The 57,671-nt window shown below is 67.8% G+C and carries 8 protein-coding genes and 1 pseudogene (1 of these 9 running past the window's edge); 4 read left to right on the plus strand and 5 right to left on the minus strand.

From position 1 onward, the window contains the following. Positions 1 to 76: 76 nt before the first annotated feature. The 3 genes from ABFX45_RS39765 to ABFX45_RS39775 are packed head-to-tail and all read right to left on the minus strand — an operon-like array spanning position 77 to position 727. A complete protein-coding gene (locus ABFX45_RS39765) occupies positions 77 to 310 on the minus strand; it encodes a hypothetical protein (protein WP_346135959.1) in 234 nt (77 codons plus the stop codon). A 3-nt stretch (positions 311 to 313) separates the two neighbouring features. After that, positions 314 to 505: a hypothetical protein gene (locus ABFX45_RS39770; RefSeq protein WP_346135961.1), complete on the minus strand. Its 192-nt coding sequence runs from the start codon at positions 503 to 505 to the stop codon at positions 314 to 316. A 3-nt stretch (positions 506 to 508) separates the two neighbouring features. After that, on the minus strand, positions 509 to 727 hold the full coding sequence (locus ABFX45_RS39775) for a hypothetical protein (RefSeq protein ID WP_346135963.1): 219 nt from the start codon (positions 725 to 727) through the stop codon (positions 509 to 511). Between the two features lie 76 nt (positions 728 to 803). Between ABFX45_RS39775 and ABFX45_RS39780 the strand changes: the two genes are divergently transcribed. Continuing rightward, positions 804 to 46,562 (plus strand): hypothetical protein, encoded by a 45,759-nt coding sequence (locus tag ABFX45_RS39780; protein ID WP_346135965.1) that lies wholly within the window; start codon positions 804 to 806, stop codon positions 46,560 to 46,562. 102 nt (positions 46,563 to 46,664) lie between these two features. Beyond that, positions 46,665 to 47,324, plus strand: a complete 660-nt coding sequence (locus tag ABFX45_RS39785) for a type VII secretion system-associated protein (RefSeq protein WP_346135967.1) — start codon at positions 46,665 to 46,667, stop codon at positions 47,322 to 47,324. Positions 47,325 to 47,707: 383 nt separating this feature from the next. Here the strand turns inward: ABFX45_RS39785 and ABFX45_RS39790 are convergent. Beyond that, positions 47,708 to 48,708 (minus strand): annotated as a pseudogene (locus ABFX45_RS39790) (IS481 family transposase). 884 nt (positions 48,709 to 49,592) lie between these two features. Here ABFX45_RS39790 and ABFX45_RS39795 point away from each other — a divergent pair. Continuing rightward, the gene (locus ABFX45_RS39795; RefSeq protein WP_346135969.1) at positions 49,593 to 53,348 is read left to right on the plus strand and encodes a BTAD domain-containing putative transcriptional regulator; all 3,756 of its coding nucleotides are present in this window, start codon (positions 49,593 to 49,595) and stop codon (positions 53,346 to 53,348) included. 342 nt (positions 53,349 to 53,690) lie between these two features. Here the strand turns inward: ABFX45_RS39795 and ABFX45_RS39800 are convergent, their stop codons facing one another. Continuing rightward, entirely contained in the window at positions 53,691 to 54,275 is a 585-nt protein-coding gene (locus ABFX45_RS39800) for a helix-turn-helix transcriptional regulator (protein ID WP_233439867.1), read from the minus strand. A gap of 460 nt (positions 54,276 to 54,735) precedes the next feature. On the opposite strand from ABFX45_RS39800, the gene ABFX45_RS39805 reads away from it, so the two are divergent. After that, positions 54,736 to 57,671 carry the 5' portion of a BTAD domain-containing putative transcriptional regulator gene (locus tag ABFX45_RS39805; protein ID WP_346135972.1) on the plus strand. It continues 721 nt past the right edge of the window, so only the first 2,936 of its 3,657 coding nucleotides appear in the window; it begins with the start codon at positions 54,736 to 54,738; its stop codon lies off the right edge, out of view.

Raw genomic sequence — 57,671 nt, forward strand, 5'->3', positions numbered from 1 at the left:
AGCTCGGCGGCCCGGGTGAGATCAAAGTCGACAAGGTCGATGTCGACATCCCCGAGCCGGTCGATGCTCCTCCGGCCTATGACGGCAAACCGCCGTCGTACGAGGAAGCGGCTGGTACGGGTAGCGGTGGCAGCGGGAACAACGCCGGTGGTGGCAGGATCGTCACCACGCCTGGCGGATCTGGTGCCGGTGCCGGCAGCAACGCGGCCGGCCCCCGTGGGAACGCCTCCGGTGCGCTGGGCAGCGCAGACGGCAGTGGGTCGAGCGGCAGTGGGTCGAGCGGGCAGCCGGGTGCGGGCAGCACGAACACGGGTCAGGTCGGTACGTCCGCCCCCAACCAGACGCCGTCGGGCAGTGCGCTGTCGAGCAGTGCGCCGAGCACGTCTACACCCACGCCGGGCGCTGCCTCGCCGAGCAGTGCCGCGCAGGGCCCGGCGCCTGTGTCGGGTCCGCCGTCGAACGGCACCACGTCCAGCGGGCAGCCGGGTGCGGGCAGCACGAACACGGGTCAGGTCGGTACGTCCGCCCCCAACCAGACGCCGTCGAGCAGTGCGCTGTCGAGCAGTGCGCCGAGCACGTCTACACCCACGCCGGGCGCTGCCTCGCCGAGCAGTGCCGCGCAGGGCCCGGCGCCTGTGTCGGGTCCGCCGTCGAACGGCACCACGTCCAGCGGGCAGCCGGGTGCGGGCAGCACGAACACGGGCCAGGTCAGTACGTCCGCCCCCACTCAGCCCGCAGCGTCGTCTCAAAACGCGCAGACGCCAACCTCCGGTACGAGCACTCCGAGGAGCGGCACCGGGGCGATGCCGACGTCGCCGACCCTGGTCAGCGCATCCTCCGCAACGGCGCCCGCCCCGTCGGCCACCCCTGGGGCAGCGCAGCCGTCCCAGACCCCGGCGACCGCGCTGCCGAAGAGCGTGGTCACGTCCGGCCCGACCACGACGCCCGGTCCGGTCACGGCCACGCAGCAGAGTCCGGCGCCGGCCACCGCTCAGCCGGGTACCACGGCACCGAATGCCAACACGACGACCGCCGCTGCCGGCCAGAACACGAAGGCGGACTCCACCGAGTCGGCCGCGCCGTCGATGTCGCCGGAAGCCACCTCGAACACGCAGACGGACGTCTCGCCCGCACCGGTTGCCCCGATGGAGGAGGCGACGCTCGACCCCAGAGCCGAGCTGGATTCCCATGTGGACACCGCGCGCGACTCGCGATCGGACGAGGCTGGACAGTCCGATGTGGACGACGTCGACTGGAAGCAGGGCGCGACCGAGAAGTGGTCCGACTCCCACGAGACTTTGCTCCGCGCGCTGAATTCGGAACTTCAACGCCTTCAATGGCCCGGTGGGGAGATCCAACCGGCCGACCTGTCCCGCGTGCTCGTCTACCTGTCCGCGCGGCAAGTGACCTTGCCGAAGGGCTCGAAGGGGGCTGCGCAGCTGCTGGCCGGGCAGTTCGCCTCGGGCGAGATCACCAGGATCAGGGGCGGGGCTATCGGGTCGTTCCTGGCGTCGCGGCGCGAAGGGGACAACTCGGCGTCCGTCACTCCGCCGCTGGAGCAGTTGGTGCTGGGTGAGCTGCGCCTGAACGTGGCTCCGGTGGGCGACTTCTACCGTGTGGAAAACCTGAACCTGTACATCGGCGTCGACGCGCTGGAACCCGGTTCGATCGAGGAGACGGCGAACCGGGTGCGGCAGTACTTCGACGGCGGTCTGACGCTGCACCGCGGTGTACCCGTCTGGCACCCGAGCTGGAAGGAGATCCAGAACGGCGCCATTCCGCCGCTCGACGGCAACCCCGAGGCGGACTTCGATGAACGCGACACGAGCTTCATCTCGTTCACGACGGAACTCGACACGGCGAAGTGGGACGCCGTGCAGCATCGAGGGACGAACGACAGCGAGGACCTCCGCTTCGTCGCGGGCTACGACCCTGCCGATCCGAGCTTCCCGGTCGGCGCGGTCGTCACGACAACGTTGGGCCACACCAATGACACCCCGCTCGTCCTGATCGACAGCCGCACTGCACAGGTAGGCGGTCCAATCGTCGATTTCGACGAAGCCGTGTTCACCATGGGTACGCGCGTTGCGGACGCGATCGAGGGCGACGATGACGACGCCTTGCTGGGCGGAACGATGCCCGCGGCACCCAACGAGCGCGAGATCGCGAACTACGTTGCTGTGCACGGAAGCCTGCGGCCGGATCCGCGACAGGAACCGAGCAAGGGCAAGGGACACGCGGGCGTTCCGGGTCGGCCGGTCACCGGTATCGAAACCGATGCGCCGGTGTCGTGGGACTCGGCTCCGGAGGCCGTCGAGTCCGAGCGGAGGGCACAGGTCGGCGTCGAGGCGGTGGCCGGGTCCGCAGGCACTGTCGACCAGGACACCGCCCTCATCTCAGCACCCGAAGCGGCATCCGTTCCGTCGATCACCGAGTTCTTGTCCGATGTGGACAACGTCGTGGTGGCGGTCGGCAACGCGAAGTCGTTCGGCCATCAGGCGGCAGCGACGACGTTGGTGAAGTCGTTGCGTGACGGTGGCTTCCGGGATCAGATCACGTTCGTGGCGGACGAGGAGTCCGCGCGGAAGCTGCAGCTGCTGATCACTGAGGACCTGCAGCCGGTGGTGGTCCGGAGTCCCTCCGATCACACGGTGGGCACCGGTCGGACTTTGGTGTTGTCGGCCGGTGACGACACGATCGGCAAGTCGAACGGGCGCGCCGCGTTGGAGTTCCTGGACCGCTTCGAAGCCGATGACGCGATCGTGTTGAAACCGTACGCCTGGGAGACCAGTTCGAGGGTCCACCTTCGGCGTGATCCGGCTGCTGATGGCGGGGCTCGGATCGTTGATCTCGACGAGCACATGAATGATGAGGTCCGGTTCATCTACGGCATCCCGGAGTTCGACGATCCGGTGTTGCTGGGCGACTTCATCGATCGGCAGATGCCGGGCAACCCGAAGGCGCCGGGACTGAAGGTGGTCGCCAACGCGGTGCTGGGCGACCAGCAGGTCGAGCTGATGCCGGTCTACGGTTTGTTGGCGCTGGAAGGATTCCTGCGGCCCGGTGTTTCGGCCCATCTGGCGGCGGCCGTGCATTCACTGGGCGGCAGGCCGGCGATCATGCTGGAGATCACGGATTCGTCGGTGTCCTACGTCCCGCCGTTCGAGGCGGACTGGCTGATGCGCGCGGACATCACGTCGCCCGATCTGGAGCAGCGGATTGCGGAGTTGAACGACGGTGACGTCCTGGTCGTGAGGACGGGCTCATTGCCGCAGAGCGTCTTCCAGCAGATGTACCGGCTGGGCAGTCTGCCCGCCATCACGGAGGGGGCGAACTCCACCAACCTGACGCATTTGTTGCGCCGACCGAACTTGTCCGTGTTGGACAATCACACGCCGTACCCGCCGGACAGCGACGAGAGTTCGCGGGACCGCTTGCACGTCGTCACGGAGACTCTGCGCCGTGGCACTCCGTGGACTGCGGCCGCGACGGGTGATCCCGACGCGCAGAACGCGACGGACATCACAGACGAGGGTGTGGATCTCAAGCGGGCGCTGGGTATCGAGGGCGCGTTGGAGACGTTCAACGAGTTGCTCGCATACGTCCAGCACGAGGACACCGACCCCGGGGACCCGACGAGCGAGGTGGTACAGCTCGCGGATCTGCTGGGCAAGGCGATGCCGGGCCAGGGGGCGGCGGTGGCCGCGGTGCTGGACGGCAATCCGCGCGCACGCGACATCGCACGGGTGGTGGACAACTCGGCGTTGAGGTTGGAATACCTCACCACCAAGGCGCATCTGTCGGATGTGTACCTGACGGCCGATGAGCTCAACGGACTCATCGTTCTGGTGGAGTCCCAGAAGCCGGATGTCGCGGCCGCGCTACACAACCTGGGCGTTGCGAACACACCGCGTCCGGAGAACGTGCGGATCGTCGCGGAGGCGCTGCGCGACATCGCCGATGAGCAGTCTGATCTGCACCGCTATTTCACGCGAGTCCACGACTCGGTTCGCCTGCCGGAGAACGACCAGGTCCTGCAGGCGTTGATCTATTGGAAAGGGGTCGGGTCCACACCGTCGACGCGGGACGTAGCGCCGGAAAGGACGACCGAACAGTCCTCGACCACCGGACTGCAGGACGACTTCACTGCGGACGAGCAGCCCCACACCGACCTGGTCGACGAGGTCCGCGTGCCTCGCCGGGATTCCATCGCGCCAGTCGTTGCTGCCGCGCCTGCCGCAACCGACACCGTGGAGGAGTCGGAGGACGAGGAGTTCGCCAATCTCGACCTTGGTCTCTTGGGCGACTTCAGCCTTGCGCCCGCGGAAACGGATTCGACTCCGGCACTACCTGCGGAGTCGGAGGAACCGACGTCCGGTTCGGTGTCGGTAGGGCACAGACCAGGGCATCGGTACTTCTCTGATGTCGTCGCGGACCACCAGAAGTGGTTGTTCGTCATCAATCCCGACGACCACAGGAGGGCGCTCCGGGAGTTCCCCACCGATCCGGGATCGTTGTACGACCACCAGCAGTCGCCAGGGTTCCAGGATTCGATGCTCGCGACGTTCGACAGCGCCCTCGACGGCGATGTCGTGCAGGTCGCGACGCTCGATTGGAACAAGTACGCCGAGCTGCACGGGCTGGCCACTTCCCGGACGACCGGCGACTACGAGCTGACCGGGGTGGACGGCAGTTCGGTGTCCTTCGGGATGGGCGCGGACACGCCGGCTGCGGACATGTTCGACGAGCGGGTCCTCGGCCGGCGGATGATCGCGACTCCCGAGAGCGGACAGGAAGCCATCGACGCGGGTGAGCCGGAGCCGCTGACCCTGTTCCAGGAGACCGGCGGCATCCCGAAGGTGCACACCATGTACGAGGCGGACGACGTGCCCGCCGTGGTGAACGCCATGTTCGACGACTTCCGCACGGCCGTGGACAACGCCCGGAACGATTCGGATCACCTTCGCGCGATCGGTCGACTCGTGCGCAACCTGCACGTTCTCCACCCCTTCATGGACGGGAACGGGCGCCTCAACATCTTCGTGCTGATGCAGCGCTTGCTGCTCGAGGGCGGATTCCGGCCGGTCGTCCACCCGAGCCTGAACAGCCTGTTCAACGGTGGGTACGGCCTCGACGAGATCGTCGATGTGCTGCAGTCGGCCCAGGAGATCGACCTCGACGAGTACCTCGACAGCCTGGCAACGCAGGACGACGCTGCTCCAGACTCCGAGCCGGACTTCGGGATTCCGTCGCCGGAGCCGCGTAGCGATGACGAGTCGGATGTAGACGCAGACTTCCGGATTCCGTCGCCAGAGCCGAGCAACGACAACGACTTCGACAGCGAATCCGAGCCAGACTTCCGGATTCCGTCGCCGGTCCCGTCCACACCGGACATCGACAGGAACTACGCCGAGGTCTTCGCGGACCTGCAGCCGGCCAACTTCCCCGATCGTGAGACGTGGGACGCGGCATGGGACGCGCGTCTGGAGAAGGCTCGCCAAGACCTCGACGCGCTGCACGCGGACGAGGCCACGGCGTTGCGCGTCGACGCACACATCGTGACGGGCATCGACATGGCCGAGCTGTCCGAAGTGGACCCGGAAGAGAGCGTCGAGCACGCGATCAACCGCGAACGCCTGCACGGCTTCATCGCACTCGTGTCGATGCAGCTGAAGGAAGACGCGGACCTCGACCCGGAGGTTCGCGAGCAGGCGGCGTACGACCTGTTTCACTGGGTGACCATCGACCGGCGCACGGCGTCGTGGGGCGTACCCCTCACGGGGTTCCGAGGGGAGCAGCTCCAGGTCCCGCACGACGTCGACCAGGACGACGCGATCTCTGCGGCCCTCGACATCGCCCAGGACATCAGCACGCGCTTCAACGTGGACGTGCACTCCGCGCCAGGTGTGCGGGTCCAGACGGACGCGCATCCGGACGCACCCGCCATCGACCTCGACGCCATTCGCGCACGGCCGTGGGACCTGGACGAGCTGCGTGGAGTGCAGGCCGCGCTGGGGCACTTCGCGCCGTTGCTGGGCGACCGGCGCGCCGATTCGACTCGCAGGCACGAGACGCAGGAGATCCGGTCGGTCAGCGCAGTCACCTTCAGCCTGGATGAGGACGGTATCGACCCGACCGCAGCGGGCGAGTACTTCGGCAGGGTCGGCAACTTCTCGTTGTACGCCAACGGTGATGTCAGCGACTTCGGCGGCGGTGTGCGCGGCATCGAGTCGTTGGCCACGCACGAGATCGCGCATGGCGTGCTCGACTATGCCCAGGACGACTTCACGAACGCGTTCGGCACGTGGGACGCCAATGGCCGCCCGATCCTCGTGGACGGCGCAGAGTCGCCGGTCGACGGAGCGCGGACGGCGAAGGCCGACTTCATTGCCTCGATCGAAGCCAGCCGAATCGACATGGACGCCTTCGCCGAGCGGTCGCCGAAGCACGCCGAAGCGATCGCGCGGCTGTGGATGAACGACCCTGACCTGTTCGACGGCGACGAGGACGCCGAGCACCTGGCGGAGGTGCTGGGCGAGCACCTGGAGGAGTTCAACCTCGCGGTCGGCGCGTGGACTGCGGACGGCTGGCCGAACTTCCGCAACGAGCGTCCGATCACGAAGTACGGCGCGACCAATCCGGCGGAAGACCTTGCCGAGACGGCGATGTACTACTTCCTCGACCCGGGCACCCTGCGCGAGCTGGCTCCTGAGCGCGCGGCGTTCCTCGACGACCTGGTCGCGGGCTGGACACCGGCCATCGTCGGCTCGACCCCAGACGATGATCCTGGCTACGACTCGGGCAGCCACTACGACGAGAACTCCGACATCGACACCGCGAGCGTCTACAGCGAGGGGCCGGACGACCTGCCACCCGCGGGGATCGGTGGCCGGGACGTCTTCACGCTCATTGCTGACCTCGCCCCGGAGAACTTCCGCACCAAGGACGACTGGAACGCCGCCTGGGACGGCGTGTTCGCCGACGCGCACGCGCAGCTGGACGCGATGCCGGAAGCGCAGTCCGAGGCGCTGCTCAACAATGCCCACCGCGAGTCGGGCGTGGACCGGGACATGCTGGCCGTACGGGCTGAGGAGGTCGGCGCCGACGCGGTGGCCGAGTTCGACCGCTGGCGGGGTGTGGTGGCGGTGGCCGCCCTGCAGCGGGGGAACGCCTTCGACAACGTGCGCAGGTTGATGATCGCGCGGAGCACCGCGGCGTGGGGCATCGCGCTGCCGGCTCCGCACACCTCGGAGTCGGTGGAGATTCCGTCGGGCGCGGACCAGGACGACGTGATCGAGGAAGCCGTTCGGATCGTGGACGCGATCGAGCGCGATCATGGCGTGAGGCTTGACTCCGCCGAGGGCGTCGACGCGATGAACACCAGGTACTTGACCGCGCCGGCTCGCGACATCACCGCAATCCAGCCGCGGGCGTGGAAGATCGACGAACTGCGCGGTCTGCAGGCCGCACTCGACCACTTCGCCCCGCTGCTGGGCAGCAACCGGGCGAATTCCGGTCGTGTGAACGTGGCGCAGGAGATCACCAGGGTAAGTGCGGTCACCTTCGGCATCGGCCGAGATGGTGGTATTGCCGTTAACGTTCAAGGGAAGTACTTCCCCGGTACCAAGGGCATCAACCTCTTTGCCACCTCGATGCTGGGCGGGTTCGGCGGTGGTGCGCGGTCGGTCGAGGCGCTGGCGACCCACGAGCTGACCCACGCCTTGCTGGAAGACCTCGTAGACGACTTCCGCACGCAGCTCGGCTCGTGGGACGCCGCCAATTATCCGGTGCTCGTGGACGACGCCGAGCCGCCGTACAACGATGCTCTGAGCGCGCACGAAGACTTCGTGGCGTCGATAGAGGCTGCGACGCGCGATCTGGCGACGTTCCGCGAAAGCTCGCCCAAACATGCGGCAGCGATTGAGGACATCCTTCAGCGGCGTCCGGAGTACCAGGGCTTCGACGCGACGACGGACAACGCGCGTCTCATCGCTGAGGCGTTGAGCGACGAACTGCCGGCGTTCAAAGCCGCGGTCGGCGCGTGGACGGCGGACAACTGGCCGAACTTCAAGGGCGAGCGTCCGATCACGTTCTACGGCTCCTCGAACGCGGACGAGGACCTGGCCGAGGCGGTCATGTACTACTTCATCGACCCGGGCACCTTACGGGAGCAGGCGCCACAGCGGTTCGCCTTCGTCGACTCGGTGGTGCGGGGGTGGACGCGCCAGGACACCAGCTCAGACAGCGAGTCGGAGGCTGGAGCGCCCCGTATGGCGCCGGACCAGAGTTCGGGCAGCGTAGTGCCGCTGGATGTTTCCAACCCGCACCAGCGTGCGCAGCTCGACCCGCAGTTTGACGACGACTTCGTGGCCATTGATGACGCCAGTGTGGATGGTGAGGCTGCGTCGATCATCGGGTCCTTTGCGGGTGATGAGGCTGCGTCGGTCATCGGGTCTGATGTGGATGGTGGGGGCGCGGATCGGTTGTTCGATGTTCTGCGTGCGGATTTCGAGAGTGATGATGAGTGGCGGGAGTGGTGGAGTGCGGTTGTCGCGAGTGTTGAGGAGGCGTATGGGGATGATGATGTAGCGCGTGGACTGGCGGATGAGGTTGTTGCCGGGGTGTTTGGTCCGGTGGATGCCGACAGGCCTTGGCGGGTTGGTCTTCGGGCGGACACGGTGCTTCTGGTCATGGATCAGATCATCGTTGACGGTGGTGTGGTCACGGTTGATTCGCTGGAGATTGCTGCGTGGGCTGCGGAGCAGTGGCGGGTTGTTGTCGGGGATCCGGTTCGGGATCGGTTTGTGCATCTCGATGGTGTGGGGGTTCGTGACGCCGGTTGGGCGGCGGCGTGGGATGAGGCTCTTGGTGCGGATGAGGGGCTTGAGGGGCGTCAGCCGTTCGTGGGGCGGGCGCGTGAGCTCGTGGCCGAGGCGTTGGGTGGTGTGGAGTTTGAGGGGGATGAGGCCGAGCGGCTGGAGGGCGACTTCGACCGGCGTCGTGGGTGGGTTGTGCGGCTGGTCGAGGAACAGATCCAGGAGGACAGGGGCCGGGATGGTCGGGCCGCCGTGCTCGCGCATTGGCTGGGTAAGCGGATCGTGGAGCTGGCCGAGGCTGACGCCCAGGGTGATCTGGCGGAGCACGACGAGCAGAGCGTCCTGACCGAGACCGACTCGCAGAACGACCTCACCGAGTCCGACTTGGATGGTGATCTGGCCAAAAGCGACGAGGGCGACGAGATTCAGTCGTGGACTGACGACGGCGCACTTGCGGATGACGCTTCGGTGGAGCAGGAGCCCGACGTCCCGGCTGACTTCCGGGAGCGGCTGGCGCACCTGGACCGTGGCGATGGTGAGTTTGACGACGCCCTGTACGACGCCTGGGATGCCGAGATCGATCGTGTCACCGCGGAGTTCGAGCAGTTCGCGAGGGCCAACGCGGTCAACCCCAAGCACGCGTTGGAGGCTGCGCAGCATTTCGTGGAGGCGGCCTTCGGCATTCAGATGACGCGCACCGAGAATGACGTCTTCCTGCACAAGGGTGTCCTGTACCTCGTCGCCGAGCAGATCGTTTTCGACAACGACACCGTCACGTCGGCTCCGCAGGAGTTGGCGATGTGGGCGGCTGAGCAGTTCGCAACGGTTGATCCAGCCAGCCCGGAGTTCGGGTCCAGCGACCTCGACACCGTCACGGATTCGGAGCAAGAGGGCTCGTCGGTCGCCGAAGGCCAGCAAGCCGAACCCGAGTCGGGCGAGGACGACGAGGTTGTTTTCGACTTCCGCTGGCGCCTGGCCCACCTGCACCCGGCGAGCGGCGAGAGCTACACCGGCGACTGGGATGCGGAGTTCGACGCCGTCGCCCACAGGCTGGTGGCGAGCAAATACATGCGCGGGGAGGCTCGCAGGATCGTCAACGAAGTCTTCGGCGAGGCGCATCCCGGAGTCACGGATCTGGTCGCCGAGCAGATCTACGCCGACGGTGGCAAACGCACCGACAACGCCGAGGCACTCGCTAAGTGGGCGTACCGGCAAATCCAGGTTCAGGAGTACCTGAACCGGTTGGACAGCCGGAACTTCAGGGACGAGGAAGAGCGCGTCGCCGCGTGGGAGGCGGCGTACGAGGAACTCCAGGAGCCGGACGAGGAGATCGGTCAGGCGGCCTACGAGATCGTGCAAAGCGTCTTCGGGGCGATCCCCGAGATGACCGACGAGCAGGTGCAGAACCTCACCCCGGCTAAGAGGGCGGTGCTGAACCGCTACCTCGGCATCGCGCGCCTGGTCGCTCTTCAGATCGAGGCGGACGGCGGGTCCACGGAGAACGCGAGAGGGTTCGTCGAATGGGTCGACGAACACCAGCGTGCTGAGCTTCGGAACGACCTGGCGTCGGACGAAGACCTGTCGTCCAACGACGAGACCGACGTCAGGTCACTCGCGGAACCGAACGTCCGACCCGGCGTTGAGCAGAACGTCGAAGGCACGGTCGAAGACCCTGCGACCGGGCAGGTGACGGACGAGCACCTGGCGGCTGAGCTCGCGATCAAGGTGCAGCACGCGGACAGCGATTCGGTGGCAAAGCCGCGTGGACCTGTCTCGCTCGACGACGGACCCGGCACGCTCGCCCTTGCAGTGCGGATCAGGGATGCTCTGGCCACGGCTGTCGTCGTCGACGGCGTGCTCGACCTGAGGACCGGCCTGCGCATGGCCGGCGCGCATGAGCGTCCAGGCATCGTGCTCCGGGCCGCCACCGCGGCGCTCGCCGCCGATTCCGAGCTGTCCAGCCTGGTGACGACGGTGGCCATGCCGACCACGTCGACGAAGGGCATCTCGGCGGGTGATGCGGTGGTCGACGTGCTCGACCTCATCAAGTTCACCGAGACCGACCGCTCTGCCGCAGACCGCCACCGCTACCCGGCTGCGCTCCTGCCCGCCCCTGAGACCGAACCGCAGTTCCCGGGCTCCGTGAAGACCGAGGTGTACGTATTCGCCGACGGCTCGACCCCGCCGACGGACGAGGATCTCGACCGAATGCACCACCAGGCGGCGGACCTCGTCGCAGGAGTCCTCGCCAGGCGCAGGGCGGACCTGCCGGTGCCGGTCGTCGTCGTGGCCGGCGGTGGCGCCGAGCTCGGTGAGAGCCTGCGCAGGCGAATTGCCGACCAGTTCACCGCATTGGTGGACCAGCAGCTCTCCGCGGCCCAGCCCCACCTCGACCCGATGGAGCGGATCGGCCGCGACGAGATCGGCCTGCAGCTCGTCACGACATCCGAGCAGGTGAACCAGACGGATGACGTCCTGATCACCGTCGACGGCACCCGCACCACCGCCGACCCCGCACCCGCGGACGTCGATGCGCTACCCGAGATTCCCGATGAGGGCGACGCCGCGATGACGAGCGGCGGCCGGGTCACCTATCGCGCGCCGCACGGCCTCGGCCAAGGTCGCGGATCGGTCGACCTGCGCGACGAGGCCGTCACCGTTCGCCGCATCACGACCGCCATCAGCAACGCGGTGAACAAGCGCACGCGGACGCTCCAGGCACGCGAGTCCACCCTGGCCTGGCTGTACCGCAAGCTGACCTTCAAGTCGCTGCCCGATCCGGACGGCATCACGGACTTCAACGAGCGAGCCGTCGCGGACCTGCTCGGCCCCGATGCCGAGCGATCTCCAGGCAGCCTGCTCGACGCCATGCTCAACGGTGGATTCCCGATCCGCGTCCAGGTCAAGACTCCTGCGGGTGTCGTGGAGCAGGACATCGTCGTTCGGGCGACGCTCGGCCCTGGCGAGTTCCAGGGCACACGGCCCGGCACGCCACCCGTCAAGCCCTCCGCGCGGCAGAGGTGGTTCACCCGCGTCTTCCACCCCGGCAGTCCTGACGCCACGCCGAACGCGCTCGACACCGGCCAGGAGGTCGTGCCACCGACCGAGGACCAGGCGCGCTTCACACACGACCTGCGGATCACGTTGTCCGCGCCAGAAGGCGAGTTCGACCGCGCGTTCGTCGTCGAGGGTGCGGTCAGCTCCGCGATCGCGGTGGCCGACGCCCTGCCGGATTCCGATGTCCCGCACGACCTGAAGCCGATCCGGACCAATGCGGAGCCGCTGCGCGCGGAGCGAAAGCGCGGCGGCCTGGTCGGGCTGGACCCCGTGGCTGACATCGAGGCCGAGCCAACGCCCGCCGTGGCGCTGCACCAGACGCTGAGCCGGATCTTCTACCCGTCAGAGGCACCCAGGATCGGGCGGTCGCGGCCCGATCCCGGCGCCGGACGTGTCGCCGAGATCATGGACGCGACGTCCCCGGCGCGGTTGTGGGCGAACCTCCGAGCCGCGATGTCCGAGCGCGGCTATGTGCTGAAGGGCAAGGGGCCGCTGTCCTCGATCGCGATCAAGGTTGATTTGCAGGACCGGCAGTTGCTGGACTCCTACGTGACCGAGGACGGCAGTACCCGTCACCGCGTGCGGGCCACGCCGATGTGGGAGGTGGCGCCCACCTACCGCGCCAAGTCCGACCACAGGATCTGGTCCACGGTGTTGGCGAGCGGACCGGACGAGCCGGTCGTGCTGGACGTGGACGAGGCAGGCCTCGTCGAACTGGGCCTCGGCGAGCCGGTGGAGCAGGACCACGACGTCGTCCGCACACCCTCCGGACTGCCGGTCATCCCCGAGCAGGACGAGAACGACGAGAACGACGAGAACCAGTCCACGCCGGAGCCCTCGGGTTCCGCTGCCGAGGTGCTCAGCGGCATGCCGGACTACCTGCGCCGCGGCCAGGGCCTCGGTGAGGCCATGGTGCACACCCAGGTTCGTGACATCAGCATCGAGAAGGCGTTCCGCAGCATGCTGCCGCGGGCTCGCAGGGTGCTGCGCAAGTCGAGCGGCCGTGAGCGCAGGCCGGTCGGAAAGCACAAGCACAAGATCGAGGGGCTGCACCACGTCCAGCGAGCGATGAGGAACGACGTCGCGAGCATGCTCGGTGACGGCCGCCAGTTCAGCGTGAAGATCGACGGCGAGCCCCACGAGCTGCGGGTGAAGGCGAAGCTGGAGTGGGACCAGGCGCGAACTGTCCCCGGCCGGCCGCGCTGGACGATGCCGCCGGAGACTCGGTACCGGCGGTTCCAGACGAGCCATTCCGCCTACTCGTCCACCCCGTCGGGCACGCTGCCCGTGCTGATCACGGCTGCTCCGCCGTTCGTCGCGGTCGTCACGCCGTCGGGCACCACGAACGTCAACCAGCAGACATCGCGGGACATCTCCGCGGAGCACAAGCGGTCCATGTTGGTGCTGGACTTCGACACGCGGGTCTCCGAGACGTCCGTCTCGTACGAGTTCGAGCTGATCGGCGCCGACGGCGAAGTCGTGGGCTCGGTTGGGCATGGTGAGCAGCCGGGCCTGCGCGGTGCTTTCGTGTTCGGGCATCCGAAGGCCGCACGCTCCAACATCGGAGCGGGGCCCAAGCCGCTCACCCAGCCGCCGCCGAAGGACTTCGCCCTCGAGGAACTGCTGACCATCACTCCGGAACGCTCGTCGTTCTTCGAGCAGGTCGCTCGAATGCTGCCCGCACACCTGACTGCGGTCGGCAGTCCGGGCCGCGAAGTTCTCGCCGAGTTCCTGCACCGCAGCAACATCAAGGCCGAGTTGATGGGCATGATCACGGCCGACCCGATCGACCACCCGGACTCGAGCTGGCGGCGATCAGAGCCGCTGATCACCGGTACGGCCGGTGGATCGATCGACATGCTCCGTGACGGATCGATGGTCGAGATGCGCGCGGTGCCGCGTCAGGTCGAGGTCCTCGACGAGATGGTCACGGGTCTCTACCTGCTCGACTGGGACAACACGAAGAGCGCGCGGACCGACGGCAAGATGGCCAAACGCGCCGGTGGGCTCGGCGTGTTCGGCGGTGTCTTCGTCCCCCTTGGCCCCCTGATGGCGACGTTGGGCGGCAGGGTCGACCTGAGCCACCTGCGGACGTTCAGCAGCCGTCACAAGCGCGAGACCGGTATCCGCTTCGAGCACAACTTCACCGGCAAGTTCGTCCGATACGGGTCGGTTTACCAGTTGCAGGTACGGGTGCTGGGCAACCCGCCCGTGTTCCTGGAAGGCGATCTCATCGGCATTCAGTGGGTGTCGAGGGAGCGGGCACTGGCCGCGGGGATCATCGACCCCGCGCCGGACACGGACGAGACGAAGCCCGTGTACCGGGAGCCGGAAGCGAGGGAGCGGTACGCACCGGCGCACCTCGAGTCCGGATTGTCGCTCGCGGGCGCCAAGATCCACTCGTTCCGGGGCAGGGACCGCATCTACGCGGCGCTCGCCACGGCCCTGCGCGATGTTCCGGACCACCACCTGTACCACTTCAGCTCGCGGAAGTTCATCGAGCACTTCGACGACCCCGACCTGGCGGCGGGGCTCAAACCGGTGATCAACGACATCCTGAGTCGCGATCGGACGCTCAAGTCGCGGCTGTCGGACAAGCAGCTGATGCAGCTGGTCGACATGATGCTCAACCATCCCGGTGACAGCGATGACGGCGAGTCGACGGCCAAGAAGGAACTCGTCATCCCCTTGGTCAAGCAGGGGCCGTTCACCGACACCGTGGTCACGGTCCGGCTCAGGGCGTCCATGACGAATCTGGTCGACGGTGACGTGCAGGCCGGTCTGCTCGACTCGATGACGGAAACCCGGACGAAGGAGTACGAGACCCGGACCTACACGGCGAACAGGACGACCAGCGCGGGCATCGGGCCGCACGGCCGTTTCGCCGCTGTGATCGACAAGGGTGCGAACGTCTTGCTGGCGACCCTCAGGTTGGGGCGTACCTGGTCGTCGGGAGTCACGGTCGGTAACGACACCGGGCAGGTCACCGAGCACAAGCACGCGGGCATGCTCGAGCCGAAGGGCGGCAGGGGCGAGACCGCACTGCGTCACTTCAAGTTCGACCTCCACATCCACGCTCCCGTGGTGGAGACCTACACCCGTTCGAACAAGCTGCTGCGCCGGATCACCGTCGGCCGGCCCGGCAGGCATCGCCTCGACGTGAGGCGGGTGACGGTCGAGGGCCCGCATGCGGGCCTTGGGCGGGACAACTCCCAGGTCGTGCCCGTCGAGCTGCTGGTCCCCGACCATCTGACCACTGAGGTGAAGCCCGAAGACGTGACGGTCAGGCCGATCTCCACGCGTCCGCTGGACGACGGCGTGATGATCGACGACCTGTCCGGGCATCACGACCGCGTGCTTGAGGGTGCCGACGTGCTGAGCGTCGTCGGTACCGAGCACCTGGTCGATTCGGCTCACCGGATGCTCGGCCTCGCCACAGGTGATCCGGCCTACGGCGACCGCGTCGGTTCGAACGCGGAGCTGATCGCGGAGAGGCTCTCACCGGAGGCGCTCCGCAGGGACCCGCGGATGTTCGGCAGGCATGTCGTCGAAGGCCTGCACCACAACCGCCGTCGGGCCGACAACCGTGCCCGGATCGGGGTCGAGCTCACGCCGGTCAAGCCGAGGATGCTCGGGCCGGTGGAGTACCAGCGGACCAAGATCACCACGGTCAGCGGCACTCTGGTCGAGTCGAGCCGCGGCGTGAACACGTCGATCGACCCGGACGTGACCAACTTCGTCGGTCTCAGCGGCCAGCCGGAAGAGCACACCGGCAATCTCCGGGGTACGCCGGAGGGCGCGTTCCTCTTCAGGTTCTCGCCGTGGAACGCGTGGGGGGGCAGCAAGCGCGCCCAGCGCCTCGAAGGCACGTCGAAGACCCACTTCACGTCGATCCCGTCGAAGAAGTTCCTGATCTCGGTCGGTGTCCAGGCCTCAGTTGTGGCCGAGTCACAGCAGCGCGGCAACCTGGACGTGTTCGAGCTCGTCAAGCGCAAGCCGGTCACCTCTGCGGGCGAGACGTTCCAGCTGGACGACTGCGTGCTGATGTGGGTGTCACAAGAGCAGTTCGACCACCTGGTCGAGCAGGACCGCCTGCGCGAGGGCGGGCAGTCCGGGGCCGACGAGGTCACGGCCCAGGCCGGACCGACCGGGGAGACCGCTCAGCCCGATCGCAGGCTTCCGGCACCGATGTCTCTGCAGAAGCCGGGTGTCACCTCGCTCGGCATCGGTGAGGTCGTCGGACACATCGATGTCAGCGCCGAGGTGCTGCCGCAGTTGCGCCAGAAGATCACCGAAGAGCTGGGTGCCGAAGCGGCGGAGGTGCTGCTCCCGCGTTCGCCGCTCACCAGCTCGCACGACAACACGAGGGCCGTGAGCGAACAACTGTCCAATGTGCACAGGATGTTCGCCGCGATGATGAACGGCGGGGTCGTTTCGCCGCTGCGGGCGGAGTTCCGCTTCCGCGGCGCCACCTACGTGCTCACCATCGAGGGCGATTGGGAGGCACCGCCTTCCGAGGGGCACGTCGAGATCGGCCACAAGCTCGCTGCCCGGAACGTCGTCGCGTTCGGCAAGAGCGAAGCCGAGCAGTTCGGGCGAAACCTCATTGACGTCACGGCCACGGTGCGCGACCAGGGCGTTCTCACTCAGCCGGGCACCAGCTCCGGCAACTCGGCGCCCACTTCCGGCTACCTGGCCGCCGGCGTCGTGACCGGATACGTCCACCTCGGCCAGACCTACACCGAGACCGCGGCGAAGTCCGAGACCGCTGGTTCGTACGCTGCGATCCGCGGCCCGGTCGGCGTCTACCAGGGAAAGATCAAACTCACGGTCAGGATCGAGCGAAAGCTCGGGTTCAATGCGGCGACCAGGTCCGACATCGTGGGTAGGACGATCGCCGAGGTCGTCCTGCCGGCGCAGGACGTCAAGATCCGGAAGATGGCGGAGGAGACCTTCCTCCCGTCCTCCAGCGACGAAGCGCTCGGCGACGAGCACGCGATCGCGGTGGGCCCGTCGACCGACGGCAAGGCGGCCAGCCTCGAGGCCTGGCGGCGGGACCCGGAGCAGTCACTCCCACTGCCCAAGTCCGGTGACTACGAGATCGAGCACTACTTCGGGCTGATCAAGACTCTCCGCGACGCCGCCAAGGTCGCGCTCGTCGAGTCCGGTGTCGTCGTGGACACCAGCATCGCGGTCGCGGTCGACAACGCCATCACGCCGGCCACGGTGAAGGCCGGTCTGCCGGCGATGCGGACGGGGCACTTCAGCTTCCCCGTCGCTGGCCTCGACCGGGAGGTCGAGCTGCACGCCAGGCTGAAGCCCAACCCGAAGCTCGCCTCCGCCAGCGGCCGCGTCGAAATGGACGGTTTCGCCGGTGAGAGCGCGAACGACGGGGTCGAAGTCACCAGCGGCAGCTACTACACCTCCACCCTCCAGACCCGCGGGGGCGGCAGCACCGATCACCCGGCGGGCGCAGAGAAGACCAACTTCGGCGCGGTCCAGGCGTTGGGTGTGCTGGAGCGGCAGGCCATCTCGACCCCACCGAGCATGATCATCACCGCCTCGGCGCACACCGAGGGCACCTCTGGTCGCGACCCCAAGGCCACGCACCGCACGACGCACCCCGATCTGACCAGCCGAGCCCTGCTCGCCGACGTCGAGTTCAAGGTCGTGGCCAGGAAACCGGGCAAGGACTCGAAGATCGGTGTCGCAGCGCTGAGCGTCGACAACGCCTACGTGATCCGGATGCGCGAAGCCGCGGCGGAGGCCTTGGCCGGCAAACTGCCCGCGGCGCTCGCCGAGTCCGTTGCCGGCCTCACGAAGGCGAGCAAGGACTGGGCGAGTGCGGTCGGGGCCGTCGAGGGCGCGCTCGCGGCAGATCCGGACGCGGACGTGGCGGTCCTGCGCGCCGCCGTCACCGCCGCCGAAGCCGCCTGGTGGGCCGCGAAGGACGACTACGACGCGAAACTCGAAGCCGCGCAGGAGCTGGAGCGCCACGCCGCGTCCGACCTGGCCGCGGCGCAGCGAAGCCGGGACGCGCGCGAGCGCTTCCAGGGCGTCACCGCAGCCGCTCGTTCCACCACGCCGCCGTTCCTGGCAGGGCTCGACCCCCGCGCCCTTCCGCCGGACCGCCTGGTGTCGTTCTTCGAGGCACTGGACCTCGCAGCGAGCGTGCCCGATCGGACGGCACTCGAGCCCGGCTCGCTGCAGTCGCGACCGGACACCGTGGTCGGCGCACCGGGCCGCGAGCTGGTGAAGATCGTCTCTGTGCCCGTGCTGGGTGGCCCGGACGTCGATGAGCAGATCTGGGCGAACCTGGCGCTCACCGCCGCGGCCGCACGTGCAGGGGGCTACACACCGGTGCTGCTGACCGACGTGCCGCGAGACCTCTTCGTCGCGGCCAGGTCGCTGGACACCGGACATCTCCAGGTGTACCGCGCCATGCTGCAGAACGCGCGCGACCGGGGTTTCCACCTCGTCAACGTCGACGAGGTTTTTAGCACCGAGTCGCCCATGGACGCCGACGAGCTGTACCGGGCCGCGCTCGACAACGAGCTCGACGAACAGCGCGATCTGGCCCGCGCGATCCTCGGTGCGGAGGTCCTCCGGCGCTTCGGCGGGGTCGTGGCGACCGGCGAGTACGCGCTGCGCGACATGGCGTCCTTCACCGGCGCCGCCGACACCGAGCAGGGGTTCAAGGTCGCCTCGCCGCAGGCGACCACCGCGCCTCCGGTGATCGTCGCCACGCGGGGCAACGGCAGGGTGTTCGCAGGCTCCTACGAAAAGAAGCTGGTCGAGAGTGCCCGCACGGGCCGGCCCCGAACGGCTGAAGACTCGGCGATCTACGCCGCCATCGAGTTCGACCAGCCACTGGTCGCCCACGGCGTCGAGCACAATGTCGCGCCGAAGCCACCCGAGCAGGTGCCGACCCGGGAGGAACTGGACACACTCGTCGGCGAGGTCGTGGAAACCTTCGCCCGCGGCCTGCGCGCGCGAGGGGATCTCGACATCGCGGGCGTCGAGGCGGCGCTCCACGACCATCCCCGCGCGGCCGTCGTCCTGGAAGCGGCGGTGATCACGCTCGCTCGCAAGCCCGCGTGGCGTGCTGCGCTCCGCACGGTCACCCTGCCGGAACGTGCTCCCGGCGCGGTGAAGCTGTCGGCAGCGGCGGAGAAGTGGCTCGCCATCGTGCCAGAGGCGCGGCGGACCGAGCGTGGCCTGCTCGCCGAGGCGAGCTTCCATCCCGAGCCCGGCCTGGCCTCGCTGCAGGCGAACGAGGACGACTTCAAGCTGGACACCCATGGCGAGCGGACCCTGCGCGAGCGGGCTGCCGAGCTCGCGGTGCGGGTGCAGCTCTCGCCTGCTGACTCGGTCGGCGTTCCGCCACAGGACAGCCCGATCACGCCGGACGACACGGCGGGCACCCTGGATCTCGCGTTGCGGATCCGCGCTCTCCTGCGCCGAGGAGTCGACACGGGCGGCAAACTTCCGCTGCACGACGCGGTCGAGCTGGCAAACCGGCACCAGGAGCCGGGCCTGGTCCTGCGAGCGGCCGTCGCGGCTGTCGCGGCCGACACCAGCCGGGCGGGAAAGGTCGCCGGCATGTGGCTGCCCGCGAACCGCACGAACAGCCCGATGATCGAGCTGCTGGACATGCTGGTTTTCGACATCGACCAGCCCGACGCGGCCATCCACCCGTACCACGGCCGGCTCGTACCCGCACAGGACACGTACCCGCAGATCCCCGGGACTGAGCGGCCCGTGTCGTACGGCTTCGTCGAAGACGGTGTCGTTCTCGAGGACGTCGAACGGCTGAACACGCAGGCTGAGCAGATCGCCGGCTCGATCGTCGCCCGCTCCCGCGCGGGACTTCCGATGCCCGCGATCTTCGTCGAGGGTGGCGGTCCGCAGCTGGGCCGCGATCGCCGGGCAGCCATGGCGGCGATGCTCAGGCTGATGATCGACGACCATCTGATGGGCATCCAGGCCGATCTCGACGCGAGCGAGCGCATCGGCCGAGGCGACGTCGACCTCACCATCACGGTGCTGGACAGTCCGACCCGTACCGATCGGGTCTTCGTCACCGTCGACGGCACCAGGACCGCCCCCACACCCGAGATCCCGGCCGTCGTCGAGCGCCCCCGGCGAGCCAGGTTCGCAGACGAAGTGGGCGGGCAGCTGGTTGACGAGCGGCCGCGGCACATGACCCTGGTCGTGGAGTTCGACGAGAACGGCGAGCTGGTGGACTCGCCCGACATCGACGAGTTCGTCAGGCACGTCGTCGTCACCGGCCAGACGAACTTGCTGGTTCATGGTGGTGGTGCTCAGAACGGGGCCAGTCGCAGGCGGCGCGTTGTCGACGCTTTGCGTTCAGTGCTGCAGCCCGCTGCGAACGTCCCCCTGGCGATCAGTGATGTCGCGAACGACGGGCCGATCACCGTCCTCACAGTCCCGCCCAGGCACGTCAAGTTGTTGGCGCGGCCGCGAGCTTCCGGTTTCATCGACGACGCACTGGTGCTTCTGCGCGACGAGAGCAAGACTCCGAACGTCAGCAAGCGGCCGGAAGGCTTCCCGGGCAACGCCGTCGAGGCGTGGTCGGACTTCAAAGCCGCATACTTCGCGCTGCGCAGGTCCTACGGGCTCGCACAGGACACCGTGGCCCGAATCGACTCGGCCGTGGTCTCGACCAGAGCACCCGACTCTTTCGCGATCTCGCAGCGCGAGGAAGAGGTCCGCGCGGATCTCACGCAGGCACGCTGGAACTTCCACAGGGCGGCTGTCGCACTGCGCGAGTGGGGAATCGACCCGGCGGACCTGGACGCCGTCGAACAGCGTCTCAACGAGGAAGCGCATGCCGCTGGCATCACGCTCGGCGCAGGTCTGGGTGGCGACGGCCCTTCGGTGTCGGAGATGCTCACGGCCCCGCTGGACGTGGCACGGCGTGACAGCGAGTCGCCGGCGGAAGGGCTCGTTCCGCGGCTCGTCGTCACGACTCCGGACGGTCACGAGGAGCCGGCGGTTGAGTTCGCGGAGTTCGTGGACGTGCCGGAGCACGTCCGGAACAACCGGGCCCTGGGCCTGGTCAAGGCCACCACCGAGGACAAGATCGGTGCACGGGTCGCGGGCCTGGTCACGAAAGCGCTCGGCGGTGCGGAGGTCGACGGGCTCGTCGCGATCACCAGGAACGTGGACACCGACGGCGAGTTCGAGTCGTTCTTGGGTGACGGCCGCGAGTTCCAGGTCCGCGTCGGCAACAAGTGGTATGCGGCGACCGTGCTCGCCGAGCTCGACGTGCCCGAGAACCCGACGTCGAAGGAGGGGGTGAGTCCGGAACACAACGTCGACTTCAGCGCGCTGGACCCGAAGAGCGTGTCGGCGTCGACCACGCTGGCCACCGGCGGCGAGTTGAGTGCGACCGCCACGTTCCTGTCCGGCGTCGGCCCGACCGGTTCGCTGAGTGTGCGGACCCCGCTCGGGGCGCCCGCCGTGTCGCAGTCCGTGTCGACGGGCACGCAGACCTTCCGCGGCCTTTTCCCCGGCGGGAACGCGAACCAGGCCGACGTGCCCGTGAAGTGGTCCGTGCGGGTGGTCGACGACCGAGGACAGCTGCTTACCGCGAACCAGCCGGAACGGGCCGACGGCACCGAGCAGTCCGTCACGCTGGAAGCGCTGTCTCTGGACCACACCGTCACACTGCACGTGCCGGACAAGAAGAACACGCTGCCCGAGGGCACGGACACCTCGTGGCGCAGCCTTGACGAGGACACCAGCCGTCAGCTGATCACGTTGATGGGCGAGGCGATCACCCACGTCGGAGACAAGTTCGACGAGGTCGCAGCCAGGTTGCACCCTTCTGTCACACGCATCGGCTCGCCAGGGCGCACGACGCTCAAGGACTTCCTCAGCGCGACGAACATCGCCAAGGAATTCCCGAGCATGCTGGACCACTGGGTGACGTCGCCCGACATCATCAGTCCACACGGCAGCCACGGCGCCGCGGTGCAGATGAAGGCCGTGATCCGCGAGGCACGACTGCTCGACGACTACGAGAGTGCCACGCTGGCGTTGCACGATGCCTCGACCAGAGGCGTGACGACCTCACCGACCTCCAAGAAGGGCATCGGCGTCTCCGCGACCTTCGGCGGCGGCGGGACCATCGGACCCGTGGGTGGCGCCGCGCTGATCGGCGTGAGCGCGGGCGTGACCGCGAACGAGTCGACCCCGGCCGGCGCGTCCGGCAAGCACGAGATCGGCACCGACGTGAAGGGCCGCACCGCCGCCTACACCGTCCGGGCGACCGTGCACGTGCGCACGCCGGACGGCGAGGACATCGCGGTGCCGGTCGAGGGCATCGTCCGGATGCAGCTGACCGAGGCCCGGAAACACGGGTTCGCGGTTCCTGATGGTTTCGCGGACCCCGAGGTCCACGCGCCCGCCGACGACAAGCCGCGCTTCCTGCCGCCCTACCTCGGCGACGAGCTCGCGAGTGGCAACGCGAAGTTCGGCCGGCTCGACAAGATCGCCGAGGTCAAGGAACAGATCGAAACGGTGCTCAAGGGCATCAAGGGGTTCGACAAGTTCCTGCCGACCTGGAACAAGCCGTCGGACGGCAAGAAGCGGCCCGGCCACGACTACGCCGAGTTCACCGAGATGCTGACGAACCAGCGGATCCTGGACACCGGTCTGTCGCCGGCCGCGTTGAAGTCCCAGGGCGACAGTCTGTTCAGCAAGAGCGGCATCCCGATGGTGTTCAAGCGGCGCGGGACGTTCACCAACGACTACGTGCGGGTGACGCTCCGGGCGAAGCCGGCGAACGTGGTGTACGACGGCGAAGTGGCGGACCGGGTGGTCCGCACGTCGGACACCCGCGAAGCGAAGATCTCGGCCAGCAGCAGCAGGGAGGTCTCGTACTCCGTTGGCCCGGAGGCCCGGCTGATCATCCCGACGATGCCGGACAGCTCGTCGCTCGTGGTCGTGCCGAACATGGCGATCAAGTACAACAGCAGCACGACGTACTCGAACTCGTTCGGCCCTGCCTCGATCAACTTCATGGTCAACGCGGGCAGCTCGACGAGCCACCGGTTCAGTGGCGAGATCGAGTACGAGGTCGTCGTCGAGACCTACTCGCGCCGGAAGGCGTGGCTTCGCCGGTTGACGCCCGGCCGGCCGGGCAGCCACATCCCCGAGGTCACCACGGTCGCCAGGACGAGGACCGCCTCGCGGGGGGAGGAGACCGGCCACGAGGTCGTCGAGCTCGACCGGCTCAAGGGCAGGATCGAGCTGTTCCTGCCGGACAGCTCCGTGTTCACCGAGGACCCCGGCAAGTTCAAGCCGGGTGAGCCGAGCGCGCCGGCCCCGCTTGCGGACAAGCCGTCGATCAAGGACCTCATCCTCGGGGCGAAGACTGTGCCCGAAGGCCAGCGTGTCGTCACGGAATGGCTGCACGTCGAGGCTTTCACGGGCGCGGCGGATCTGGAGAAGGCGGCGTTGGACGCGCTGACCAACGCAGCCGGCGGCGACAGCGTGCTGGCGCTGCCGGGCTCACCGGCGCGCAGGGCCGCGGACCAGATGTTCGCTCCCGAGCAGATCAAGTCGAACCTGAGCCGCGCGGTCAACGGTGGCCTGCAGGAGAACCTGTTGAAGTACAACCGCCGGCTGGAGGATCGCGTCGGCGCACTGGGCCTGAAGATGGCCCTGGTCAACCCGAAGCTGGTGTCCATTTCGGACAACACCGCGATGGAGTTCTCGTCGGTGGGCGGCTACAAGGCGGGCTCGACGAAGGCCAAGAGCACCGGGTGGGACTTCAGCTGGGGCACCGTGTTGATCGCGTCCCCGGACAACAGCGCCGGCGGCCCGACCATCGGGCGCGGCGGCGCGGCACTGTCGAACAAGTTCCTGTCGTGGCGCAGGACTTCCACGAAGGTCCTCGAGCGGACCGGGTTGGGTGAGCGCAAGCGCAACGTTCCCGGCACCGGCCGCACCGTGTTGATCCAGGTGGACGCCGACGTCGACATCGTGGCCGAGAGCCGTGTCGGCACGATCTTCCACAGCCGCGAGAAAGGCCGTGACGGCGTCCACGTCGTGCTGCCCGGTGCGGTGTTCCTGCGGGTGAGCGAGGAGCAGGCGCGTGAGCTGGGCCTGCTGCCCGAGGCCGAGCCGCGCGAATGGGCCGAGAACGGTAAGCTCGAGCCGCCGTCGACCATGCGCGAGGGCGAGCCCAGCTCACTGGGGTTCGGCGTCTACGAGAAGCTGCCGAACCTCGCCCCGCTGGTGGACGAGCTCCGGGAGAAGCTCGACCGGATGGGCGGGAAGCTCGTCCCGGCCGAGCTGCTGGACGACGCGATGAACAACCTCCAGCGCCTGGTCGACCTGACCGACCGCGAGTCGGTCCGCGCGCTGATGGACAGCGCGTTGGACGGCGGAGTCCCGCTGGTCGCCCACCACCCCAGGTTCATCGGCCGCGACTCGTTCCCGGTGCTGCTGAAGGCCAAGACGGGCAAGCCGAAGTTCGTCGACGTCGTCAACGACGGCATCAAGATGAACAACATCCTGGTCGACTTCCTCCGCAACGCGGACACCAAGGCCACGACCAGGTCGCGGAGTGCCACCGTCCGTGCTCTGTTCGGCGCGGTTCCGGAAAACTCGCCGTCCGGCCCCAAGGCCAACACGACCGCGAACCTGGCTACCGGTGCCTCACAGTCGCGCACTGTGTCGAACACGATCGCTCACACCGCGCTCGACGTGCACGTCCTCGAGTCGGACGGGCCGACCGCCCGTTACACCGTGCCGATGGAGTTCGAGCTGGCGGTGACGCTGCCGGACGGCCGCACCGTGTCGGTGACCCTGGACGAGGACGTGCTCGTTCGGGTGCTGGCCGACGACCAGTCGTCGAAGCCGGCGAAGCCGACGTTCACCACGCCGGAATCGTGGCGGAAGTTCGAGATCAGCTCGCGGGCAGGCACGCCGGAGGCGCTCGACGACTGGAAAAACGGAGGCGTCCAGCTGCCCGGCACCGTCCACCCGCAGACCGCGATCGGCTCGGAGGAGCTGCGCCAGGCCGGGCTGGATGCCCTGAAGGCCGCAGGCTTGAGCAATGCCGCGCTCCACGCGGCCACGGGCCTGGTCAACACGGTTATGTCCGGGCTCGGTGCTGAGGCCTTGCGCACCCACCTGATCGAGTCGACCGGTGGCGGCCTGCACCTGCCGGATCTGCACGAGACGGCGTTGCTGTCGGGGAAGCACGCCAAGCTCTCGTTGCACTCCAGGTTGATCCGGCCGAGGCTGACCGCCCTGAGCGACGACGTCACCTCGACCAACCCGCAGTCGCTGATCAGTGGCATTGGCAGCGAGTTCAAGGCAGCGGAGGGTGTGGAGACGGCCTTCGGTGTCAACGCCGAGGTGGCCGGCAACACGGCCAAGGATGAGCCGGTTCGCGACCCCGGCGTCCGGCTCGGCGACCTCGCCGGAACCACCAACTTGGAGGACGCCGACGGCATCAGTGGTGACGTCGGCTCGGCCCGTCTGGAAGGAACCGGTGACAGGGGTCGCACCGGTGTCGTGACCTATGACGTCGAGCACCGGGTGGTCGCCGAGGTGGACGGCAGGGTCGCCGTCTTCGAGGTGACCACGTTCGAGTCCAGCCAGATCCGTGTCAGCGAGGTCCAGCTGGCCGGCGCGTTGGACGGTGTCGAGGTCACCCCCGAGGTCAACGCCGCGCAGGCCGCCGTCAAGACGGCCAGCGACGCGTGGCGGGAGCTGGAGGTCAAGGTTCAGCAGGCCCAACGCGCCTTCGACGACCGGGTGAATGCGGACGCGGCGGAGCGGGCGCTGCTCGAGGAGACGCTCCGCGTCGCGAACCTGGATCTCGCACGGGCGCTGGACCGGAGGACGGCCGCGCTCGCCGAGCTGGACGCCGTCAAGAAGCGGCATGATGAACGGATGCGCCAGCTCGCCGAGCAGGAGGGCGACATCGACCTCCAGTTCGGCGACCTGTACGTCGAGATGACCGACGGTCACGACACGAGCTGGCTGATGGACCGGCTGGCAGAGGACCTGAAGGCTGTTCGGGCCGGGCGGGCGGAACTCGCTGAATCACTCGGCAACGCCAACGCGGAGGTGGCACTGGCCGAAGCGGACGTCGAGCTCATGGGGGAGTTCGTCGAGCAAGCCATTCGCGACGTCGACCGCCTCCAACACCTGCGTGCCGATCTCGCGGCGAAGATCGCAGCCGCCCGCAGCCTGGCCGACACCGCGCGCACGGCGTGGTGGGAGGCGAAGGTCGCGCTGGACGAGCGCATCCAGGAGTTCAACAACACCCGCCCGGTCCCGTCCCGGAGGCGGGAACCGGACAACCGCGAGGGCACGGCGCAGCTCCCGCGCAACACGCTGGCGGGCATCAGCACCCCCGACGGACAGCTGCTCGACAACGTTGCGGTGGCCGCGCTCAGGACTGGCTATGACAACGCGCGCACCACCTTGCACCGCTTGCACAACCGGACGGAACTGGTCACCGAGGCCGACGAACTCGTGGCCGCGCTCATGCCACGGCCGGCCAGGTCGAACTCGACCGCGGACATCGCGTACCGCGACGTTCTGATCATGCTCAGGGACAACATTGCCCTGCTGCTGCACGACGACAAGCTGAACGACGGGACAACGTCGGCGGCCGCCGACTACGCCGCGCAGACCGCGCACCGGCTGATGCCGCGCCGCACGACCGCGACGGAGGTCGAGGGACCCCTCAGCGTGCCCGAGCTACCTCCCGTCAGTGACCTGCTCACCTTCGAAGACGCGGGTTCCGAGCTCAGCGAACTGGACTTCGGCGCCGATCCGTTCGCAGAACCGGAGACCCAGCCCCTCACCGAGCAGGAGACCGAGCGGAAACTCCAGGTGGCACGTGCCGAGTACGCACGCGTGCATGCCGAGCTTCTCGAGGTTCGCGCAGAGGTCCGGCAATTGGTGCTTGACCGCGTTCTGCGGCGTCGCAAGGACTTCACCACGCCGCCGAAGGTGCCGGGGGCCCGCGACACCCGCCGGGTCCTGGAGCAGAACCCGGACCTGAACGAGCGGCTCACCAAGGCGCAGGAGCTGTACGACGACGCGAAGTTGTCCTTCCAGATCGCGTCCCAACAGCTCATGGTCGCGATCGCCAACGCGGATTCCGCCCCGGTGATGCCCGATGCCGACAACGACGCGCCGCGCAAGTCGGTGCTGGACGACCACACCTGGCTGTTCAGCGATGCGCCGACGGCGGACTGGTTCGAACCGAAGCACCCGGTGAGCCAGCTGGACATCCACCGCGCCCGTGTGAACGCGCCGGTTTCGGTGGTGACCGGCCGGTTCGTGGATGTTCACAGCGAACTGGTGCCGAGGCGTGACCAGGACAACTACACCGCGGACGTGGATTCCGTCGTGTCGATCGAGGAGGAGGAGGAGAAGAAGCGCGCGCCCGGGCGTGCGCCTGGCGGGCTCAAGTACTACTACTCCAACATTGCCTTCGATCGCCGCCGGTTCGCAGTCGGCGACACCACGGTCCAGGACTTCACCGTGCGGGTGCACTTGGATGTGCCTGTCGAGGTCATACCCCACCAGCTCGTGGCTCTCCAGCGGCGGGTGCTGCGCGCGACGAACCGCTTCTTCAACCAGGGCAATCGAACGCCGTCCGGCGACCAGTTCCACGTGACCGTCCAGTTCGTGGAGCAGCCGGCCGACGCGCACCACAGCATTCGGGTGGTCGCCAGCAAGTCGCGCTTCGGGACCAACGCGGAGAACTGGTGGCTCCACGCGAACGAGGCGGTCCTCGCCCATGAGTTGGCCCACCTGATGGGCCTGCGCGACGAGTACCTCGACAAGAAGTCGGCTCTGCGGCGGCGGCGTGCGGCGTCGGCGGTCCACGAAGACGGCGGCTTGATGACGGCGGGCGTGCTCGGTCCGAACGTCGCGATCAAGCCCCGCAACGTGTTCATGCTCGAGTCGATCGCGAACGCCCTGGGCACGCTGCCGGAACCCAGCTCGTCGAACTACCAGCACGTCGATCCAGGGCCGCCGCAGACCGGTGACCCCGACATCGACATCCCCGAGGTGCCCCCAGGCCTCCTGGACCTCGCCGTCGACGCGGAGCCGGCCACCCTCGTGGCCGACAGCGACGCCATCGAGCTCATCGACGACGGCCATGGCGTGCAGCGCCTCGGCCCGGTCGCGGACGACGAACTGGAGGTCGTCCAGCTCAACGCCAAGGCCATCGGGCACGAGAACACGTCCGTCGGCAACTACTCCGATTCGTCCTCCGATGCGTCCGGCAACCTGCACCGGGTCCCCGAGTCGGCGCCGGCACCGGCACCGGCTGACCACGGTCGAACGACCTCCACTGACGACGGCACCATCGAGGGCACGTTGTTCAAGCGTCGTCGCGATGAGGGTGATGAGGCCTCCGTGCCGCAGAAGCGCGCACGGGTCGGCGACGGCGAGCTGACCGTTGCCGCGGTGGACATCGCGATGACGGACATGGACGTCGATGACTCCATGAGCGACCTGACGTCCATCGCCGATGAGGAGGAGCGGGACGCCGGGGAACGGCAGATGTCCGGAACCCCGCGCTCGCGGGACTACGACGACGGCACTGTCGTCAACGACATGTTCGACCGCCTGGTGGGCAGCACGGCGGCGTCGACCATGACCGAAGCCGAGCACGAGGAGCTGCTGGCGAAGAGCGTCCTGAACGACTGGCCGCTGGCCTATGTCGTCAACATCGTCGTCGGCGTGAAGGAAGCGCACAGGATCGCCGAAGTGGTCGACCAGATCATGGACGGCGTCCCGGACGGGATGCGGGACCGGGTCGCGTTCGTGTTCGGCGTGAACGCGAAGGAAACCAAGCAAACGACCAAGAAGCTCAACGAGTTCATGGGGGTGGCGCCCGAGCTCGTCGCCGCCATCCCCCGGCCGGTCGCGGTCACGCGGGCGTCGTTCAAAAAGGACTTCCCGCCCGGAGACATGCGCAACAAGACGCTGGCGTCGGACGCCACGAAGGACCTCGTCGCGGCGTTCATCGGCCAGCGCCGCCACCCGTACATCTCGGTCCAGGACTTCGACAAGGGTTCCCGTCGGGTGCCGTCGGGTGCCCACGTGTTCAGCCACTTCCAAGACGCGGTTCGGGACTCGATCTCCCTCCCCACCCGCCCACTGCTCATGGCGGGCGGGTACCGCGCGGACAGCGCCGACGAGTTTGCGGACCACATGGCCGAGGACATGATCGTCCGAGGCCGGCTGGCCCAGACGCATCCTCTGCTCCCGTACTCGCCGGAACCGAACTTGTTCTTCGACGCCACGGTGTTGCTGGTCGACGGCAACCAGATCGCTTTCGGCGCCGCCGCAGCGGAGTTCGGGCAGCTGGCTGATCGTCTCAACGAGCGCTTCGCCGCCGAACTGGCGACGTACTACAAGCGCAACCGGAGGGAGCGGGAGCGGCACGCACTGGATGCAGCGGTCGAACAGCATCCGTTGCGTGGCAAGGCCTTCCTGACCGATTTCCTGTCAGGTGCCATCGCGACCGATCTCAACCGCATCCGCAAGGGCGCAGGTGGGTCGAAGGCGAGCATCCCGCAAACCCATGTCGGCCTGGCCTCGGTGCGCAACCAGTTCTTCGGGGATGGCGCGAAGCGGGCACTGCAGCACGGAACATCGCTCGGCAATTACCGGCTCGCCTTCCGGAAAGATCCGGAGGAGTTCGCCGATCCGCTCTGGCCGCGGAAGTTGCGACTCCGCACTGCTGCCAACGTCATCCAGGTCGTCGTCCCTGACAGCGACTCGGAAGATGACGCGAACGTCGCCACGAACGTCGATGCGAACGTCGACATGGACGTCGACATGGACGTCGACATGGACGTCGACATGGCGACGGTGCAGCGGTGGGTTCCGCCGACGAACGCCATGTGGCTCGGCGAGGGCACGGCCGCCGAATACTCCACCCGCGTCTCCGCGCTGCTCAAGGGGATCCAGACCGGGCTCCGCCCCGAGGACATGGTGCTCAACGCCTTCAACGTGGCCACGTCCGACCAGGCGACCACGCTCGTGCGCACCTTCATCGCGTTGCGCGACCAGGTGCTGGCGGCCGAACCGCCGATCGCCGACGGGAGCCTCTTCGACGCGGTGACCAAGGCACTCGACCCGGCCGATGTGAGGACGATTGCGAGGATCCTGCGCGCGGCCGTGGTCGCCACGGCCATCGCGCAGACCACAGCAGAGCTGAAGGCTGCCCGAATCGGGAGTCAGCCGCTGGTGCGCTACACGGTGCACAGCCCGTTCAGCAACGGGCACCTGATCAACGCCGTTGTGCAGCACCGGAACTGGGCGCCGCTGACGGGCGACCTGTCCGCCGAGTACGTGCCGGACCGGTTGAGTGACGAGAAGGAGCCGGTGCCCGGCGACTTCACCCCGAGCGCGGAGCAGAACGAGACCGTCGACCGGCGTGACGCGGACCGGAGGCGGGAGGAAGAGGAGCAGGCTGTCCGCGCATACGACTTCGTGGGTCGCCTGATCGCCACCCTGCTGGACCGCGACCTGATCATCACCCGCGGCGGTCGGCGGACCACGTTGACCCCGTTCGACCGGGACGCGCGCAACACCGAACCGCTGCACCTCGAGCAGTACGACGACAACGGTCACGTCGGCTACCGGCCGGTCGCGTCGCCGCAGTCGCTGTCGCCGCAGTCGTCGCCGGCCCCCGACGAGTGGTCGGACGACGAGATCATCGCTCCCCCTCCCACACCAGAACCGGTAGCGGAGCCGGACACCAGGGAGGAGCTCGAGGAGAAGCTCAAGCAGGCCCGTGCAACCGTGGCGAGCACCCGCGCGGCCCGGTCCGCAGCTCGTGCGGAATGGGACCGCCTGGTGCGGGAGCGGGTCCTGGAACGCCACAAGGGCCTGACGACTCCGCCTCCGGCGCCGACGAAGTCCGACCGGCAGAGCGTGCTCAAGCGGAACACACCACTGGCGAACTGGGTCGCGAACTCCGAGTTCGACTACCAGCTCGCACTCCAGGCGGTGAAGGACGTCTCCAGGCAGTTGGCTGCTGCCTCGGCTCCGATCGTCAGGACCCCCGTCGAGGTGGGCAAGGTCGTGTCGGTCGACCACTCCGTGCTCGACGACGACACGTGGTTCAACAGCGAGGCGGTGACCGCAGAGTGGTTTGAGCCGTCGAACCCGGTGAGCGAGCAGGACATCCGCAGCGGCAGGGAGCTCGCCCCCGTCTCGCTCGTCGACGGGCGGCAGGTCGACGTCTTTCGCGTCCCGGCTCGTGCCGAGTCGGTTCCGAGCCTGATGAGCATCATGACCGGGCCTCACGCAACGGGCATTTACGAACGCGATGTGCTGACCGACGCCGGCCTGCGCGAGCTGGAGGCCAAGCAAGCAGGGCGGGAGCCGCTCAGCGAGATCGAAGTCCAGGACCTCGACCGCAGGCGTGCGTTCGACCAGCTCCCGGCGCGCATGCGGGATGCGATCCGCAGGGTGGAGGAAAAGAACGCGATCAAGCGGGCCAGGGGAGCGCTTGGCTACTTCCACACCGACGTGCGGTACGACCGGAGGAGGTTCCAGGTCGGTGACACCACCGTCCAGGACTTCACGGTCCGCATCCACCTCAACGTGGCTCCTGACACCTCGGCGACGGATGTCGTCGAACTCGAACGCTGCGCGCTGCACGGCGTGAACCGGTTCTACAACCAGGGCAACCGGCTTCCATCGGGTGATCAGTTCCACGTCACGGTCCAGTTCGTGGACAACCCAGAAGACGCGCACCACATCATCGAAATCGTCGACACGACGTCGCGTTTCAAGTCCACCACGTCGAGGTGGTGGGCGTACGCGAACGACGCGACGTACGCCCACGAGATCGGCCACCTGCTGGGTCTGCCCGACGAGTACCGGGACGAGCGGTCCGTGTTCCGGGCCGAGGCGCACCAGTCGAGGGTCCACAGCGACGCGGGCGTGATGACCGCCGGCTTCTCCCGGGACCACGCGGCGCTGAAGCCTCGCAACCTGTTCACGATCGAGCGAACCGCCAACGCGCTGGGGACGGTCGCCGAGCCCGCGTCCAGCAGCTACCGCGGTCACGGTGTCAAGCCCGGACCGTTGCACACCGGCGACATCGACATCCCTGATGTGCCAAGCGATTCCGACGACGACGCGGAACTGTCCGATCAGGACTTCGACGAGGCGGACGCTTCCGCGCTGTCCATGCCGGGGCTGCGACTGGACCTCAGCCACCCGCAGGAGGAACAAGACCTGCTCGCTTCCCCGCTCCGGCCGGACCTGTATCCCGCTCCGGCCGACCTCGAGCCGGACGCGGCGCCTGCGTTCGACCCGGTCGACGGCAAGCCGTCACCGGCCCGACCTGTCGTCGATGCCGCGTCCCTGTTCGCGGAACCGACCGAAGACCAGACCCGGACCGGGACGAGGGTCCGGCTCGTCATCCAGTACCCGTCGGGCGCTCCTGAGAGCTCGACGGCTAATGCTGAGAAGGATCCCTCCGAGTCGCAGCCGGCGCCGCGCACCGGTCTCGGTCTCGACGAGGTGGCGGAAGCCCAGTTCGAACCGGTTGCCGAGCGCGCGATCGACATGCTGAGGCCACACGCGCCGGTGAACGAAGTCCGCGCTCAGAACCGCGAGGACCAGGGCGGTGTCAACCACGTGGTTCGCCGGATCGAGGTCGAGCCGGGGAAGTGGGTACGGGAGTTCACTCTCAAGATGTACCTGACTTTCGGCGCGGGCACGGCGAGGAGGGAGTCGGGCGGTTTCTGGGTGACGTTGCTGAACGCCGTCAACTTGGAGTTCAACCGAGGTTTTCGGCTCCCGGAGAGTGGTGACCAGTTGCGGTTGCAGGTTGTCCGTGCCGATGTGCCGTCGGATGCGGACTTCTGCGTCACGGTGGAAAGTCCCGAGTCCGTCGAACCGCCGGAGCGCTTGAGGTGGCGATCCGATGATTCGTTCGCGACCATCGCCCTGCGGTTGCTCGACTTGCTGGGCGTCCAGGCCGGCCCCGTAACGCCGGTCACGAACGAGCTGGGTTTCGGTTTGACCCAGGGCAATCTGCTGGGGCTGGACAGGCAGCGCCCGGATGGCGGATGGCGGAACCTGGCGTACGCGGACATCCCGGCGCGCTCCGGGCTGGTCTTCCTCGACACCACCGACTACGCCAACCGGGTTCGCAAGGTCCTGCCACGGCAGCTTTTGTCGAGCCCGTTGAGGTTCAACGGGCAGGTGGTGGGCGCAAGCTTCACCGGAGTCACCAATGACGTGCAAAGCGATGTGTGGGTGGGCAACCCACGACGCGCCAACACGGTCTACCTCTGCGAGATGGGCGGGAACTCCGATCTCCTGAAGGAGCGGAACAGCCGTCGAATTCTGCCGGTCGTGGTGCCCGGACTGGATTCCGCGGACGCACGGGTGTTCACCTGGCACGCCACGCCGAACCGGGGCGAGTTCTACGCGGAGGGCATCGGCGGTGTGTTTCTCAACGGCGCGGCGGCCGCACAGTTGGATCCGGTCGTCGATGCTGTGCGCGATGTGCCGCAGGACGGGCTGGTACTGCTGCTCGCGTGTTCGGCGGGAGCTCTGCGGAAGCAGGGAGGGTTCGCGTACGACTTCGAGGCGGCACTCAGGCGGGACGGCCGTCGCCGTCGTGTCGTGGCGTCCTCGTCCGTGATGGCCGTTGGCGGCAGCTCTGCCATCTACATCAAGGATGGCGGCCACCTGAGGACTTTCGGTGCCACGACTGTCGAGGACGACGATGCTGTGGTTGTGGAGCTGGTCGCGGCCGCGATCGCCGACTGGCGGTACGCGCCGGGAGAACCTCGCTTCGGTTATGCCAAGATCCCGCTCGACGACCGGGCGGCCACCCTTGACCTGATCCGCGAACTTGTGGATGAGCTGCGCCATGACGTCGCCAGCAGAAGCGGTGACCTGGATCTGGTGCTACTGGACGAGAGGGCGTCCCGGCGGCATTTGCGTCCGGACTTGATCGTCGCGGCGGTGCTGGCGTACGTGGCTTCAGACCCCAAGGTACTGCCCGGGGTGCGCACGATCACGGATCGCAAGTTCGATGAGCGCGCAGACACGTGGACCGCTGTCCGCCTGGGCGACCTCGCACGCGGCCGGTTCGCAGTGACAGGGCGGTCGAGCTGGGACTACGAGCGCAAGGAGCACCGGCGGCCCGTCACGTTGGTGCCACTGTGGATGTCGGCGTCGCTGCGCCTGTCGGACGTGAGGAAGGTCCCTTCGGTGGACCTGTACGTCAACTTGTCCACGGGGCAGATCGACGACTTCGACGTGGCGGAGAACTTCATTCGAGCCGTCGCGGAGTCGGCCGTGGAGAACAAGGCGGACGGACTCCCTCTTCCGCGTGTCAGCGTCGTCGGCTATGGACGCATGGATGCCTTTGCGTTGTCATCGGACAAGGCGGTCATCAAGGGCGCGAGGCGGGCCAAGATCGCGGCGGACAGGCTGCGCCGAATGCTCACCAGCGAGCTCATTCGATTGACGCCCGAGGGTGAAGAGCCGATCTCGGCCGAGTCCGTGATTCCCGAACGGGGGATCAGTGGCTGGTTCGAACGGCATTCGGTCGACCGGGCGAGGGCCGCCCGCGCTACCGCCAGTGTCGATCCGTCGTTGACGTCGGCGATCGAGGGCAAGGCGTACGAAATGCCCAAGATCGGAACCGTCGTGTACGGCGGCACCACCAACATCTCCTCCGTGCCCGGCGGATGGGACGGGGACCAGGTGGTCAGCTCCGAGCAGGTCCCGTCGACCGCAGTGGCGAGCGAGGGCGAGGAGTTGGGCGGAGCCGGCATCGATGACGCCCAAGCCACTGTGGAGACGACGGCCGTGTCCTCCGCGGTGACCGCCGTGCCGGATGCTCAGGCTCTGTCCGCACGCGGCCCGTCGATCACTGAGTTGCCTGGCGGCGATCGGGTCGTGGAGCCCGGCCGGGACGTCGCGAACGAGGCGCCGTTCGATCTGCTGACTTCGCTTGACATGGTCCGGTCCAGCGCGCCGGTCAACGAGGTGCGGGCGAGCAACGACCGCGGCCCGGTCAACTACGACGTGCGCCGGATCGAGGTGCGGCCGGGTGTCTGGGTGCGGGAGATCACCCTGCGGGTTCGCACGAACTTCAAAACGCGGGACAGGAACGAACAGAGCACCTTCTGGAAGCGCCTCGAACGAGGCGTCGAGGAGCTGTTCAACCAGGGCGTCGTGCTGCCGGACAGCGGTGACGTGTTGCGGGTGCAGCTGCTTCGCGTCGAGGACAGCGGCGCTCATGCCCACGCCGAGGTGGCCGTCGAACTCGGCGTGGCCGACCGGGTCGAGACCCGGACCACCTGGACGATCGACGGGGCGGACCGCGTTCTCGCTCAGCACGTGGCTGATCTGCTCGGTGCGTTTGACGGCACGAAGCTGTGGGAGGGCACGACTCTCACCCCGAGCCAGCTCACAACGTTGGACCCGCATGTTCCCGGCACCCTGTCGCACGGGGACCTGCCGGACACGAGTCAGGTGCTGTGGGTGTCCGGGACCGACTCGCAGGGCCGGATCCGCAGGTTCACCCCAGGACAGGTGACGAAGAGGCTGGTCCAGCGTGACGGCAAGGACGTCGGCACGCTCTTCCTGGAAGGCACCCACGGCCACCGGTGGATCGGGATGAGGCATCGCGCGAACGCGGTGCTGCTCAGGGACACGGCTCGCAACAAGGTGTTGCCGGTCCACATCGACGGCTTGGACGACGACTCCACAACGATCTTCAGCCTGCACGGCAACGAGACCTCTGGCCGGCTCGACGTCGACTCGATCGGTGCCGTCGGGGTCGGGCCTGAGGGGTTTGTGGACGTGGCCGTGGACACGGGACTCCTCGGTGGACGGCCTGACGGCAGTCTGGTCGTGCTTCTCGCGTGCAAGGCCGGGGCTCTGCCGAATGAGGACGGCTTCTTGCGCGGCGTTCAGAAGGTGCTGGAGGGCAGGGGCTTCAAGCGGCGGGTCGTCGGGGCAACCGGGCTCGTCGCCGTGCATCCCCCTGAGCCGGGGGGTGGCGACGGCAGGAATCCGACCGTGTCCGCCTTCGACGGTGGCCACTTCACCGTTGTCGGCGAGACGACGGCGGCCGATGACGCCATGGTCGTCGCCGAGTTGGTCGCCGCGCGGGAGCAAAGCTGGGGCTATGCGGCCCAGAGCGCCGCCGCGTCGGGCACGAAGATCGCGGTTGAGGATCGTGCGGGAACGCTGGTGTTGCTCGGCCGGATCGTCGAGTTCGCAGGGGTGTCGGTGCCGGCGCGTGGTGGTGACCTGGATCTGGTCGCGGTGCAGGAACTGGCGAGCGGCCACGAACGGCCGGACATCGTCGTGGCCGCGGCGCTGGCGTTCATGTACGAGGACGGCTTGCCTCTGGTCCGTTCGGTGACGGACCACAAGCGCGTCGACGGCGTGTGGCGCTCGGTTTCGCTGGGCGCGCTCGCCAGGGCGCGGTTCACCGTGACCGGGAAGGGCACCTGGACCAAGGACGAGGTCCGGCGCCCGGTCCGGCTGGTCCCGCTGGACGAGGTGGCACCGCCGCGGACGGCGGACTCCGTCGTGGTGCACCCGGTCCACGTCGAATACCACCTGAAGTCGGGCCGGGTCAAGGACCGGACGGCGCTTCAGAGGTTCGCGGGTCTCCTGGCGGAGATCGCGGTCGAGAACACCCTCGACGAGCTTCCGCTGCCGGACTTGCGCATCGTCGGGTACAGCCGGATCGGTTTGCTCGTCGGTGACGAGCAGTCCGTGGCACGCGAGGCGAGCAAGCACGCCGAGGACACCCTCACCAGGCTGCACACGGATGTCCGGCAAGCCCTGTCCAGGTTGACGGATACCAGGACCACGTCGCTGTCCGCCCAGGCGGTGCTGCAGAACGTGCACCTGGAAGGTGTCGCGGTGCCTTATCTGTCGGAGGCCGCCACCGGGCGCGCCACGATCACCCTCAGCCATCCATGGGACGAGGAAGCTCTGTCCGCCGGTGAGGCGAGCGACGACGAATCGTTGGTGGACGTTGGAGACGACTACCTGAGCTCTGACGGCGACACCACCGAGCCGTGGGAGGCCGATCACGATTCGCTGAGCGATTTCGAGGTTGAGTATCTGAGTACCGATGCCGGCACCACCGAGTCGTGGGAGACCGTGGTCGGAGAGGAAAGCCACCCGTCGAAGCAACCCACCGAGACGGTCTTCGACCACACGCGCGAGGTCGCGGGCTGGCTCGACCGGATGCTCGCGTCGTGGGCGGGCAGGATTCCCGAAGCGCCCCGTTCCGGCGCCTGGAAGGTGAGCGACGTCCTGCCGGAGCGCAAGTGGTGGCGCCTTTACATCGACCCGCGGCACCACACGGAGGCGCTCGAGGACCAGCGGAACCCCGGCGCCTATTACGACGGTGATCTGTCGCCAGGCTTCCAGCGCGACATGGTGGCCGCGGTCCGGACGATCCTGGACGACCCGGCCGTGGTCGCCAGGCACGTGGACTGGCACGAGTACGAGCGGATGCACACGCTGGCCACGCGGCACGCCCGTGCGCAGCACGATGACCCGACCTCGTTCGACATGACCGGAACACAGCCAGGGCAGGTGGGCTTCTACACGGAGACCGGAGAACCAGCCGCTGACCTGGCGGACGAGGTCATCGCCGGCCGCCCCCTCGTGAGCCGCCCGCTGGACATGTACATGGACGACGACGAACGCGGCCACGTGGCGCTGTCGGAGTCGCGAGGCGGTGGGGGATGGACGCTGGAACCCGCGTACGCCCCTGCGGAGACCTCCGTGCTGGTGGACGCGGTGTTCGAGCGGTACTACAACGAGTTGGCCGGCGCGGTCGGCGATCACGATCGGCTGCGTGCGATCGCGCGCGCGGTGCGCGCACTGCACGTCCTGCACCCGTTCGGCGACGGCAACGGCAGGCTGAACGTGTACCTGCTGCTGCCGAGGCTGTTGCTGGCCAACGGGTTCCGGCCGGTGCTCGTGCCGTCGATGTCGCACCTGTTCTCCGGCGGTTTCACGGTGGACCAGATCGCGACCGCGTTGCGCTGGGGCCTGGACCAGGAGCTGCCGGTCGAAGGCGGTGAGGACGTCGTCCCGGCGTTCGGAGGGCAGCCAGATCCCGAAGTGTCGCCGTTCGCAGAGCCGGGCGTGCCGGCCACACCTGTGCCTGCTGTCGCCGAGCTGGCAGCCGCGGAGATTCCCGCAGCGCAAACCGGACTCTTCCACCGCGTCCCCGCACCCGACTCCTTCGGCGATGAAAGGTTCCGCAGCTCCCCTGTGGATCGGGCGCGGTTCAGGCAGTCATTGGCCGACTACGAGGAACTCGCCGCCAGCGTGGAGCAGGCGCAGACCGAAGCCGACTACCTCGGCGCCATCAGGCAGGAGGACCTCGTCGCGGTAGTGGCCTTCGCGGAGGGAAGGTTCGATCAGGACCACCACCAGGATCAGGCGCCGCGCACCGCGAACCAGCCAGGAGTCTTCCGCGGCGACCACCACCTCAGGGCGCTTGCCTCCGGGCTGAACCAGCTTCCGGCGTATCACGGTGCGGTGGTGCAGATGGCGAGCTTGGACGCGGCGGAGCTCGCAGACGTCATGGTGCGGTATCAGCCGGGCACCGTCGTGACGGAGAACGGGTTCACCAGCAGCACCCTGGCTGCCCAGCAGCACGGGGACGAGAACGTCGTCCTCACCGTCCACTCCACGACCGGGCGGGACCTCACGGCCCTCCTCAGCCCGTCTGAGGACCGCATGGTCGTGTTCACGCCAGGCACGCGTTTCAAGGTCGTCACCCGCGCGTTCCTTCCTGCCGAGGAACCCGGCAGCGGCGGCATGTGGCTGTTCGGGTTGATCCAGCTGGCTGACACCGACCCCGAACCCGCCCCGGTCGAGACCGAGTACGACTGGACGACCAACGCGATGGTGCTGGCCTACCGGGCAGGTCTGGTCGATCGGTTGATGTCGGGCGGCGTGAACCCCGAGGCGCGGGAGGTGGCAGTTCGCGAGGTGCTCCTCACCCTCGCAAACCAGCAGACGTCGCAGGACTTCGACGAAGCGTGGGTGTTGGCCGACGATCTGGCGCGGGCCCTGGAGCTGGCCGACGAGCGCGGTCTGACCGAGTACGTGCTTCAGCTGTCCGGTCCTGAAGCTTCCGCCGAAGCAGTGGGCCGGCTGCTGGTCGAGTCCGTCACGCTGCTGGCTGGAAGCAACCAGAACCAGCCGGTGGACCGGGCAGGGCGAAGCAGAGGCGACCTGGAGCAGGAAGGCGTGCTCGACCGGCTCCCGACTCCGGAAGAGGTGCTCGACAGACTCGGATTTGTGGTCAGCCGTCCGGCCTTCGGGACTCAGGTCCAAGCGCAGCCTTCTCGGGCTGTCACCGGAACCCCGTTCGCCGAGCCACTCCTGCCGTTGGACCTAGCTGTCTCGGAGACCTTCGTCGCGGAGCTGTTCGATCAGCTCGATGCGGAGGTGCCACCGGTACCACGACCGGTCGAACTGCGGACTGGGGAGTGGCGATCGCGTCCGCTCGACACGCAGCTCGATGTCGACCGACTGGTGGAAGAGTTCGGCCTGCCCGAGGCGAACCAGAAGAAGTTCCAGAACATCGCCGACAGGTTCGGGTTGGTCATCGACGTGCGGCCGACCAATCCGGATTCGGTGCGCTGGCTTGAGCAAGGTGCCGTGCCCAAGCCGCAGGAGATCAAAGCGAAGACGATCAACATCTGGGACACGCGTCTCGGTGCACTGCCCCAGAACATCGGGCTGGTCGGCTACTTCGATCCGCAAGAGCCAGAGACCGAGTCCTTGTCGCCTGCTGAGCGCAGCCAGGTCCTGAAGCGCTACCAGGACCGGAAGACGGAGTACGCCACCCTCGCGGATGAGATGGCGGACCTGGTGAGCCGGGGTCACTACCGTGTCGTCAACGGTGTTGTCCAAGCCCACACGTCGACCGGTTACCGCCAGATCACCGGTGATCACGACGTGTTCCACATCCGGACTCCCGACGACGGAGCCCCGCTTGCGGAGAAGGACTACGAACGCGTGGTGTGGTTGCTCAGGCGTCGCAGCATGGGCGTTGAGCACGGGGCGCATGTGTACTGGCACCCAGGTGATGCGTTCCAGCACCGGATTTTCGAAGGCATCAAGGTTCGCCACCGCAGAGACAGTGTCGATGCCGAGCCACTGGTGAGGTTCAGTCCCGGTGAACCTGTGCACCTGGTCTACGCCGAGGAACCGGCCGGACCGCCGGCCGTGCACGCGAACACCTCCGGCGACGTTCCGGTGCTGCACGACTCCGCTCCGGCCGAAGAGATCTTCGGAGACTGGAACTGGAGTGACGCCACGGCGAGCCGGACACCGCTGAACGCGGCCGCCGACAGTGCCTTCGGCCCCGAGCACGGCTGGACAGTGGAGGCGATCGCGCCTTCCGAGCAGCGAACCGGCGACAGCCGTTACGGCTTGCTGAAGCGCATGGTCTCCGACGATGAGAGCTGGCGCTACAGCACGGCGGACTCTGCGGCGTGGATGCAGCCGCACAGGCCGATGCACGTGGAGCAGTGGGAAGGCCTCCGGGACAAGGCTGTGCCCGCGTACATCCGGACTGCGCCGTTCGCCGTGTCGGACCAGTCGGTGATCGTGCCGGGCCAGACGCCGGGTGAACGTCCGCAGGTGCTGATCGGTGCGGCGTTCAGGGAGTCGGAGGCCGCCTACGAGCTCCGGCGGATGGAGGTCGAGCCCGGCCGGTGGGTGAAGGAGTTCACCGTCAAGGTGTTCCTGCGGGTGCCGTCCGGGGTGGAGCCCGAGCGGGTCGAGGGCATGCGGAAGGCGATGCACGCCGGCGTGAACTGGTTCTACAACCAGGGCTACCGCTTGCCCTCGGGCGACCAGCTGCACGTGCGGGTGGAGTTCGTCGACTCACCTTCCGCGGCGACCGTCGAGGTCGACATCCACCCGGACGGCGCGATCAGCAGTCAGCACTCGTTCGGGCTGTGGGACAACGGCCACACCCTCGCCCACGAGCTGGGTCACACGCTGGGGTTGTACGACGCCTACAACCTCGAGGCGATCTTCCACAATGTGCGGAAGGGCGCCGTCCACAGGAACAGCCGTGGCACCGTCATCGGTCCGGTTCGTGGCAAGCCGGCCGGTGGCCGAGGCCTGATGTCGGAAGGGCTCTATGCCGCGGACGCCCGGCTGCTGCCCAGAGAAGCCTGGGTGCTCGAACAGATCGCCGGCGCTGGTTCGGCCGTGGTCGAGGGGTACGGCACAGCCGTGCACCCGGACGCTCCGGGTGAGGCGGCTGCCGAGCCGTCGTCCGCGCCCCGGTCTTCTGTGGTTCGCGACACGACCTACACGATGCTGCACGGCGACACGCCACCGGATTCGGGCGATCGGTCGGTGTTCGAGCTGGCGGCAGGTGGAGACCTCGCCGCGATCATCCGGCTGGCCGGCGAGGGTCACCGCGACTCGCTCGCCGTGCTCGCTGAACGCGCAGGCGGAGGCGAAGCGTCGGCTCGGCTGGCTTTGGCCGAGATGGCGGCTGCGGGCAGCGTGCAGGCCGCAGCGGCCCTGGTGCGAATCGGCGACACGGAGACCCACCCGCTGCTGGGTGATCGCTCTGCGGTGGACGTTCTCGTCGAGCTGGTCGATGTCGCGCCTCCGCGGGTGCCGCACCTCGTCGCGCGGTCGCTGCTGCGCGACCTCGCGGCTGAGGGGCGTGCGGATGCTGTGTCCGCGCTGGTTCGGACGAACGACGTCGAAGGTCTCCACCAGGCGGCTCTCGCCCACGCCGGGGAAGCGCTCGATGGCCTCTACGCGCTGGCGTCCCGGGGTGATGAGACAGCGCTGAAGGCGTCGGCAGAGGTCAGTGACGTCGACGAGCTTCGGCGGCGTGTCGAGGCGGGCAGCCACGAGGCCCGCACGGTGCTGAAGAAGCTGGCGGCGGCGGGGGACGAGCACGCGCTGCAAGCGTTGGTGGCCGAGCCGGACGCGGCCTCGATGGTCGAGCTGGCGGTCCGCACGAAGTCCGCCGACGCACGCAGTGCCCTGGTCCTCCTCGCCGCGAACGGCGACTCGGCCGCGGCGTCGGCGCTGGCGTACATGGGAGATCTCGACGGTTTGCGGTGGTTCGCGCCGGCCGCCCACGCCGAGCTCGCCGACCTTGTGCGCCGGTTGACCACGACCAGCGCACGGCCGGCTGTGACGGCGTTCACGTTGCGCGACATCGTGCGGATGGTCGCAGAGCGGCACGACCAGAACGAGCCTGACGCCGCGGTGGAACTCGTACGCGAGATCACCGCAGCCCACGGCTTCGCCGAGTTGTACGGCATCACGGCCTCGCTGCTCACCCGAGACGCCGACGAGGAGGTGCTCGGAGGCGTCGTGTTCGACGTCCTGTTGATGATCATGGGGCCGGACGGCGAGACGAATGCCCTGCGTGTCGCGAACGCCTTGGAGTTGCTCGACGGCGCAGGTCTCGTGAATGCCCACCTCGCGGCGCCCTCACGTGCGGAGTTCGGTGCCGCGCTGGTTCGCACGACGGGCGCGCTGTCCTCGTCCGACGAGGCGAAGGTCCTGGCGGAGCTCGTGGCCGAGGCCGCTGCTTCCGTTCCGGTGGTCGCGACACCACATCCCGGGTACGGACAGCTGGTCCAGCAGCAGCCGAAGACGGGGAGGGAGTCCGGCGCGAAATCCGCGGACGGCGGCAACCGTGCGGCCGGTTCTGCCGCTGACCGCGACTGGACCTTCAAGCGCGTTCGCGGTGGCGGGGACGGCGGTCCACTCCTGTCGGCCTACTGCCACATGAACTCTCTGCCTGATTCGTATTACACCGAGGGTGGAAAAGCCACTCGCATCGAGCTTCTCATGGAGGCGATGGCCAGTCGGTTCGGCATGCACGTGACGCCGAGCCTGTACGACGAGCCCGACCTGACCTCCAAGCTCAACGTGCGGATTCCGGCGGAGGCGGTGACACTCACCATGCTTCGTCATCGGGAGCGAGTGCGCGTCGTGGATCTCTTCGGGGACGCCGGGTCAACCGCGCTCCGTGAAAGGCTGAAGAAGCCGAAGCCGCTCACCGTGCACCAGAGACAGGGCGGGGTCGGCTGGTACGGGTCCGCGAGGAGTCTCGCCAACAGGTTTACTTCGCCCGACGTGCTGGTGGTCGGCATGTCCGTTGTGGACGAGTACGCGGAGATCACAACGCCGCGCGGCAAACTCCTGGTGGACGGGTTCTCGCTTGCGGTGCTGCTCCGCTCGACCGGCGCACTCGACGGTCAGCCTGACGGAGGCCGGATCGTGCTGGTCGTGACCAACAGCGATAATCGTGTCTCGCTCGTGCTGGCTGAATACCTGCAGCGGAGTCTGGCGGAGCTCGGTCTGTTCCGCCGGGTCGTCATGCCGACGCACCCCACCCGCCACGATGTTTCCGACGTGGTGGTGCCCTACGGTGGCCACTTGGTGACCTTCGGCGGTGAAGACGCAGCCGTCATCGCGGACGAGCTTGTTCGAGCACGCTCGAAGAAATGGATTTACGAACAGCGAAGGCATGGGGGCCAGGGCTTGTTCGACGGTTCCGTCGAGCTGAACCATCGCAGAGACCTGCTGGATGTGCTGGACGACGTGCATCGCAGCACGCCGACCGGCAGCTCGCCCGGCTACAGCCTGCGTACAGCGTTCGACCGGCTGCGCTTGGGCGTGTCGTTCGAAGTCGCCGAGGTCGTCCTGCTGGCGTACGCGATGCAGCAGTTCAACGTGACGAGTCCCTCCGAGATGTGGGGACTGATCGCAGCTGCCACCTCCGTCGGCCTCGCGGACTTCGACCTGATCCGGAGCCAGGCACCGAAGGTCGCGGTTGAGCGACTGGACACGCGCGGCCTGCCAGTCAGGTACGACATCCACCGCGCCGAGCTGTCCCCCGGCCTCTGGGTGCGCGAGGCCCAGCTGCGGATCCAGCTGGTCTTTCCGGATGACATGCCGCAGAAGGCGCAGACGGAATTCTGGCAGGAACTCAACAGGGGAGCCGAGCGCATCCTCAACTCCGGCGTCACGCTGCCGTTCAGCGGTGATCGGCTTCTCGTCCAAGTGATCCGTGTCGACTCGGCGACCCAGGAGCCGCACGTCGTCGTCGAGGTTGTTCCGCCCGGTCCGTCGACACGGCCTGCGAGGACCACGTGGAGCGTTGACTGCGCGGATCATGTGCTCGCCCAGCAGGTGGCCGACCTGCTCGGCGCTGGTGACTCCACTCAGGCCTCGGACCGGTCGAGTGAGGTGCTGACAGAGCAGCAGCTGACGCTGATCGACTCGCTCGTGCCGCTCGACGACGTGGAGAGCGGGCCATACCCTGCCGAGGCGGACCCTGCGCACTGGCGCTACCTCAGCCGCTGGCTCACCGGCAGTGACACTTCAGGACGCGAGCGCCGGTTCGCCGCGAATCAGGTGGTGTCCGTTCCCCTGTCGCCGGAGGGCCGCCGACAGGGCTTGATCTTCCCGTCTGACGACTCGACCTGGTCCCCCGAGGTGCTGGAGCGGCTTGCCGAGTCTGGCGTGGGGCAGATCCAGTTGGTCGAAGAAGGCGGTGGACGCCGCCTCGCCGTCGACCTCTCAAACGAGTTCGGCATTGTGGTGGTGAACGCGAGCGAGCGCACGGCGTTGGTGAACGTCGACGAGATCGGTGCCGTGAGGGTGGACGGCCGTGCGTTTGCCGAGATCATCTTGTCGGCCTCGCTCAAGGGTAGGCTCGACCGCAAGATTCTCCTGCTAGCGGAGCGCGCCGGCAGGCTAGCCAGGAGCGGCGGGTTCGCTTACGACTTGGTCCAGAGTCTGAACTACGTCATGCGCCACCCCCGTGTTTTCGCGGTGACGCAGGGCCTCAAAGTGGAAATGCACCCGTCGGGTTCGACGACGCTGTTGGTGACCGGCGGAGGTCACCTCGACGAGTTCGAGGGCACCGCGAGGGGCGAAGATGGGCTGGGCCAGGACTGGATGAGCAGCGCCGCCGCGTTGAGAGTTTTCCACGAGATCCGGCGGGCGCTCGGTGAGGGATGGAACTACGCGCCTTCCGAGCGGAAACCCGCGAGGACGTTCACGCTTCGGGATCGCGGTGCGACGGTCGCGTTGATCAAGAGCGTGGTCGAGGACCTGCGGGAGTCGCTACCCGCGAGCCGCGGCGTGCTCGATCTGCGTGCCCTCGACCGGAAGCTGAAGGACGGACACGGGCAGCCAGGGGCGGTGCTGTCCCTGCTGTTGGTGCACATCGCCAACCATCACGGCGACTTGCGCGGGCAGGTCACCACCTTGGTGAACCGGCACCTCACCGGGCCGCGCCAGGAGGACTGGAAGCGGTTGCTCCTTCCGCATGTCGAACGGGCAATGTTCACCCAGACCGGCAAGGCGTTCTGGGACAAGACAGCGGAGATTCTCGGACGGGACCGCGTAGTGCGCACGCCGGTGGTGATGCGTGCGTACAACACACCTGCACCAGAGGTCATCTGGGACTATTCGTCGTTGGCGACGGTCGTCCACTTCAAGTCCGAGATCACTCGACTCACGGCGGATGCGGTGGGCACGATCAAGGACGCACACGCGTTGACCCAGTTCGCGTCCTGGGTGACGGAACTCGTCATCGAACACCACGACCAGGACCGGCCGCTACCGTTGATGACCCTCACCGGCTACAGCCGCTCCGGGGCGATGGCTCTTTTCCACCGGGACGACGCGGTCCACACGGCCCGCGAACGCGCCGCGGCGGTAGCGGCTGAGTTGTCCCGCTTGCTCATGGGCTCGGAACTGCCTCGGTACTACCGCAGTTCGATACCGACCTTCCTGGCCACCGCCAACCTGCGCGGCGTGGCGGAGCCGCGTACCGCGGCCACGGGTGGTGCCGCCAGGGTGGAAATCGTGCTCGAACCGCGTGAGGTCGTTGCAGAGCGTCTGCGTACGGAGGGTGATGTGGCGCGTTTGGCAGTTCTGGCGCGCGATGGCGTGGTGCCCGCTCATACGGCGTTGGAGAGCCTTGCGAAAGCAGGGAATGCCGAGGCGTTGCACAGCCTGGTGCAAGCCGGGAGATTCGACTCGTTGCGCGACCTCGTGAGCCAGGGGGCGGCCGCGGCCAGGCACACTCTCGTGGAGCTCGCGAAGGACGGCAACCAACTCGCGGTTGACAGCCTGCGGGATCTGGGTGATGCAGAAGGTCTGGGCGATGCGGCAGAGGCGCAGGTCAGGAACGCAGTGCTGCGTCCCTCCAACGGCGGGGACGAGCGCAGCGCCGGCGGGCTGGAACGCGTCGTCGACGAGTCCACGCAAAGCGATGAAGCACCCCTGGTGGACAGCTCCGCGCAGGCGGCGCTGCTCGAGATAGCGGAGAAGGGCCACGTCGAGGCGATCCGAGTACTGGCGCGGCAGAATGTCCACTTGCTGGGCCGGCTGCTGAAGCAGGGGGTGGCCGAGGCTCGAGCCATAACGGTGGACATGGCGAAGCACGGGCATGCTGGCGCGGTCGAGTTGCTCGTCGAGGAGAAGTACGTCGAGGGCCTGGCGGAGGCTGGCGAGGCGGGCGTCGAGGCGGCGATCAACGGGTTGCACAGGGTGGCCATGAGCGACCCTGCTGCGGCTGCGGCCTGGATGAGGTTGCGGCGTGATCGGTCCTGACGGCGCTCCGAGATTCGAGTCTCAGCCGCCTTCGCCTGGAGCTCGGCCGAAGGCAACGGCGCGACGAAATCGATCGACTGATCACGAGGAGATGGGATCGGCATGACGACGGCGGACGACAACAGTTCGGCGGACGAGCGGCAGGGCGATGAGGCCGCCGACGACCAGTGGGTGTTCCTGATCGATCCGGCGTGGCGGCCCCAGGCCGCCGCCGCGAACGGGGCTGAGGATGCGGCCGGCAACGCTTCCAGCGACGCCCCCGAGGCGACGCAGGAGCCTGCTCTGCAGGAGATCGAAGGTCCACCGCAGGAAGCGGTCGTCGGTGGCTGGCTCGTGCAGGCCGACGGGACGGTCGGACGGTTCCGCGCGAATCCCGGCTATCAGCCGTCCCATCCGGAATCGCCGACCGACCCCGTGGATGCCACGCTCCAGCTCCTGGTGCGCGGCGAGGTCGACTCGGACGCGTTGTTCGCGGTCATCCAGGAGAGTGTGTTCGACGTGGCCCTGGGCGAGGGCGGCAAGCCGATCATCGCTCCGGCGCCCGACGACGTTCCATCGCTGCTGGTGTCGACGGCACCGGCGCACCGGTTCCGCGTGCACGCCGACGACTGGCGGGCTGAGGTCACTGCTGGGGAGCTGAGCGGTCTGCTTCAGGAGTACGGAGTGGACGTTCTGTTCAACCCAGGCGGGCCTGCTTCGGTCCGCCTCATCGGCGACGTTTTCACCGAGTACGTGACGGCTGGGGCCGCACCGACCGCCTGAGCACCGAGGCAGGTCCTCGGCGCCGCACGTCTGCGGCGGTGGAGTCCTTGCGGCCTCGGCGAAGTCGGCTGTCTGGTGTGGACAGTGGAGCTGGGGGGTCGGCAGGCGGCCGGTGGTGCGTCGGCCTCGCACACCTGCACCGCGCAGATCTTGGCTCGCCGCACAGCACTCATGCTCCGCGATCGTGTTGGACATGGTGGTGCCGGGCTGTGCTGTACGCGCGGCTCCAGGCCGTTCCCGCTGCCAACGGCGAAGATGGCGTCACGTCGTGCGCGCTGCGGCTGCGGTTTCTTGCGCAGCGGCACGATGACCGCCGCCCGATCTGGAGGGGCACGGCTTCCCGCTGCTGATGCGGGAGAGCCTGCCGATCATCGGGTGCGCGACTAGTTGTATTGACCGGGCAGGTTGGTCAACCGGCTGATCGGTGGGTGGCCTCCGATTGCGGTGTGGATGCGGTGATGGTGTAGTGATGTAGCCAGCCTGGCAAGGCTTTGCGGCGGGCGTGTTCGCCTGTGTAGTGGCGGGCGTAGGCCCACTCGTGGGCAAGGGTGCGGTTGAAGCGTTCGACCTTGCCGTTGGTTTGTGGCCGGTAGGGGCGTGTGTGCTTGGGTCGGATCCCGAGCTCGGCGCATGCGGTCTTCCAGGCTTTGCCGCGGTAGCAGGAGCCGTTGTCGGTGAGCACCCGAGTCGGGCGGACGCCGCGGGCGGTGAACCAGTCCACGGCCCGGCGCAGGACCGCGGTCGCGGTGGCGGCGGTCTGGTCGTCGTGGATCTCGGCGTAGGCGACGCGGCTGTGGTCGTCGAGCACGACGTGCACGAACCCGTGGCCCAGCCGCGGGTGCCGGTAGGCGTTGCGTGGCATGCCGGGCGTGGCCGACCGGTTGCGGTCGCCCTGGACGCGGCCGACGAAGCGCCAGCCGCCGCCCTCGGGGATGTTGCCCAGCATCTTGATGTCGGCGTGCAGCAGGTCGCCGGGTGCGGCGTGTTCGTAGCGGCGGATCGGCTCACCGGTGCGGCGGTCCAGCGCGGCGAGCCGGTTGAGCCGGTTGAGCCGGCAGCGCACCAGGATCTGGTGCGCGGTCGACGGGGCGATGCCGACCGCGCGGGCGATCGCGATCGGCCCGAGGCGCTTGCGCCACCGCAGGTGCACCACCCTGCGCACCACCGGTGCCGGTGTCCGCGACGGGCAACGGTGCGGCCTGCTGGAACGGTCGGTCATGCCGGCTTCACCTGCCAGCAGATACCGCTGCGCCCAGCGCTTCGCCGTCGGCCACGACACCGCGAACCGTTCCGCGGCCCGCGCCACCGGCCAGCCCTCATCGACGATCAGCCGGGCCAGGCGTAACCGGGCGCGCGGGGTCAGCGCTGCGTTAGCGTGAGACACGAAGACCTCCTGGGTCGTGATGCGGATGCCGTCAGACAGCTCCACACCACTCCAGGAGGTCTTCCCATATCAAGATCAGTCAGATCGTGTCGTCACACAACCAACGTCCCCGGTCAATACAACTAGTCCGCAGCTGATGCCGAGCAGCCGGAAGAGGCTCGGCGGAGCCGTGGCCGTGTTGCGGATGGCTGAACGGTAGCGCTCGCCTCCCGCGCCTTCTCGTGCTCTCGCGCCTTCTCGCTCTCTCGCGCCCTCTCGCGCCCTCTCGCGCTCTCTCGCGCTCTCCGTATCCTCTCGTGCCCGTCCGCACACGATCGACACCGGGGCGGCTCACCAAGCCGTCCGCAGGTCGTACCCCTAAAGCGGTGACGGCGGCCGATCACGTGCTCCGGCTGAGCCGACGCTGACGGCCCAAGCACGTTCCCGAGGGATTGCATGGGCAATGTCACGCCAGGGCGGGCCTTCTTGTCTATCTAGTCGAACGGTCATGAGCACGCATGGCCGACAACCGAGCTCGGCCGAGGCAGAAAGGCACGTCATGAACACCCTCATTAGCGTCGCCGCTGGTAAGGCCGTCGCAGAGCGGTGGAGGTCACCGTCGTCAGCACCGCTCTCGCGAGCGGCGGTGCGGTCGGCCGGGACGACGGCACCGTCAGCCCTTCGACATCTGCCCGCTCAGTTGGTGAGGGAGAGCGCCAGGCACCGTGAGCTCGGAGCGGTGATCCCGCCCGGCTCTCCGTCCTCGGGTTGGACACCGGCTGATCCCGCGGGGATGCCTACGTCGTGTACATGTCGGGCGATAAGGAGAACCTCCTGACCGCCCGCTCTCACCGTCAACACCGTCGCAGACATCGGCGCCGGGAGTGCTTGGGAATGGAGTGAGGGTGCAGGGATCAGCGAGGAACCCACGACTGCGCGTCGACATGCTGGGGCCGGTGCGTGCGGTGTTCGATGACACCGAGATTCCGCTGGGACCCGGCCGGCAGCGTGCTGTGTTCGCCCTGCTCGCCTCCAGGGCCGGTGCGGCGGTCAGCCGCGAGGAACTCATCGCGGCGGTGTGGGGCGACTCGGCGCCGGCCAGCGCGGCGGGCAGTGTCTACACCTACGTGTCCGCGCTGCGCCGTGCGCTCGCCGCCACGGGTGCCGCCGACACCAAGGAGTTCCTGGTTTCCACCAAGAACGGCTATTCGCTGCGACTGGATCCGCAGCTGGTCGACGTGATGGTATTCGACCGGCTGGTCGCCCGTGCCGAGGGACTGACCGGACAAGGTGATCATCGGCAGGCCGCTGAACTGTTGGCGCAAGCTCTCGCGCTGTTCCGTGGTGAGCCGTACTCCGGGGTGCCGGGACCATACGCCGAGCACGAGCGCTTCAGGTGGGCTGAGCGCCGGCTCGTCGCCGTCGAGGCGCTCGCCACCGCGCGGCTGGTGCTGGGTGCGCACGCCGAGCTGGCCGCGGAACTGGGCGCGCTCGTGCGCAATCACCCGTTGCGCGAGTCGTTGCACGCCTTGCTGATGCTCGCGCTGAGCCGAGGCGGGCGGCAGGCAGAGGCTCTTGAGGTCTTTCGTGAAGCACGCGAGACCCTGCTCTACGAGCTGGGTACAGCGCCTGGAGCCGTCCTGCTCGAAGCGCACGCGGCCGTGCTCAGCGGCATGGACGAGCAGTGCGAACCCGAGCCGGCGGCGCTCGGAACGCCGCACCCCGCCGACAGCACCGTGTTCGTCGGGCGAGAGGTCGAGCTCGGCCGTCTGCGCACGAGGCTGGCCGAGCTGGCGGCGGGGGTCGGCGGCTCGGTGTGGATCGAGGGCGAGTCCGGTATCGGTAAGTCGGAGCTGCTGGCGGTCGGACTCGCCGACGCCGAGCGCCTCGGCTGCCAGGTCGGCTGGGCGGTCGCCGATCAGCTCGCGGGCCGGTTCCCTCTGCAGGTGATTCTCGAGTGTCTCGGCGTCGAGGTGTCCTCCTCCGATCCGTGGCGCGCTGAACTCGCTCTTCAGCTGCGAGCCGGCGAACCGGCGGATCGTTCGGTCGACGACAACGACCCGATCCAGAAGGCCGTGGACCAGTTGCTCGCATTGGTGGACCGGATGACGGCCAACGCGCCGACGGTGCTGGTGCTCGACGACTTCCAATGGGCGGACGAATCGTCGGCGTACCTGGTGCGCAGGCTCGCGGCCGCCACCCGGCAACTGCCGCTGTTGCTCGTCACCTGCTCGCGGTCCCGGCACGGTCGTGTGGAGCTGGATCAGCTGCGTTCCCGCGTGCGTGGCAACGGTGGTGACGTGCTGGTGCTGGAACCATTGTCCAGCGGTGAGGTCGACTCGATCACCGCACACCTGGTCGGCGGCCGTCCGAGTCCCCCGCTGCGCCGGTTGACCGCACGCGCCGCGGGCAACCCGTTGTACCTGCGGGAGATGATCGGCGCGTTGCTGCGTGAACATGCGGTCGATCTGATCGACGGGGTGGCTCATGTCGAGGAGTGGAAGGTCGTCAACCTACCGTGCTCGCTGAGCGCCGCGTTGGAGCGGACTTCGCAGGCACTGTCCGAGCAGACGCGCAAGGTGCTGTGCTGGGCCGCGGTGCTCGGTTCCGAAGCGACCACCGCACGGATCGTCGGGTTGTCCGGATGGGGCGCGGCCGAGGTGTCCCGAGCGATCGAGGACGCGATCTCGGCGAACTTGCTCGCACAAGAGCCGCCACGGGTGGTGTTCCGGCATCCGCTGGTGCGCGAGGTCTTGTACGAGGGCATTCCCGTGTCGATTCGTCAGACGATGCACCGCCGGGCCGCCCAGGCGTTGGCGGGAGCGAGAGCAGCGGCGAGCCGAGTGGCGGAGCAGTTGATCGCTGCGGGGTCCGTGCAGGACGACTGGGTGATCGGCTGGCTCGTCGACAACGCGGCCGAGCTCTCCAACCGGGCTCCGCAGATTGCCGCGGAACTGCTGGAACGCGTGGTGGATGTGATCGGCTCTCGCGATCCCCGCCGCGAGGTGCTGCTGGCCGCGCTCGTCCGCGTCCTCTTCCACCTCGCCCGCGCCCCGGAGAAGCAAGCCAGGCAGGCGTTGGCGATCTCCACAGACCCGGCGAGGTCGGCGGAGCTGCGTCAGATACTCGCGGCGATCCTGCTCAAGAGGGACAGGCGGGACCTGGCGATCCGCACGTTGACCGAGGTAGAACCGGACGCGGCCGTGCCGGAGATCTGGCGGCTTCGCCACAAGTTGCTGCTGGCGCATCTCAAGCGGGACCTGACCAACGTCGACGAAGCCGAGGCGAGCGCGAAGGACGCGCACGCCGAGGCGATCATGGCCGGTGATTCGTACCTGGTCTCCCACGCGTTGCAGACCCGCTGGCTCGTGGACTCCGTTCGCAGGGACCACCGAGCCGCTCTGCGACACGTCGACGAAGCGATCGAGGCGGTTCGCGGCAAGCCCGGCCTTGCCGCGATGCACACGAGCTTGCTGGACAACAGAGTGTTCACACTGCAGAACCTCGACCAGCTGAAAGAGGCCGACGAGGCGCTTCGCGCCGCGGACGAGCTTGTCGTCGCGCACCGTTTGCCCGGCGGCCCGCAGGTGTCGGCGGCCGTACACCACTACTGGACTGGACAGTGGGACGAGGCCCTCTTGGAGTTGGAGACGACGGCCGAGGACGGACCTGCGATCAGCTACAGCGGTCTCGTGGATCCCGGCTCGTCCGGCCTGTTGCTGCACGGGGTGTTCGCGCTGATCTCGCTGCGGCGCAACGACAGCGCCACTGCCGCAGCGCACCTCGACGCGGCCGACCAGCAGCTGATCTCCACGGCCGCCGAACGTGAGAGCTGCGACTTCCTCCTGGTGGCGCGATCGTTGGCGGCAGCGCAGAGGGGAGACGCGAAGCAGGCACTGGATGCGGTGGCGCACATCCTGGAGCCGGCGTATTCCGAGTTGATGCTGCGGCACCAGTGGTTGCCGGAGATCGTCCGGCTCGCCATCGAGGTCCGTGATGAGGAACGGCTTGCCGCGGCGCTGGAGATAGCCGAGCTGGAGGCCGCCCGCGAAACCGTACCGGCCCGTGCCCGCACCGCGCTGCAGCGCTGCCGCGCGCTCGCCACCGGTGATCCGGATCTCGCGATGCTCGCCGTCGAGCACTACCGCGAGGTCGGACGCAGGGTGGAACTGGCTGCGGCGCTGGAGGAAGCGGCGGTCCTGTTCGCGAAGGCAGGGCGACGGGATGAAGCAGAAGCGGCGTACGTGGAGGCTGCGGACATCTTCACCGCACTGAACGCCCGGTGGGACCTCGCGGTGGCCGCCGAGCGGCTCGGCGAGTTCGGCATCGACCACGACCAGGAGAGCGTGGGCGTCCGGGTGGAGGGTGGTTTTGACACCTTGACGCCGGTCGAGCGGCGGATAGCGGGCCTTGTCGCGAGCGGGTGGTCCAACCCGGACATCGCACTCCAGATGTCCTTGCCGCGTCGTCTGGTCCAGGCTCACGTCACCCGCGTGCTGGACAAGCTGGGGGTCCGGTCACGCACGCAGATCGCGTGGCTTTACCGCCACGAACGAATCGACCGGAATAAGGCTGCTTCCCGCGCCCACCGCGAGACCGAAGGGGGCAACCCGCAGGAGCGCCGCAGTTATGAGGACGTTCGACTTACCTCGAACGGGTGAAAAGTCATGCTCGCTCTACAAACGTGATCCGAGCCGTGTTAGAAACGCGTGCTCGTTCGTCCGATATCGCCCGAATTTGGCGAGCGCTGCGTCGGGGATTGTCAACGCATTGCTGCCGACGATCGCTCCAGCTGTGAACGCTGAAGTTCGTCATGGTTGTCTTAAAATAATCCTAAAAGTGCTGGTGAACACCATTGTGATGGGCGCCGCGCCCACCGCGCCGGTTTGCCCTCGAGGGGACACACCCGTTTGCCGAGCCGGTCGAAGACTCCGATTCCGGGCTCGCGCATCCAAGATCTCTGGTGCACTCCCGGCCCCGTGCCCAGGGCCGGCGGATGCACCTCAGATCACGCCCGCTCGGAGCGCGTAAGCAACAGCGTGTGCACGATTGCGAAGCTTGAGTCGGCTCGTCACGTTGTAGATGACGTTCTTGACGGTCCGCTCCGAGTACCGGAGTTCCTTCGCGATCTCGTCGGTTCCCCATCCTTCAGCGATGAGACGCAGGACGTCCACCTCGCGCGGCTCCAGCCCGGCGATGTTGAGCCCGTTGGGCGCAAGCACCTCTCGCTGCAGCATTTCGACCCGCTTGAGGAGTTTGCCCAGCACGTCGCGAGGCATGACCCCGTTGCCGGACGCGGCGGCGAGGACAGTGTCCACGAGCTGGTCGCCGGTCACGACGGCGCGGGGGAGTATGGCCACGACGCGGCACTCGACGACCGCCAGCAGTGGGGCCTCGGGAAGCTCGTTGGCCATGAGCACCGTCGGGATGGGGCTCCGTGCGGACATCTGGCGAAGCCGGTTCACGGTTTCTGACGTCAATCTTTCCGTCGAGAGGATCGCCACGTCCGCCTGATCCTCATTGTTGTTGTCCATGACCTGCACTTCCGGCCGAGACTTGAGGTAGCTCGTCAGGCCGACGTACGTCATGGGGTCTGTGCTGTGTACAACAACCCTCACCCGTGCCATTGGTGCCTCCACACGTTTGATCACCCAAGTCGAGTGTGAAGGGGCAACCTCTACGAACTCTTGATGGCCGACGTGAACCAGGAGTCGCAATCTTGACGCCTCAGGCGACCAGCCTGCCCTACTGACACGGATCTGTCACGTCGTTTCGCCCCGATGTACTGTCCTGATCTGCGAAGAAGGGAAGCGCGGCCATCTGAACCGTGCCGCCGTCCGCCATCTTGAGCCGACCGGGTGTGACGTGGAACCCATGCCGTCTTAATTCGTCAGCTCAAGGCTGCCAGGTTTGCCGACGCCTTTGGTGGGCTGTGAACGAGCATCCAAAACGGGCATCTGTGAAACGTTCTTGCGTTCTGGGTTCGCGCCCACACCGGTAGAGTCGATTGTTGGCACACCGTGCACAGGTCGAACCAGGAGCGGTCAGATGTCGACGGAGTCGCCCGAACCACCTGCCCCCGTACGGGTCCAGCTGCTGGGCCCGGTGCGGGCCTGGCGCGGTGAGGTCGAACTCTCACTCGGTCCGGCGAGGCAACGCACCTTGTTCACGGTGCTCGCACTTCGCGCGAACCAGATCGTGTCCCGTGAAGAGCTCGTAGACGCCATTTGGGGCGACACGCCGCCCAGCGCGGTGGACAGCTCCCTGTACACGTATGTGTCCAGGCTGCGCCGCACACTGGAGCCCGTCCGTTCCAAGCGGACCACGGGACAGACGCTCGTCTCGACGGGTGCCGGCTACTGCCTCGGCCTGGAGCCCGACATGCTCGACGTGCGGGAATTCGACCGATTGCGGCAGGAAGCACAGCACAGCTGGGACCGCCGGGACGTGAAGGCCGCAAGAGCCGCGCTGGACCAGGCGTTGGAGCTGTGGCGGGGTGACGCTCTCGCCGGGATCGACGGTCCGTTCGCCGCGCAGCACCGTGTCAGGCTGAACGAGCTGCGTCTGAACGTGATGGAAAGCCGCGCCCAAATGATGCTGGAAGCCGGAGAGGTGTCGGCGGCGGTCGCCGAATTGCTGGCGATCACGTCGGCGTACCCCCTGAGGGAGACGCCGCGCGCCCTGCTGATGATGGCGCTGCACCGTGCGGGCCGCGACGACGAAGCGCTGGAGGTCTACCGGGAGACCAGGGAGCTGCTGGTCGAGCAGCTCGGCATTGAGCCGAGCGGACAGGTGCGGCGGGCACACGACGAGATCATCACGGCGCGCGACCGGGTCGAGCGAATGCCGCGCTTGCCCGTACCACCGCGTCCGAAGGTGCTCATCGGCAGGGAAACCGAGTTGACCGCACTGCGGGCCGCGCTGGCGGGGGTGCTGCAGGGCAAGGGCACCGTGATCTGGGTCGAGGGCGAACCGGGCATCGGCAAAACGGCACTGCTCGCCACCGGACTGGCCGACGCGGCTGATCGCGGCTGTGAAGTCCTGTGGCAAGCGGGCGACGAGGTCGGCATGCGCGTGCCGCTGAGCATGGCGCTGGCCTGCCTTGACATCGACTCCTTGTCGCGGGATCCCCGTCGGGTCGAGCTGGCAGGCAAACTGCCCGGCCGCGTGCCGAAACTCGCCTTCACGCATCAGAGCAAGCAGCCGGAGGTGTTGTCGGCCGACCGTCTGATCGGTTTGGTGGACCGGCTGGCAGCCTTCGTCGGCGAGCTGTGCGCGGACAGCCCGGTGGTGCTGGTGCTGGAAGATCTGCAATGGGGCGACGACGCGAGCCTCATGCTGTGGCGGCGGTTGGCGAAGGCGACACGGCACCTGCCGCTGCTGCTGGTCGGCTCGTGCCGGCGGCACGAGCGCCGAGCGGACCTGTATCCGCTGCGAACCGTGGTGCCGGCGGGCAACGGGGTGATGCTCCAGCTTGGACCTCTGGACGAGACGGCGTCGACGGCGTTCGTGCGCGAGAAGACGGGCACGCAGCCGAGCGAGGCGCTGCTGGCCATGGCCGCTTGCGCGGACGGCCATCCGCAACACCTGCTGGAGATCGTCGAGGCGATGGTCCGCGACAACGTCGCCGCGGTGTGCGACCACATCGCGGAACTCGGGCAGGAGCACATACCATCGTTTCCCACAGTCAACGCGGTGCTGACCAGGTGGCTCAGCGGCCTTTCGGACACCACGCGCGAGGCGCTGCGATGGGCAGCGTTGCTGGGTGTGGAGTTCGATCTCGACGACCTCGCGACCGTGATGAAGAAGCAGGCGTCCGACCTTCTCTCCGTCGTGGAGGAGGCGTCAGCCGCAAGCGTGCTGGAAGAATCCGGTCACCGGCTCGCGTTCCGGCACCCGCTCGTGCAACGGGCCCTGTACGAGACCCTCCCGGTGACCGTGCGTGTCGCGCTGCACCGGCAGGCGGCGGAAGCACTTGACGCCGCAGGCGTGAACGTTGTGCGGGTCACAGAGCAACTGCTGGCCGGACCGGTCCCGGTGGATGCACGGGTGACGCAGTGGCTGATGGTCAACACGAATGCCATTGCGAGCCGGTCTCCGGCCCTGGCGGTCGAACTGCTGAGGCGGGTCGTCAGGAGCGACGGCATCCGTGACAAGGCGTTCGAGGTGCTGACCACGCGACTGGCGCGACTGCTGTTCTGGCTGGGCACACCGCCGGTGGCAGAGGCCCTCGCGGTGCTCAGGACGACCAAGGATCCGAACCGAGCTGCCGAGATGCGGCTCATGCTCGCGTACGTCGACCACAGCGAGGGCGAGAACGAACGGGCGCTGGAGGTTCTGCGGCAGACGGTCGCGGATCCCAGCGTGTCGGACGAGTGGCGGGCCAGGCACCACTCGTTGCAGGCCAGAGTGGAGCGCAGGGCACTGGACGATCTGGCCCCGGCGAACGAGGCGCTGGAGCACGCGCGGCAGTCAGGCGATGCGTTCGCCGTGGCGCACGCCTCGGAGAACCTGTGGGAGATCGCGTCGGTGCTGTGGCAGCACACCAAAGCACTGGAGCACATCGAGCAGGGGCTGGCCGCGATCGGTGGCGACCCGGCGTGGAGCGATCTCGAACTGTGCCTTTTGGATGACAAGGTCTTCACGCTGCACAATCTGGACGACCTGGAGGAGGCGGAACGCACGCTCGACGCCGCGCGGCACCTCGTTGCCCGGCGTGGGCTGGCCAGCGGACTGCACGTTCCGGCGGCCGTGCACCACTACTGGCGCGGCCAGTGGTGCGAAGCGCTGACCGAGCTGGAAGCGGTCATGCTGGACCGGCTGGAGATCACCGCCTATGGTCTGCGTCAGCGCAACGGGATGAACCTGCTGTACGGAATCAAGGCGTTGATCGCGGGGCATCAGGACGACTCGTCCGCGATGGAGACGAATCTCAAGGCGGCCGCAGAGTATCCACATGAGACAGTCGAGACTCGGGACGATTT

This window comes from Lentzea roselyniae (assembly GCF_039537795.1).
Lineage (GTDB): Bacteria > Actinomycetota > Actinomycetes > Mycobacteriales > Pseudonocardiaceae > Lentzea > Lentzea atacamensis.

Excerpts from the sequence above, each read along its gene's own strand:
- ABFX45_RS39780 (WP_346135965.1), top strand. The coding sequence starts at position 804 with ATGCCGACGTCGCCGACCCTGGTCAGCGCATCCTCCGCAACGGCGCCC.
- ABFX45_RS39785 (WP_346135967.1), top strand. The coding sequence starts at position 46,665 with ATGACGACGGCGGACGACAACAGTTCGGCGGACGAGCGGCAGGGCGAT.
- ABFX45_RS39800 (WP_233439867.1), bottom strand. The coding sequence starts at position 54,275 with ATGACGTACGTCGGCCTGACGAGCTACCTCAAGTCTCGGCCGGAAGTG.